General features: G+C 68.7%; 46 protein-coding genes. 21 read left to right on the forward strand and 25 right to left on the reverse strand.

What is annotated here, in order from left to right; genetic code table 11:
* Positions 1-182: hypothetical protein (locus MKL09_RS06570; RefSeq protein ID WP_244019030.1), on the reverse strand; the 182-nt coding region annotated here is incomplete at its 3' end.
* A gap of 170 nt (positions 183-352) precedes the next feature.
* Between MKL09_RS06570 and flaF the strand changes: the two genes are divergently transcribed.
* Complete coding sequence (gene flaF / locus MKL09_RS06575) at positions 353-727, forward strand: flagellar biosynthesis regulator FlaF (RefSeq protein ID WP_244019032.1); 375 nt, start codon at positions 353-355, stop codon at positions 725-727.
* An 18-nt stretch (positions 728-745) separates the two neighbouring features.
* Here the strand turns inward: flaF and MKL09_RS06580 are convergent, their stop codons facing one another.
* Entirely contained in the window at positions 746-1,159 is a 414-nt protein-coding gene (locus MKL09_RS06580) for a flagellar biosynthesis repressor FlbT (protein ID WP_244019034.1), read from the reverse strand.
* Between the two features lie 190 nt (positions 1,160-1,349).
* Here MKL09_RS06580 and MKL09_RS06585 point away from each other — a divergent pair, with 190 nt between their 5' ends.
* Positions 1,350-2,123, forward strand: a complete 774-nt coding sequence (locus MKL09_RS06585) for an SDR family NAD(P)-dependent oxidoreductase (protein WP_244019036.1) — start codon at positions 1,350-1,352, stop codon at positions 2,121-2,123.
* Here MKL09_RS06585 and MKL09_RS06590 read toward each other — a convergent pair.
* Positions 2,101-3,072 carry a DMT family transporter gene (locus MKL09_RS06590; protein WP_244019038.1) on the reverse strand — a complete coding sequence of 324 codons (972 nt, stop codon included), beginning with the start codon at positions 3,070-3,072 and terminating at the stop codon, positions 2,101-2,103. The two genes, MKL09_RS06585 and MKL09_RS06590, sit on opposite strands and share 23 nt — an antisense overlap.
* Positions 3,073-3,413: 341 nt before the next feature.
* Entirely contained in the window at positions 3,414-4,007 is a 594-nt protein-coding gene (locus MKL09_RS06595) for a TetR/AcrR family transcriptional regulator (protein ID WP_244019040.1), read from the reverse strand.
* Between the two features lie 215 nt (positions 4,008-4,222).
* Between MKL09_RS06595 and MKL09_RS06600 the strand changes: the two genes are divergently transcribed.
* On the forward strand, positions 4,223-5,245 hold the full coding sequence (locus MKL09_RS06600; protein WP_279605713.1) for an MDR family NADP-dependent oxidoreductase: 1,023 nt from the start codon (positions 4,223-4,225) through the stop codon (positions 5,243-5,245).
* 46 nt (positions 5,246-5,291) lie between these two features.
* Here MKL09_RS06600 and MKL09_RS06605 read toward each other — a convergent pair whose 3' ends face one another.
* Positions 5,292-5,990, reverse strand: a complete 699-nt coding sequence (locus MKL09_RS06605; RefSeq protein WP_244019042.1) for a ribonuclease activity regulator RraA — start codon at positions 5,988-5,990, stop codon at positions 5,292-5,294.
* A 213-nt stretch (positions 5,991-6,203) separates the two neighbouring features.
* Between MKL09_RS06605 and MKL09_RS06610 the strand changes: the two genes are divergently transcribed.
* Together MKL09_RS06610 and MKL09_RS06615 are read left to right on the forward strand one after the other, a co-directional pair.
* Complete coding sequence (locus tag MKL09_RS06610; protein ID WP_244019043.1) at positions 6,204-6,479, forward strand: BrnT family toxin; 276 nt, start codon at positions 6,204-6,206, stop codon at positions 6,477-6,479.
* Positions 6,466-6,867: a BrnA antitoxin family protein gene (locus MKL09_RS06615; RefSeq protein ID WP_244019044.1), complete on the forward strand. Its 402-nt coding sequence runs from the start codon at positions 6,466-6,468 to the stop codon at positions 6,865-6,867. The genes MKL09_RS06610 and MKL09_RS06615 overlap by 14 nt, the downstream gene beginning before the upstream one ends.
* Positions 6,868-6,918: 51 nt before the next feature.
* Here the strand turns inward: MKL09_RS06615 and MKL09_RS06620 are convergent, their stop codons facing one another.
* From MKL09_RS06620 to MKL09_RS06640, 5 genes are all read right to left on the reverse strand, one after another.
* Entirely contained in the window at positions 6,919-7,149 is a 231-nt protein-coding gene (locus MKL09_RS06620; protein ID WP_244019045.1) for a hypothetical protein, read from the reverse strand.
* A 265-nt stretch (positions 7,150-7,414) separates the two neighbouring features.
* The gene (gene moaD / locus MKL09_RS06625; protein ID WP_244019046.1) at positions 7,415-7,666 is read right to left on the reverse strand and encodes a molybdopterin converting factor subunit 1; all 252 of its coding nucleotides are present in this window, start codon (positions 7,664-7,666) and stop codon (positions 7,415-7,417) included.
* A 37-nt stretch (positions 7,667-7,703) separates the two neighbouring features.
* On the reverse strand, positions 7,704-8,303 hold the full coding sequence (gene pgsA, locus MKL09_RS06630) for a CDP-diacylglycerol--glycerol-3-phosphate 3-phosphatidyltransferase (protein WP_244019090.1): 600 nt from the start codon (positions 8,301-8,303) through the stop codon (positions 7,704-7,706).
* A gap of 73 nt (positions 8,304-8,376) precedes the next feature.
* A complete protein-coding gene (gene uvrC / locus MKL09_RS06635; protein WP_244019047.1) occupies positions 8,377-10,443 on the reverse strand; it encodes an excinuclease ABC subunit UvrC in 2,067 nt (688 codons plus the stop codon).
* An 80-nt stretch (positions 10,444-10,523) separates the two neighbouring features.
* Positions 10,524-11,240 (reverse strand): protein phosphatase CheZ, encoded by a 717-nt coding sequence (locus MKL09_RS06640; protein WP_244019048.1) that lies wholly within the window; start codon positions 11,238-11,240, stop codon positions 10,524-10,526.
* Between the two features lie 286 nt (positions 11,241-11,526).
* Here MKL09_RS06640 and MKL09_RS06645 point away from each other — a divergent pair, with 286 nt between their 5' ends.
* From MKL09_RS06645 to MKL09_RS06660, 4 genes are all read left to right on the forward strand, one after another.
* On the forward strand, positions 11,527-12,279 hold the full coding sequence (locus tag MKL09_RS06645) for a L,D-transpeptidase (RefSeq protein ID WP_244019050.1): 753 nt from the start codon (positions 11,527-11,529) through the stop codon (positions 12,277-12,279).
* A 358-nt stretch (positions 12,280-12,637) separates the two neighbouring features.
* A complete protein-coding gene (locus MKL09_RS06650; RefSeq protein WP_244019052.1) occupies positions 12,638-13,897 on the forward strand; it encodes an MFS transporter in 1,260 nt (419 codons plus the stop codon).
* Positions 13,894-14,598: a siderophore-iron reductase FhuF gene (gene fhuF / locus MKL09_RS06655; protein ID WP_244019054.1), complete on the forward strand. Its 705-nt coding sequence runs from the start codon at positions 13,894-13,896 to the stop codon at positions 14,596-14,598. The genes MKL09_RS06650 and fhuF overlap by 4 nt, the downstream gene beginning before the upstream one ends.
* Positions 14,599-14,608: 10 nt before the next feature.
* The gene (locus MKL09_RS06660; protein ID WP_244019056.1) at positions 14,609-16,360 is read left to right on the forward strand and encodes an ABC transporter ATP-binding protein; all 1,752 of its coding nucleotides are present in this window, start codon (positions 14,609-14,611) and stop codon (positions 16,358-16,360) included.
* 301 nt (positions 16,361-16,661) lie between these two features.
* Here the strand turns inward: MKL09_RS06660 and MKL09_RS06665 are convergent, their stop codons facing one another.
* Both MKL09_RS06665 and MKL09_RS06670 read right to left on the reverse strand, forming a co-directional pair.
* On the reverse strand, positions 16,662-17,150 hold the full coding sequence (locus tag MKL09_RS06665) for a CinA family protein (protein WP_244019057.1): 489 nt from the start codon (positions 17,148-17,150) through the stop codon (positions 16,662-16,664).
* A gap of 27 nt (positions 17,151-17,177) precedes the next feature.
* On the reverse strand, positions 17,178-17,399 hold the full coding sequence (locus MKL09_RS06670; RefSeq protein WP_244019058.1) for a hypothetical protein: 222 nt from the start codon (positions 17,397-17,399) through the stop codon (positions 17,178-17,180).
* Positions 17,400-17,559: 160 nt separating this feature from the next.
* On the opposite strand from MKL09_RS06670, the gene MKL09_RS06675 reads away from it, so the two are divergent.
* The 3 genes from MKL09_RS06675 (at position 17,560) to MKL09_RS06685 (ending at position 18,436) form a co-directional block, all read left to right on the forward strand.
* Positions 17,560-17,829, forward strand: a complete 270-nt coding sequence (locus tag MKL09_RS06675) for a hypothetical protein (protein WP_244019059.1) — start codon at positions 17,560-17,562, stop codon at positions 17,827-17,829.
* Positions 17,830-17,928: 99 nt separating this feature from the next.
* Entirely contained in the window at positions 17,929-18,213 is a 285-nt protein-coding gene (locus MKL09_RS06680; protein WP_244019061.1) for a hypothetical protein, read from the forward strand.
* 43 nt (positions 18,214-18,256) lie between these two features.
* The gene (locus MKL09_RS06685; RefSeq protein ID WP_244019063.1) at positions 18,257-18,436 is read left to right on the forward strand and encodes a hypothetical protein; all 180 of its coding nucleotides are present in this window, start codon (positions 18,257-18,259) and stop codon (positions 18,434-18,436) included.
* Positions 18,437-18,509: 73 nt separating this feature from the next.
* On the opposite strand, the gene MKL09_RS06690 is transcribed toward MKL09_RS06685, so the two are convergent.
* From MKL09_RS06690 to MKL09_RS06700, 3 genes are read right to left on the reverse strand one after another with little or no spacing between them, the layout of a single operon-like run.
* On the reverse strand, positions 18,510-19,124 hold the full coding sequence (locus MKL09_RS06690) for a beta-class carbonic anhydrase (RefSeq protein ID WP_244019064.1): 615 nt from the start codon (positions 19,122-19,124) through the stop codon (positions 18,510-18,512).
* The gene (locus tag MKL09_RS06695) at positions 19,117-19,308 is read right to left on the reverse strand and encodes a hypothetical protein (RefSeq protein WP_244019066.1); all 192 of its coding nucleotides are present in this window, start codon (positions 19,306-19,308) and stop codon (positions 19,117-19,119) included. The genes MKL09_RS06690 and MKL09_RS06695 overlap by 8 nt, the downstream gene beginning before the upstream one ends.
* A gap of 2 nt (positions 19,309-19,310) precedes the next feature.
* Positions 19,311-20,633, reverse strand: a complete 1,323-nt coding sequence (locus MKL09_RS06700) for an O-acetylhomoserine aminocarboxypropyltransferase/cysteine synthase family protein (RefSeq protein WP_244019067.1) — start codon at positions 20,631-20,633, stop codon at positions 19,311-19,313.
* A gap of 529 nt (positions 20,634-21,162) precedes the next feature.
* On the opposite strand from MKL09_RS06700, the gene MKL09_RS06705 reads away from it, so the two are divergent.
* The gene (locus MKL09_RS06705; RefSeq protein ID WP_244019068.1) at positions 21,163-21,708 is read left to right on the forward strand and encodes an OsmC family protein; all 546 of its coding nucleotides are present in this window, start codon (positions 21,163-21,165) and stop codon (positions 21,706-21,708) included.
* Positions 21,705-22,667 carry an aliphatic sulfonate ABC transporter substrate-binding protein gene (locus tag MKL09_RS06710; RefSeq protein ID WP_244019069.1) on the forward strand — a complete coding sequence of 321 codons (963 nt, stop codon included), beginning with the start codon at positions 21,705-21,707 and terminating at the stop codon, positions 22,665-22,667. Before MKL09_RS06705 ends, MKL09_RS06710 begins: the two co-directional genes overlap by 4 nt.
* Positions 22,668-22,734: 67 nt before the next feature.
* On the opposite strand, the gene MKL09_RS06715 is transcribed toward MKL09_RS06710, so the two are convergent.
* From MKL09_RS06715 to MKL09_RS06750, 8 genes are all read right to left on the reverse strand, one after another.
* Positions 22,735-23,277, reverse strand: coding sequence for a c-type cytochrome (locus MKL09_RS06715; protein WP_244019070.1), 543 nt, complete (start codon positions 23,275-23,277; stop codon positions 22,735-22,737).
* A complete protein-coding gene (gene soxC / locus MKL09_RS06720) occupies positions 23,264-24,529 on the reverse strand; it encodes a sulfite dehydrogenase (RefSeq protein WP_244019071.1) in 1,266 nt (421 codons plus the stop codon). Before soxC ends, MKL09_RS06715 begins: the two co-directional genes overlap by 14 nt.
* Positions 24,530-24,671: 142 nt before the next feature.
* The gene (locus MKL09_RS06725) at positions 24,672-24,878 is read right to left on the reverse strand and encodes a hypothetical protein (protein WP_244019072.1); all 207 of its coding nucleotides are present in this window, start codon (positions 24,876-24,878) and stop codon (positions 24,672-24,674) included.
* 350 nt (positions 24,879-25,228) lie between these two features.
* The gene (locus MKL09_RS06730; RefSeq protein WP_244019074.1) at positions 25,229-26,635 is read right to left on the reverse strand and encodes a YeiH family protein; all 1,407 of its coding nucleotides are present in this window, start codon (positions 26,633-26,635) and stop codon (positions 25,229-25,231) included.
* A 350-nt stretch (positions 26,636-26,985) separates the two neighbouring features.
* Complete coding sequence (locus MKL09_RS06735) at positions 26,986-28,332, reverse strand: LLM class flavin-dependent oxidoreductase (RefSeq protein WP_244019076.1); 1,347 nt, start codon at positions 28,330-28,332, stop codon at positions 26,986-26,988.
* Positions 28,333-28,382: 50 nt separating this feature from the next.
* A complete protein-coding gene (locus tag MKL09_RS06740; protein ID WP_244019077.1) occupies positions 28,383-29,255 on the reverse strand; it encodes an ABC transporter permease in 873 nt (290 codons plus the stop codon).
* Positions 29,252-30,136: an ABC transporter ATP-binding protein gene (locus tag MKL09_RS06745; protein ID WP_244019078.1), complete on the reverse strand. Its 885-nt coding sequence runs from the start codon at positions 30,134-30,136 to the stop codon at positions 29,252-29,254. Before MKL09_RS06745 ends, MKL09_RS06740 begins: the two co-directional genes overlap by 4 nt.
* A gap of 4 nt (positions 30,137-30,140) precedes the next feature.
* On the reverse strand, positions 30,141-31,163 hold the full coding sequence (locus MKL09_RS06750) for an ABC transporter substrate-binding protein (RefSeq protein ID WP_244019079.1): 1,023 nt from the start codon (positions 31,161-31,163) through the stop codon (positions 30,141-30,143).
* A 715-nt stretch (positions 31,164-31,878) separates the two neighbouring features.
* On the opposite strand from MKL09_RS06750, the gene MKL09_RS06755 reads away from it, so the two are divergent.
* The 7 genes from MKL09_RS06755 (at position 31,879) to MKL09_RS06785 (ending at position 39,257) form a co-directional block, all read left to right on the forward strand.
* A complete protein-coding gene (locus MKL09_RS06755; protein ID WP_244019080.1) occupies positions 31,879-32,742 on the forward strand; it encodes a MetQ/NlpA family ABC transporter substrate-binding protein in 864 nt (287 codons plus the stop codon).
* A complete protein-coding gene (locus MKL09_RS06760; RefSeq protein ID WP_244019081.1) occupies positions 32,739-33,539 on the forward strand; it encodes a MetQ/NlpA family ABC transporter substrate-binding protein in 801 nt (266 codons plus the stop codon). The genes MKL09_RS06755 and MKL09_RS06760 overlap by 4 nt, the downstream gene beginning before the upstream one ends.
* Positions 33,539-34,681: a methionine ABC transporter ATP-binding protein gene (locus tag MKL09_RS06765; protein WP_244019082.1), complete on the forward strand. Its 1,143-nt coding sequence runs from the start codon at positions 33,539-33,541 to the stop codon at positions 34,679-34,681. The genes MKL09_RS06760 and MKL09_RS06765 overlap by 1 nt, the downstream gene beginning before the upstream one ends.
* Positions 34,662-35,315, forward strand: coding sequence for a methionine ABC transporter permease (locus MKL09_RS06770; RefSeq protein ID WP_244019084.1), 654 nt, complete (start codon positions 34,662-34,664; stop codon positions 35,313-35,315). The genes MKL09_RS06765 and MKL09_RS06770 overlap by 20 nt, the downstream gene beginning before the upstream one ends.
* A 71-nt stretch (positions 35,316-35,386) precedes the next feature.
* Positions 35,387-36,631 carry an SfnB family sulfur acquisition oxidoreductase gene (locus MKL09_RS06775; RefSeq protein WP_244019085.1) on the forward strand — a complete coding sequence of 415 codons (1,245 nt, stop codon included), beginning with the start codon at positions 35,387-35,389 and terminating at the stop codon, positions 36,629-36,631.
* A 5-nt stretch (positions 36,632-36,636) separates the two neighbouring features.
* Positions 36,637-37,875, forward strand: coding sequence for an SfnB family sulfur acquisition oxidoreductase (locus tag MKL09_RS06780; RefSeq protein WP_244019086.1), 1,239 nt, complete (start codon positions 36,637-36,639; stop codon positions 37,873-37,875).
* Positions 37,875-39,257, forward strand: a complete 1,383-nt coding sequence (locus MKL09_RS06785) for an LLM class flavin-dependent oxidoreductase (RefSeq protein WP_244019087.1) — start codon at positions 37,875-37,877, stop codon at positions 39,255-39,257. Before MKL09_RS06780 ends, MKL09_RS06785 begins: the two co-directional genes overlap by 1 nt.
* Positions 39,258-39,336: 79 nt before the next feature.
* Here MKL09_RS06785 and MKL09_RS06790 read toward each other — a convergent pair whose 3' ends face one another.
* Positions 39,337-40,104, reverse strand: coding sequence for a DUF2076 domain-containing protein (locus MKL09_RS06790; RefSeq protein ID WP_244019088.1), 768 nt, complete (start codon positions 40,102-40,104; stop codon positions 39,337-39,339).
* Between the two features lie 213 nt (positions 40,105-40,317).
* On the reverse strand, positions 40,318-41,056 hold a 739-nt coding region (locus MKL09_RS06795; RefSeq protein WP_244019089.1), incomplete at its 5' end, for an outer membrane protein.

A 41,056-nucleotide genomic window follows, 5' to 3' on the forward strand; every position in this document is an offset into this window, starting at 1 on the left:
GGTGCCTCGGGCGGCTTGACGCAATCCGGCTCGCGCGGCTTGGCCACCGCCGCCAGGGCCGCCACAACCGGAGCCGGCTTCAGCCCCAGACGCGTCTGAACCTCCGGCTGCCGCGCTGCCGCAATGGTCAGAACGGCGGCGATCAGTCCGCCGGCCACTGTTCCGAGGAAGAAGTTCAACATCGTTTGCGCGATCCGGTGGCCGGCTTTTCGCGGCCACGCTCCCTGGTCTCTGTCCAACCCGGCGGGATCATGGCGGACCGGATGCTCACGTGGCCTTAACACTTGATCTGCGACAGCTACACGCAAGCCTGCCCGCCCGGCAGGTCTGATGTGATAGGGCTGGACTGCCTATGAACTACGCCGCCAACGCCTATGCCCGGACGTCACGGTCCGCCTCCCTGACACCGCGCGAGGCCGAATCTGCGGTCCTGATCAAGGCGGCCCAGCAGTTGATCGGCGCCAGCCATGGGCTCGCCACCGGCAACACCAAGCAGCTCAACGAGGCCCTGTCGTTCAACCAGCGGGTCTGGACCATCCTGGCCTCCGAAGCGACCGCCGACGAGAACCCGCTGCCCGCCGATATCAAGCAGGGCATCGGCAACCTGGGCGTGTTCGTGCTGCGCAACTGCGTCGACACGATGATCGCCCCGACCCCGGAGAAGATCGCCAACCTCGTGGCGATCAACAACGAGATCGCCGCAGGCCTCCAGGGCAATCCGGGCTGAGATCGGGCTTCGGCGCGGTCAGGCGGCCGCGCCGGGCTCCCGGGGCTTGGCCGCCGCGGCCAAGGCCGCGCCCTCCCATTCGACGAGCTTCCGGCCGAGCTTGATCGCCGGGTAGAACGTCCCGGCCTCCACGGCCTCAGCGATGGCGGCGATCTGCGGGGCCGCTGCCGGCGCCAGCCGGATCAGCTCCGCGGCCTGCCGGAAGAACAGGTCGATGCCCGACGCCGGATCGTCGGCGAGGTAGATCACCGTCAAGGTCAGGTGGATCTGCTTGCAGGCCGTGTCGGCCTCGCTCTCCGTGATGATCTCGCTCTCGCGCAGGAACTTGCACTGGGTCTCGATCAGGAAGGTCGAACGCCGGTCGCCATTGCGAATCAGGGCGCCGTTGATGATCAGCCGCTCGAACGGCTTGAGTTCCAGGCGAAGCGGCATCGCGTGTTCCTTTCTAGAAGACGCGCCGATCTGATTCCGAAAGCGTTAACGTTTGGACAATGGCCGCCGGCCCCGGCGCGCCGGCTGGCAATCGGGACAGGATTGTCGCGACGCAGATAAGCGTCGATTCTTCGAAGATGCGTCGCCGCGTCCGTGAGTCTGCGACGCCTCAGCCTTCGGAGAATTACCGATGCCCTCCTCGTCTACGCGCGCCATCTACCCGTCTCTTCGCGGAAAACGCATCCTCGTGACGGGCGGCGCCTCCGGAATCGGTGAAGGTCTGGTCGAGGCTTTCGTCGCCCAGGGCGCCCGCGTTCTGTTCTGCGACATCGCCGACAAGCCCGCCGAAGCGCTGGTCGAGCGGCTCTCTCCCGGGGCGGCGCACCCGCCGCTCTACCGGCGCTGTGACCTCACCGATGTCGAGGCGGTCCGCGCCCTGGTGGTGGAGGCGGAGACGGCGCTCGGCGGCCTCGACGTCCTGGTCAACAACGCCGGCAATGACGACCGCCACAAGCTGGAAGACGTGACGCCTTCCTACTGGGACGACCGGATGGCGGTGAATCTGCGTCACCTGTTCTTCGCCGCGCAGGCTGCCGTGCCGGCGATGCGCCGGGCCGGCGGCGGCGTGATCCTGAACTTCGGCTCGATCAGCTGGCATCTCGGGCTGAAGGAGATGCCGCTCTACCAGACCGCCAAGGCGGCGATCGAGGGGCTGACCCGGTCGCTCGCCCGGGATCTCGGTCGCGACGGCATCCGGGTCTCCGCCATCGTGCCCGGCAATGTCCAGACGCCGCGGCAGGAGCGCTGGTACACCCCGGAGGGTGAGGCCGAGATCGTCGCCTCACAATGCCTGGACGGCCGGATCCAGCCCGCCGACGTTGCCGTCCTGGTGCTGTTCCTGGCTTCCGACGACGCCCGGATGTGTACAGGGCACAATTACTTCATCGATGCCGGCTGGCGCTGAGACGTGTTTTGGGTTCATGCGGCTCCTTCGTTGCCCGCGAGACGCGGCGGAGGAGACGGCCGTCGATGGCCGCCAGGCCGCAGCCGATCAGCGCCATGCCGAGATAGTGCCGCGGCTCGAGATGCTCGCCCAGAACCAGCGCCCCGAGCAGGATGGCCGAGACCGGGATCAGGAAGGTGACGAGCGAGAGGTTCGTCGCCCCCGCCCGCGCCAGGATCCGGAAGTACAGCACGTAGGCCAGCGCCGTGGACAGCGTCGCGATGCCGAACACTGCAGCCCAAACGGAAGCGCTGGGGACCGGTAGTGTCCAGGGCTGATCGATGGCGAGCGCCACAGGCGACAACACCAGCGTGGACGCGGTGATCTGTCCGGCGGCCAACGCGAGCGGCGGGACGCCCAGGCCCAGAAAGCGCCGCCCGAACACACCCGCGAACGCATAGGACAGAGCCGCGCCGAGCACCGCGAGTTGGGCGAGGAGGCCGGCATTGAGCCCGGCCAACGCCGCGGGTCCGACCATCACGGCGACGCCCACGAGACCCACCAGCACCCCCGCGAGCCGGTTCCCGGTCATCCGCTCGTCGGTGGTGAAGAGGTGGGCGACGATGACGGTGAAGAGCGGCGTCGTGGCGTTGAGGATGGCGGCGAGGCCGGACGCGATATGGGTCTGCCCCCAGACGATGAGGCAGAAGGGCAGGACATTGTTCAGCAGGCTCATGCCGAGGCAGGCCGTCCAGATCCTGCGGCCGCGCGGCAGGCGCAGGCTAGTCAGCGGCAGGACGAGGTTCAGGATCAGCGCGGCGAGCCCGACCCGCAGGACGACCAGGGTGAGGGGCGGCAATCCGGCGAGCGCGATACCGGTGAAGAAGAACGAGCCGCCCCACAGCACGGACAGGGCGAGCAGCATCGCCCATTCGGGCGCGGACATGGAGCGGTTCCCGGCGGGCGACATGGCAGATCTCCAACAGGTCGATCCGAGCCTATGGCCCGGCTTCGAGAGCAGGCAACCCGTTTCTTGCTGTCAAACGCGTCCTGTCCGCTGGTTCAAGAGATTGAGTGTGCTTAGATAAAATTGTCGCTCGCACGGAGCGGCAAAAGTTGCTCGAAATTCTCTTGCGACGACTGAGATGGAGAATTTCCGACTTCGGCCGCACCCTCAAAGACTTTGACGCAGCGGAAGCCTTGGAGATGCCCGCCGGCAGGCCGCGCGATCTCTGGAATCCGCCGCCAGGGGACGGCGTCGCCTCGGATCGAGGGTATTCCGGATCGCCGGCAGATCGAGAGGTGTGCCGATCACGCGGTTTCCAGCCCCACCAGCCGAAAACAATGCGCCACGATCTTGGGCTCGATCGCGTCCGCCAGCCCTTTCTTGGCCGCGTCGAGGATGACGCCGTGAAGGGCATTGAACAGAAACACGGCCGTGAAGCGGGCATCGTCGATGGCCCAGGCTTTCGCGTCGCCGCCATCGACGAGCAACTGCGCCAGGTGATCGATCAGGACGTTGTCGGCCAGCCCGTCCTGGGTGGGGGGAGGCACATCGGTGAAGACGATGTCGTGCAGTCGCGCGGATTCGGCGTAACCTCTGCTGCAAGCCGTCGCCCAGGCCGCGAGCTTCCCGCTCCAGTCCCCATTCGCCTGCCGTTCGACCGCGTCTCTGATGGCATTGAGCACGGTGTCGACGAATCGCTGGCGCAGACCGTCGACCACGTCCTCTTTCGACGAGAAGTGCAGGTAGAAGCTACCCTTCGCCACGCCCGCCCCGGTCGTGATCTGCTCGATCGTGGTCGAGGCCACACCCTGATCGATGAACAGGCGCTCGGCGGCGTTCATCAGATCCTCGCGCCGTTCTTCGGGCGGCTTGGTCCTGGGCTTGGACTTGGTCGACACGAAGCGATCTCATGATGGACGGACGATCGGCCCCTGCCTGACCGCATATCACCGGGATGGAAAGGGGTGGATGTCCCCAGCGTGGAGGAATGGCGGACCGGCAAGGGCCACGGCATCGTTATTGACTGACCGCCAGTCATTTGATTAGATCAGGGCCGCCATCCCTGGCAGCGCTGCTCCGGCAGCTTTCTGCAAACCTCACCACGGAACCCGACATGGACAGTGCAGTGGGGCGATGCCGCGAAATCCGGCTTCGTGCGTATCCCGATGGCATGATCCAGCCGAGCGATCTCACCATCATCGAAACCGCCCTGCCCGAAGCCGGCCCGAACGACCTGGTCGTGCGCAACCGCTGGTTCCGCATCTCCATCTCGACGCGGCTGATGGCCAACCCAGATGCGCAGGCGGTCGAGGGCATTCCCTTCCCGGCGCTCAGGCCCGGCGATAGGCTGGCGGATGGCGCGATCGGCGAGGTCATGGCTTGCCCGCCCGGCAGCGGGTTCGAGATCGGCACCTTCGTCTCGCATCCCCTGGGCTGGCGCGACTATGCCGTCGTCGATGCCGGGAGCTGTGTCGCATTGGGCCGGGGACCGATCGAGCCGGCCGCCTATCTGGGCCATGGCTGGACCGCCTACGCCGCCCTGACGCGCGGCATCCGGATCCGGCGGGGCGACACGGTCTTCGTATCGAGTGGCGCGGGGGCAATCGGCTCGATGGCCGGGCAAATCGCCCGCAGGCTCGGCGCCTCGCGGGTGATCGGCAGCACCAGCACCCCGGACAAGGCCGACTGGATGACGGCCGAGCTCGGCTATGACGCGGCGATCCTGCGCAATCGGGGCTCGATCGCGGATCAGCTGAAAGCGGCGGCGCCCGATGGCGTGGACGTGTTCGTCGACATGGTCGGCGGCGAGCAACTGGCCGCCGCCGCGGAAGCCGCGCGCGAGGGGGCCCGATTCGTCCTGCTCGGAGCGCTCACCGCCGAGTTGAACGTCGCGGGCGCCAGCATCGTCGCCCCGGTGCAACTCGACTCGTTTCAGCTGATCCTGAAGGATGTCACCCTGCGCGGCTACAGCGCCGACCGGGACAGCGCGGAGGCGTTCCCGGAATGGATCGCTTGGCAGCGCGAGGCGAGGCTCCACTTCGCCTGTTCGACGGTCGCCGGGCTGGAGAACGCGCCCGGCGCCCTGCACGACGCCTGCGAAGGCCGGCTCAGGGGCCTCGTCATGGTGGAGGTGTGACGGGGAATCCTACCGCTCGGCGCCCGTTGGCGAGAGACTCGTGGGATCAGCCCTTGCTGGCCTCGTAGCGTGCCTTGTTCTCGGCGTTCGGCGGGTAGAGGCCCGGGAGCGCCGCGCCCTTGCCGACCTCCTCCATGATCCAGCCCTCGAAGCGCTCCTGCTCGGGGGCGAGTTCCATCACGGTCTCGATCAGGGCGGCCGGGATCAGCACGGCGCCGTCCTCATCCACCACGATCACGTCGTCGGGGAACACCGCGACGCCGCCGCAGGCGATCGGCTGCTGCCAGGCGACGAAGGTCAGCCCGGCCACGGAGGGCGGGGCCGCCGCGCCCTGGCACCAGACCGGCAGGCCGGTGCCCAGAACCCCCGCCACGTCGCGCACCACCCCGTCCGTGACCAGGGCGGCCACGCCCTTCTTGGCCATACGCGCGCACAGGATGTCGCCGAAGATGCCGGCATCGGTGACGCCCATCGCGTCCACGACCGCGATGCAGCCGGCCGGCATCGCCTCGATCGCCGCCCGGGTCGAAGTCGGGGACGACCAGGATTCCGGGGTGGCGAGATCCTCACGGGCCGGGACGAACCGCAGGGTGAAGGCGCGACCGACGATCCGGGGCTGGCCGGGCCTCAACGGCCGGGTGCCACGCAGCCAGACGTTGCGGAGCCCCTTCTTCAGCAGGATCGTCGTGATCGTGGCGGTGGTGACCTTCGAGAGAACTTCGACGATCTGGGCGTCGCTCGACATCCGCGTATCCTTCCCGGCTGGTGCAGCTCTCAGGTGAGCCGATCTCCCCGCATCCTAGATGCCCTCGTGCCGGATGTTGTCCATCCAGATCCGAGGTGTTGGACGGCTGCGGGAACGATCGTCGCGCGTTCAAAGCGTCCCGCCCCTCCGTAGAGGTCGATCTTATCGACAGACCCACTGGCCAGTATCGAGATTTCGGTATATACTGAATATGTGCGGTTCACTTACAGTCAGCCAAAGCGGCAGGCGAACATCGCCAAGCACCGCTTCGATCTCACCGAGTTCGAGGTGGCGTTCAGTTTCGACCGCTTTCTGACCGTCACGACCAAGTCCAGCTGCACCGGACGCAAACGGTTCAAGCTGATCGGCAGCCGGTACGGCGAGATCGTCGTGGTTGCCATCGTCTCCCCACTTGGGTCCGAGGCGATCGATGTCGTCAGCGTACGGCCGGCCAACGCGAAGGAGAAAGCCCGCTATGCCGAAGGCTGAGCATGCGCCGGGTTACACCCCGACCGAAGCCTACACCCAGGCTGACTGGGATGAGGTCTCCGACAATCCGCCTTTGACCGAGGCCGAATTGGCTTCAGCCCGTCCCGGTCCACACGGGATGCCGGCTGGGATGGCGGAAGCCTTCCTGAAGCGGGCCGGACGACCCAAGGCCGAGGCAAAGGCCGTGCCCGTATCCCTGCGCGTGCCGCCGGATGTGCTGGCCGCATACAAGGCTCAGGGGCCCGGCTGGCAGACACGGATGAACGAGGTTTTGGCAGCCGGGCTCGGGCCTGAGACCGAGGCTGCCAAGGTGAAACGTATCCAGCGTGACGACAACCAGCCGGAACGATCTGCGCCATCGCCGAAGCGTCGGCTATCTCGGCGATGAGACTCGCATCGTGAGCCCGGACGGAGAACCGTCCGGGAGAACAGGCCTGCCTCAGTCGCAGGTCTCCTTCTTCACGGTCTTGGAATCACCCATCTCGTCTTCCTTGCGCACCGTCTTGGTGACGCAGCCATCGCCGTGATCGTGGACGGTGACGGACTTCGACTCGGTGGCCGGACGATCGACCACCACGGCGGGGCGGTCGCGCTCGATCACGGTGGTCTGGGCTTGGGCGGCAACGCCGAGGCTGAGCAGGGCGGCGGCGGCGAGGAACGTCTGGCGCATGCGAAAACTCTGGGTCCGATTTCGGTCCCGAGTAACGGCGGCCCCAGCTTGAGCGTTCCGCAATTTCTGGTGGTCAAAGCACCGGCCTGAACCACGCGATCCGACGTTCGGGGTGATCGGTTGGAAAGCGGGCCGAACCCGTAGAAGAACGCGGCTCGGCCCACGCGCCGTTCGGCCTGAAACACGGCCGGAGCGACGCCGCCAAAGACCCCGGGACCGCTTCGCGTTCAAGATCGGCGGACTACGTGCTGGGACGTTCGATGCCTCAGCCTCCGGTCATCGGCGGAAAGAACGCGATCTCACCGGCACCCGCGATCATCGCATCCGGCTTCGCATGGGTCCGATCGATCGCTGCGCGGACCACGCCCGGATCCTCGAACGCGTAGGCATATTCTTCGCCGCGCCCGCGCAGCCAAGCGACGAGATCGGCGACCGTGGCCACCCCCTGCGGCGGCACCAGCTCTTCCTCGGCGCGGCCGATCCGTTCGCGGACCCAGGCGAAATAGACGAGCTTCATCGCGTCACCGTGCCGGAAAAGGAGTGCCGACCGCGGCTCAACGCGGGTCGTCGATCACGTGCTTGATCCCGGCCCTCATGTAGTCCCAGCCGGTCCACAGCGTGAGGGCGGCAGCGAGCCACAGCAGCGCGAGGCCGATCGCCTCCGTGCCGGGCAGCACCCGCTCGCCCGCGGGGCCGGCCACCAGGAAGCCGAGCGCCACGAGCTGCACCGTCGTCTTCCACTTGGCGATCTTGCTGACCGGGACGCCGACCTTCAGCTCGGCGAGATACTCGCGCAGGCCGGAGACCAGCACCTCCCGGCACAGGATCACGATCGCCGCCCAGATCGACGAGCCGACGATGGTGTGGTCGGCCGCGAGCATCAGCAGGCAGGCCGAGACCAGCAACTTGTCGGCGATCGGATCCAGCATGCGCCCGAGCGCGGAACTCTGATGGTAGGTCCGCGCGACATACCCGTCGAGGTAGTCGGTGATCGCGGCCGCCACGAACACGCCCAGCGCCGTCCAACGCGCGGTGTGCGAGTCAGGCCAGAACAGCAGCGCGACCATCACCGGCACCGCCACGAGGCGGCCGTAGGTAAGGCAGTTCGCGAACGTCCAGGCGGGCGACCGGCGTCGGGGAAGGACGGCGTTCATGGCCGGGGTGAAATCAGAGCTTGGCCCGGGCGTCAACGTCTCGACCGCGGGCGCGGCCGTGACGGCGGGATCCTCAGGCGCCGGCATGGAAGAAATCGTAGACGGCGCGCGCGGTGGCGACGTTCACCCCGGGGGTCTTGGCCAGATCCTCGAAGGCGGCGCGTTCGATCGCCTTCACGGTGCCGAAATGGTGCAGCAGCGCGCGCTTGCGGCTGGGGCCGATGCCGGCGATCTCGTCCAAGGGATTCTTGATCATCTCACGCTTGCGCTTGGCCCTGTGGCTGCCGATGGCGAAGCGGTGGGCTTCGTCGCGCAGCCGCTGCACGAAGTAGAGGGTCGGGTCGCGCGGTGGAAGCTTGAACGGCGGCCGGCCCGGCACGAAAAACGTCTCGCGCCCGGCATCGCGGTCGCGACCCTTGGCGATGCCGATCAGCGGCACGTCCGACACCCCGATCTCGTCGAGCGCCGTGCGGGCGGCGTCGAGTTGACCCTTGCCGCCGTCGATCAGCACCAGATCGGGCCAAGTGGGAAACGCCTCGCCATCCTCCGTGGGGGCGGGATTCGGCTCCGGCGCGCCGCCCTCGGCCGCCGCGACCGCGGCTTCGCGCTCGGTGCGCGGCGCCTCCTTGACGAGGCGCTTGAAGCGCCGCTGCAGGACCTCGCGCATCATGCCGTAATCGTCCCCCGGGGTGAGTTCCTCCGACTTGATGTTGAACGTGCGGTAATGCGTCTTCATGAACCCGGTCGGGCCGGCGACGATCATCCCGCCCACCGCGTTCGTGCCCATGATGTGGGAGTTGTCGTAGACCTCGATCCGCCGCGGTGTCCGGTCCATGCCGAAGGCCTGCCCCAGGGCCGCCAACAGCTTGCCCTGCGAGGCCGTGTCGGCGAGCCGCCGGGCCAGCGCCTCCTTGGCGTTGCGCTGGGCATACTCGACGAGATTCTTCCGCTCGCTGCGGCTCGGCTTGTGGATCTCGACCCGGTAATCGACGCGGCTCGACAGGGCGGCGGCGACCAGCTCGGCATCCTCGATCGGGTGGCTGGTCAGCACCGTCCGGGGCGCCGGCTTGTCGTCGTAGAACTGGCTGATGAACGAGCCGAGCACCTCCTCCGGCGTCATCGACCGGTCGGCCTTCGGGAAGTAGGCGCGGTTGCCCCAGTTCTGGAAGTTGCGGAAGAAGAACACCTCGATGCAGAACTGCCCGGCCTGCTCGTCGAGGGCGAACACGTCGGCCTCCTCGACGCCCTGGGTGTTGACGCCCTGCACCCCCTGGATCGCCGAGAGCGCCGCGATGCGGTCGCGGTAGCGGGCGGCGCGCTCGAACTCCAGCGCCTCGGACGCCTCCTGCATCTCGGTGCGCATCCGGTCCTTCACGGCATTGGACTTGCCGGCCAGGAAGGCGCGGGCCGCATCCGCCATCGCGGCGTAATCGTCGGTCCCGATCTCACCGGTGCAGGGGCCGGAGCAGCGCTTGATCTGGAATAGCAGGCAGGGCCTGGAGCGGTTCTCGTAATAGCTGTCGGTGCAAGTGCGCAGCAGGAAGGCGCGCTGCAGGGCGTTGACCGTCCTGTTGACCGCCCAGACGCTGGCGAAGGGGCCGTAATAATTGCCCTTCCGGCGCCGCGCGCCGCGGTGCTTCACGATCTGCGGCGCCGGGCCGTCGGCGGTGACCAGGATGTAGGGGAAGGACTTGTCGTCCCGCATCAGCACGTTGAAGCGGGGCTTGAGCTGCTTGATCAGGTTGGCTTCGAGCAGCAGCGCCTCGGTCTCGGTGGCGGTGGTGACGAACTCCATCGCCGCCGTCTGGGAGATCATCCGGGCGATGCGGTTCGAATGCGCCTGGCCGCGGGCATAGGAGCCGACGCGGGCCTTCAGGTTCTTGGCCTTGCCGACGTACAGGACGTCGCCGCGATGGTCGAACATGCGGTAGACGCCGGGCGAATTCGGCAGCGTCGACCAGAACCGGCGGATCACCTCGGTGCCGGCCTGGACCGCGCCGGGATCGAAATCGAAATCGATCTCCGGCGAATCCTCGGCGGCCAGCGCGGCCTCGGACTCGCCGGCGCTCTCGTCACGCTCGGCGTCGCGGCCGTCGTCGAAGGTATCGGGGGGCAGGTCTGAGAGGGCTCTGCGGTTCATACCGCAGATCTAAGCGTTCCTGACCCCGAGGGGGACCGGGTCGGCCGACAAAATTGCCGCGCCGAACCGGCCGGGCCGAATCAGTCGAACAGCGAGTCGATGTCGTTCTGGTCGACGTGGCCCGGATCGTCGTCGAGCTTCGGCCCGTTGAGCAGGCTGCTCTCGTCATCCAGCGCGGTCGGGACCGGCATGACGGTGATGAGATCGCGGAAGCTGTCCAGTTGCGTCCAGGCGTCGATCAGGTGATCGAGATGCTCCTCGATGAATTTCATCACGCCGACGATCTTGTTGATCCGCTGGCCGGTCAAATCCTGGAAGTTGCAGGCCTCGTAGGCCGAGATCACCCGCTCCTGGATGATATCGACGTGCTGCTTCATGCCCGGCGGCAGATTCGCGGTGTAGAGCATGCCGGCATTCGTCTCGATGTCCTCGACCGCATTCAGCAGCTGCGTCGTGGCGCGCTCGGTCGATTCGACCACCGCATCGAGTTCGTCCGCCGCCCGGCGCATGCCCTTGCCGCTGTTCTCGGAGCGGTGGAGCGTCGCCAGTTCCGACTTGGTCCGGGTGATCGCCTCTTTCATCAGATCGAGTTCGGAACGCATCGCCAGGGCGTCCTGCAACTCACGGCGGCACGCCGCGATCGTCTCGTCCGCGCTCATCTCGGTGATGCGTCGCAGGTCCAGGATGGCGCCCAGGATCTCGTCCAGCCGCTCATTCGAGACGCCGGGACTCGGTGCGGCAGGTAAAACCCCGGGGAGCCCGAGGCTGTCTTCGATGCGATAGCGCTTCTGGGTCATCGTCGGGGCGTGAGCCTTCAGGATCTGTGGTGGTGACTCTCTATCACAATCGGTTAGCGGACTGTGACTGCCAAGCTCGCCTGCGATCGATTCCTATGCGTGCGGGACATTTGACCTATCGGTGGTTGTGGCCGGCGGCATTTTACCAGCGATTCACGCTAATTATGCGTCGTCGGGGAGGATCCTGCGCGACCGGCGTGATTCACCATGTTGATTCACCGAAACGGCCGGCTGCGGGTGGATCGTTCGCGCATCGGGGGGCTTGCTCCCGCGGGAGCGTCCGACGATGCGTGGCTCGGTCCGTCTTGGTCTCTGTGCGATCGTGGTCTCGGGTTCGCTGTGCGCCCCCGTGGCTGCGCAGCAGGCGCGTTACGCCGAAAGCAGCGGCTATGGTGGCGGCCTGATCGAGTATCTCGTGACCGGTCAGGCCGGGGGAGAGGGCCGCTTCCATCCCCAGCGCTCCGCGGCTCCGCAGCGGGTGGCAGCGTATTCAGGCGACCTGCTGCCGGCCGAGCCGGAACCGCTCCAGGCCGTTCCGCCACGGCAGGTCTACGGCGCCCCCCAGGCGGATCCGACCCGCCTTGCCCGGGAGGTCGGCCCGGAATACCAGCGCCAGGAGGTCGCGTTCGCCGGGCCGCAGCGGCCGGGGACCATCGTGATCGATACCTCGGCCAAGCACCTCTATCTCGTGCAGCCCGGGCAGCGCGCGCTCCGTTACGGGATCGGGGTCGGCCGGCCGGGCTTTGCCTGGAACGGCCTCAAGACCGTGAGCCGCAAGGCCGAGTGGCCGGATTGGACGCCGCCGGCTGAGATGCTCGCCCGCCGTCCCGACCTGCCGCGTCACATGGCGGGCGGTCCGGACAATCCCCTCGGCGCGCGCGCACTTTATCTCGGGTCGTCACTCTACCGCATCCACGGCACCAACGAGCCGGGGACGATCGGCCAATCGGTCTCCTCGGGCTGCATCCGGATGATGAACGAGGACGTGGTGGATCTCTATGACCGCGTCCCGGTGGGAACCCGCGTCGAGGTTCTCTGAGGGGCTCCACGACCGGTTCTTCCTCCGAGGTCCATTCAGGCGTGCCTCGGCTCCAAAAGCTTCGGAAAGGTCTCTGTCCTCAACGGCAGCCGGTGGCTGACGATCGTCACACGCAGATTCCTATTTACAAGTCGGCCCGGCCCCAAATGATCGGGGCCCCCGACCCCGGTTATGCGCGCCGTTTGCGATAGATCTGCCGACGTCGACGCCTTGATCGACGTCGTGCACTCGGGCTAAATAAATAGTCCGTGGTAAACTATTGAATTAGTTTGATTATAAACTGGTGCAATCCAGACGGTTCGGGATCGGCGTCTTACCCGATGCCGTATCGCCGCCTCGCGTCCCGACGGGGCGGACGATGCCGCTCGCGGTGAGCCGATCTGCGGTCGCCGATATCGGGGCGCGCGTCGGCCGGTCCCTGTCCGGCATGCGACCCCTGGCACCGTTCTTCTGTCTGTACATGACGTTCGGGTCCACCCTCGGCTTCCTGTCCGGTGGGGCGCCGCTGATCCTGCGGGTTCGGGGTCTGGAACTGGCCGAGGTCGGCCTGCTGCAGCTCATCAATCTTCCGGTGGGCCTGACCTTCCTGTGGGCCGCGGTCCTCGACCGGGTTCGCCTGCCGTTCCTCGATCATCGGATCGGATGGATCGTGGCGGCGCAGGGCGCGACGGTGCTGCTGCTGGGCGTCCTGAGTTTCGGCGAGGACTGGCCGCTGCCGGCGCTGCTCCTGCTGGCGGTCGCGGCCTGTGCCTGCGTCGCCACCATGGACATCGCGCTGGAGGCGCTGGTCGTCGAGACCGTGCCGGCGGCGCGGCGGACATTCGTCGCCTCCGCCAAGCTCTGCGGCGCGTCCCTGGGCGGCATCCTTGGCGTCGGGATCCTCGTCGGATCCTACGATTTCCTCGGATGGCGCATCGCGGTCCTGGCCTGCGCGGCCCTCGACGCCCTGTGCCTCCTGCCGATCCTCGGCTACCCGGAGGCGCGTCTTCGCGGAGTCGGCAGCCCACCCGAGCGATGGTCGGGATCGCTCGCGCGCCTGCGCGTCCTGGCAGCGCGGATCCTCGTGCTCGGCGCCTACTTCTCCGCCGCCTACCTGCTGTCCGGCCCCAACACGCTGGCTCTCCTAGACCTCGGCGTGCCGCTCGCGCAGGTCGGCTTCCTCACCGGCACCGTCCTGCCGGCCATCAACCTCGTCATGGCGCTGGTGGCGGGCGGCCTCGCCGCGCGCTTCGGCACGGTGCGGCTGATCGCCTTCGGGGCGTTCGGTGTCCTGGCCTCCGGCAGCCTGATGGCGTCCGCCTGTACGGCCGGCGCGGTGGGGCTGGCGATCGCCGCGACGGTTCTGAACTTCCTCTGCGGCGGGATCCTGGGCGTGCCGGTGTTCAACATGATCTACCGCTGGGCCCAGGGGCCGCGGCCGGCGACGGATTACGCGCTGCTGTTCGGCGCCGCCTTCTTCGCGGCGATGCCCCTGCGGGTCGCGGCGCCGGCTCTGGCCGAATGGGCCGGATGGCCCGCCTATTTCTGCGCGACCCTGCCGCTCTACGCGGCGGCGGTGGCCTGGCTGGTCTTGACGGTCGATCGGACCCTCCGGACGGACGGAGCGGAGGCGCGATGATCGACGAGATCGCCGCCCGCGTTCCGGCCTCGCTGAAGGCGTACCGAGACGGCGTCGCCGTCGGACCCGGCGGTGCCACGGCGCTGCCGGTGGCCGCGCTGCGCGATCCCGGGGTGTTCGATACGACCCTGTCGGCCTTCGGGGCGGGATACGGGGCGGTCGATCGGCGCATCCTCGTCTCATACTGGAGCCAGTTCTACCTAGCCGCGCTCGCGACACCGGCCCTGACCGCCCTGGTCTGCCTCGGGCGTCCCCTGCCGCTCGCCTTCGACACGACGCGCCTCGAACTCGATGCTGACGGACGCCCCGCCCGCCTCCTGGTCCCGGCGGAGACGCCCGATGGCCGGTCCGGCTGCGCGTCCGGTTTGGCGGGCCTGGTCGAGGGCCATCTGCGCCCGTTCGTCGAGATGTGCCACGCCCGGTGCGGGATCGCCCCCCGGGTGCTGTGGGGCAACGCCGCGGTGATCCTCGACTACGTCGCCGGGGAACTGGGCTGCGCGGACGAGCCGGCCTGCGCGGCAGCCGCGACGCGGCCCGGATGGCGCGGTAGCCTCGCCTGCGCTAGGAACCCCCTCGCGCAGGCCTTGTGCGCGGACGCGTCGGGCTGCCGGCGGCGGCGCGTCTGCTGCCTGCGCCACCGCCTTCCGGGCGTCCCTTCCTGCGGGACGCTCTGCCCCCTCGAATGCGCCAAAGATCGCTGATCCGCCGACCATGCTGAAGGCCTTCCTCGCCTATTACAGGCCGCATCGGGCGCTGTTCCTGATGGATTTCGGCTGCGCCGTGCTGTCCGGCCTGCTGGAACTCGGCTTTCCCATCGCGGTGAAGACCTTCGTCGATCAGCTTCTGCCGCGGCAGGATTGGGGCCTGATCGTGCTGGCCGCCTGCGGCCTCGCCCTGGTCTACGTGGCCAATGCCGGCCTGATGGTGGTGGTGACCTATTGGGGCCATGTGCTCGGCATCAACATCGAGACGACGATGCGGGCCCGGGCCTTCGACCACCTGCAGAAGCTGTCGTTCCGGTTCTACGACGGCCAGAAGACCGGCCACCTCGTCGCCCGGGTGACCAAGGACCTCGAGGAGATCGGCGAGGTCGCCCATCACGGGCCCGAGGACCTGTTCATCGCCGTGATGACGCTCATCGGCGCCTTCGCGCTGATGGTCTGGGTCCACCCGACCCTGGCGCTGATCACCGGCGCGATCCTGCCGGTCATCGCCTTCGTGAGCCTGCGCTACGGCGGGCGCCTGACCCGCAACTGGCAGACGCAATACGGCCGGGTCGGCGCCTTCAACGCCCGCATCGAGGAGAATGTCGGCGGGATGCGGGTCGTGCAGGCGTTTGCCAACGAGCAGCACGAGCGCACCCTGTTCGCTCGCGACAACGCCCGCTACCGCGACACCAAGCTTGAAGCCTACCGGCTGATGGCGGCCAGCCTGTCGATCAACTATCTCGGCCTGCGCTTGGTCCAGATCGCGGTGCTGCTCGGTGGCGCGGCCTTCGTGGTTCGCGGCGACCTCACCGCGGGCGGCTTCGTCGGCTTCCTGCTGCTGGTCGGGGTGTTCTACCGCCCGCTGGAGAAGATCAGCGCGGTGATCGAGACCTATCCCAAGGGTGTGGCGGGCTTTCGCCGCTACCAGGAGCTGCTTGCCAACGAGCCCGACATCGTCGACCGCCCGGATGCAGTCGAGGTGCCGACCCTGCGCGGCGATATCCGCTTCGAGGGGGTGAGCTTCGGCTACGAAACAGGCCGCCCGATCTTCGCCGGCCTCGACCTGATGATCGCCGCCGGAGAGACGGTCGCGTTCGTGGGCCCGTCGGGCGTGGGCAAGACGACCCTCTGCGCGCTGCTGCCGCGCTTCTACGAGGTCGCCGCGGGGCGAGTGACGGTCGATGGCATCGACGTGCGCGATATGACCCTGGCCTCCCTGCGGCGGCAGATCGGCATCGTGCAGCAGGACGTGTTCCTGTTCGCCGGCACGATCCGCGAGAACATCGCCTATGGCCGCCTCGACGCGACCGAGGCCGAGATCGATCAGGCCGCCCGCCGCGCCCGGCTCGGTGGGCTCATCGACGGCCTGCCCGACGGGCGCGACACGGTGGTGGGCGAGCGCGGCGTACGCCTGTCCGGCGGCCAGAAGCAGCGCATCGCCATCGCCCGGGTGTTCCTCAAGAACCCGCCGATCCTGATCCTCGACGAAGCCACCTCCGCCCTCGACACCCAGACCGAGCGCGAGATCCAGCAGGCACTCGCCGAACTCGCCCAGGGGCGCACGACCCTGGTCATCGCCCACCGGCTCGCGACGATCCGCGATGCCGACCGTATCGTGGTCCTGGGCGAGGACGGTATCGTCGAGCAGGGCCGACACGCGGCGCTGCTCGACGCCGATGGCGTCTACCGACGCCTGCATGCGGCGCAATTCGGCGCGGCCGGCGAGGATGGCGTGTCCGCGACCGCGGCGGAGTAGAGCGCGGCGCAGGCGCTCTCCGTCGGCCGCGCCTGTGACATCCACTGCATCGACCTTGGCCGAGATCTACGCGCAGCTCGGCCCGTTCGGGATGATTTTGCTCGATCCCGACTCGGGTCAGCCGGTCGAGAATGCCGAACGCCTGCTCGTGCAGACGCGCGTCGACCGGCAGCCGCGGCGTGCCGAAGCTCTCGCCATGGGGCGCACGACCCACAAGCACGGCGGGTGTCTCCGAAGCGCGGCATCTCCGAGAAGACCGTCGGATCGGGAGGTCGAACGTTGGATTACGAGCCCCTTTCGATCAGCCCATTTCGGCCAGGGCTTCGCCCAGTAAGTCGAGCAGACGTCCGGCGAAAGCCCGCATATCCGCGACCCGGTCCGCGCTGCCGGTCTCGATGGTGGCGAACAGCTCGACGGGCCCGCTCACGGCCAGGCAGGTATGTCCGGCCGCGTCGCCGTAGCGATTGCCGCTCGGGCCCGCGGCGCCGGTCTCCGCGAGGCCCCAGGTCGCCCCGTGTCGCACGCGGACGGTCCGGGCGAGGAGCCGCGCATAGCCTTCGGAGGCTGAGCGTAGGCCGGTCATCGCGTCATCGTCGATGCCGAGGAGGGACGAGCGCGCCGTCGCTGTGTAGATCACAGCGCCGCCGAGGAAATACGCGCTGGCGCCCGGGATCGACAGGAGTGCCGCCGACACGAGACCGCCGGCGGAGGTTTCCGAGACCGCGAGGGTCTCGTTGCGCGCGATGAACGCCGCCCCGAGCGTCGCGGCCTTCGGCAGCAGATCGTTCATGGAAGATCCTTCCGGGTGCTGCCGCGGCTACGTCCTGGCTTGCGGCCAGGTCGCGACGGTTTCGCCGCCGGATTGTAGCTCGACACGGTGCGCGTGCGCCTCGTCCCGCGACGTGCATAGGTCGATCGCCGAGGCGAAGCGGGTTCGGGCGGCAATCTCGGTCTCGACATCCTCCGAGATGACCTCCTGCTCGTCGCGGAAGGTGATCACCCGGAACGGCGGGTGTTGTTTCAGGTCACTGGCTTCCATGGCTGTCGTCGTCTCCGATCGGCACGCATCCCCGGCGGTAAGCGCCTGTCGACCCGGATCGTTGCGCCCCAAGCGGTGCGGCCTCCACGGTTCGTTAAGCCTACGGTCGTATCCCTGAGGCTCCTCAACACGCGTAGGTATCATGCCGAGACTGGGCCACATGATCGTCGACGGGCTGGCCCTCGTCCTGGTCGGCGCCGGGTTGACCGCCGTCGTCGTCGGATACGAGCGCAACCTGCCCGAGCCGGCCGTCCAGGTCGCCGAACACGCGTCGGATTGGGCGGACCCGATGACCACGGGCTCGATCACGCCGCGGATCGAGACTGCCTCCGCCGGTGCCGCATCGACCCGGCCGAGCTGGACAGCCGAGGAAACACACGGATCCTCGACGCCGGGCATGCGGGTCTGGATCGATCCCCCGCGCCGGTGATCCGGCCTGCCGCGATCATCACCGGATCCGCAACGAACAGACCGATCTCAGCCGCGTTGCCCTAGGAGCCCGAAGACGGGCCAACCTGAGGAAACGCACATGCGCATGACAATTTACGGCCTCGCGGCCGCTCTCGCCGTCGCCCTGACTGGAACTGCCTATGCCCAGCAGCCCGCCGGTGGCGGAAGCGCGACCGGAAACATGAACAATCCCGGCTCGGTGAAGAGCGACAGCCAGAAGATGAACGAGGGCGCGACCGGCTCGGCCACCGGTGCGACAACTGGTTCGACTACCGGCGCGGCCGGCGCCGCGACGGTACCGGGCACCGGCACCGCGCGGCCCGGCGTCGGCGCGGGCACCAACACCACAGCGCCTGCGCGATAGCCGCACCGTCGGAACCGAGGCCTCCGGCCTCGGTTGCCGGCCCATGTCCCGGTTCCTGTTCCCCGCCGCGATCGCCATCATCCTGGCGAGCGTCGCCTTCGCCCATTGGGAAAAGTCGGGGGCCGCGCCCGTGCCGACAACACTGGAAAGCTCCAGTCCGAGCGGCAATGCCGCCACACCCATCGCACCGACGCCGCAGACCGGCCAGGGCAAGGGGCAGTAGAGGCTTCGACTCGGATCGCCTCTGTCGCGAGCGACTCCCGCTCAGCGGGTCAGGCCGGTCTCGGCGATGGTTCTCAGCCGGTCGATGGCGCCGCTGTCGGCCGGCCGGCTTCGCTCGCCTCCTGGATCTCCTCCAGGTGCCCGGTCGCGACATCGTACAGGAAGCCGTAGATCGGGATGTAGCCCGGCACCAAGGGGTGGGCGCGGATCCGGCGCACGTCGGACGCGACGCTGCCGTACCGGTCGGGAATCGTCAGCCAGTCGACGCTGCGCCCTTCCGGAGAGCCGCCGCCATGGCGCGGGTTCGACCATGTCGAGCCGTCGAACTGGGCGGTCTCCAGGCTGTCCTCGAGCAGGTCGCCGATCACCGCGTCGGTGAACAGCTCCATGCCGCAATTGGTGTGGTGGATCACGAACCAGGTCGCCGTGCCGAGGAGCTTGTGCGAGACCACCAGCGAGCGGATCGCGTCGTCGCTGGCCCGGCCGCCGGCATTGCGGATCACGTGGGCGTCGCCCTCCGCGAGGCCGGCATATTTCGCCGGGTCGAGCCTTGCATCCATGCAGGTCAGGATGGCGAAGCGCCGGGCCGGCGGAAGGGCGAGATCGCCCTTGTCGAAGGTCGCGGCATAGCGCGCATTGGCGGCCAGCACTTCCGCGCGGATCTGCTCGCGCTCGGTCGGTTCAGGCATGGGGTGTACGCTCGCGCAGGTGACAGGGCAGGTCGACGAGATGTGCGGCGAGATCGGCGTAGACCAGGATGCCGCCATCCAGCATTGGGAAGGAAAGCTGGGGTTTGTCGGCCGCAGGCTGCTCTCCGGCAGGGGCGCCGGTCCCCGGGAAGAGGCGGGCGAAGCGGGCGAGGAGACGGGTCATGGTCAGGCCGCCTGCGCTACGGTGCCGGCCGCCGCCAGCGCCTGGTCGAGATCGCCCAACAGGTCGTCGATATGCTCCAGGCCCACCGAGAGGCGCACGTAGCCGTCCGAGACGCCCGTGGCCTTGAGCGCCTCCGGGCCGAGTTGGGAGTGCGTCGTGCTGGCCGGATGGATCGCGAGGCTGCGAGCGTCGCCGATATTGGCCACGTGATAGAACAGCCGCAGGGCATCGATGAAGCGCCGCCCAGCCGCGCGCCCCGCCGCCAGCTCGAACCCGACGAGGCCGCCATAGCCGCCGGTGAGCACCGCGTCGGCCCGGGCACGCGCCGCGCCGGTCTGGAGCGACGGATGGATCACCCGCACCACCTCCGGGCGATCCCGGAGCCATTCCGCGATCGCCTGGGCGTTGCGGCTGTGGCGCTCGATCCGCAGCGGCAGCGTCTCCAGCCCCTGGAGCGTCAGGAAGGCGTTGAGCGGCGAGACGGCGGGGCCGAGGTCGCGCAGCAGCCGCACCCGGGCGCGCAGGACGTAGGCGACCGGCCCGATCGGCTTTGCCGCCTCGGTCCAGACCGCACCGTGATAGCTCGGATCCGGCGTGTTGAGATTGGGCTGGCGCACCGGGTGGGCGGCCCAATCGAAGCTGCCGCCGTCGATGATCGCCCCGCCGATGGCGATGCCGTGGCCGGCGATGTACTTGGTGGTCGAGTAGACCACGATGGCCGCGCCGTGATCGAACGGGCGGGCCAGCAGCGGCGCAGCGGTGTTGTCGACGATCAGCGGGACTCCGAGCGGCCGGCCGATCTCCGCCACGTCGCGGATCGGGAAGACCGCGAGCTTCGGGTTCGGCAGGGTCTCGGCGTAGTAGGCCCGCGTCCGCTCGTCGGTGGCGCGGGCGAAGGCCTGCGGATCGGCCGGGTCGACGAACCGGACCTCGATCCCCTGCTCGGACAGGGTGTTGGCGAACAGGTTCCAGGTGCCGCCGTAGAGGTCGGTCGAAGACACGATGTTGTCGCCGGCGCGGGCGAGGTTCTGCACGGCCAGCGCCGAGGCCGCCTGGCCGGAGGCGAGGGCGAGCGCGGCCGCACCGCCTTCGAGGGCCGCCAGCCGCTGTTCCAGCACATCGACGGTTGGGTTGCCGATCCGGGTGTAGATGTAGCCGAGTTCTTTCAGGGCGAACAGGTTCTCGGCGTGGTCGGTATCGCGGAACTGGTACGAGGTCGTCTGGTGGATCGGCACCGCAACGGATCCGCTCGTCGGATCGGCCCGCCAGCCGGCGTGGAGGGCGAGCGTCTCGGGCTTGGCATGGGTCAGGTCCTGGCTCGGCACGGGACGGCTCCTGATCGATCTGGACGCGGCAGAGTGCTCGGATCGCGCAGTCCATCGTTCCTCCGGCCGGTGTTCAGGTCAATAAAATGAGATGATCGAATTTCGGCGTATCTTGAAAATTCATACCCTCGACTCGGGTTGATTTTGGAAACGCGATCCTTCAGCATCCGCGACGGTCGGCGCGTAAGCTTTGATCTCGGAAACAATCCTTCAGTCGCGTGTCCGCGCAGGTGTCCCGGTCGCCACGCCTCCGGAACCCGCGCGATCGTTCACGCCCGCGAGGGTCTGCCGTTGGTGTTTGGATCACCCTCGCGCACCCGCGACTCGGCGGTTCCGCCGGGCTCGACTGCCGCCGCGATCCGGCGTTGGTCCCGCACCGGCGTAGACGTCCCTATCCCGGCCTCGCCCGTCGGCAGAACGACATCCTTGCCGGCGCCGGATCAACGGAAGCCTTTTTCGCCGTCTCGAAGCTAGACTCGCGACGCCCCGAGCCGAGGCCGCGACAGGCGATCAAGAGACGGCGGAATCCATGGCCGACATCGACACGTATCTCGACGAGAAGCGGCGCGCGCTGGCGGCCCGCGATGCGCGGATCCGCCGGGGCGAGGCCGGGCCGGTGCCCCTGACGGCGCGGGCCACGGTGGAGGGCGGCAGCGGCGTTCGGCGGATCGGGATCCGGCGGCACGCGATCGTGTCCGACAGCGCGCCAGACTTCGCCGGGTTCGATCTCGGGCCCGGGTCGCCGGAACTCCAGCTCGGCGTCCTGGGCTCGTGCCTCGCCCACACGATCCTGATCCAGGCGGCGTTGCAGGAGGTGCCGATCACGTCCCTGGAGGTCGAGGTGACCGGGACATTCGATCCGCGCGCCGGCGCAGACGGCTTCGAGGCTATCCCCGTGCACCCGCAGAACCTCGCCTACACGGTGCAGATCGACTCGCCGGCCGACCCGGCCGTGATCGCGGCGCTTCAGGCCCGGGTCGAGACGGCCTGCCCGATCCTCAACCTGCTGCGCCTGCCGCAGAATGTCAGCGGCCGCTTCGTGCAGGGCCGAACCGCGAAGGAGACCGACGCGTGACGACCACCCGACGCCGGTTCTCGACCCTGGTTCTCGCCCTGGCGGCGGGCCTCGCGACCACGGCCGGGGCGACCGCGGAGGATGCCCCACCGAAAGAATTCCGGATCGGCTATCAGAAGGTCGGCCTGATCGTGGTCGCGCGCCGGCTGGGCACCATCGAGAAACGGCTGGCCGCCGCGGGGACGACGGTGCGCTGGGTCGAGTTCCAGGCCGGTCCGCCCTTGTTGGAAGCGCTCAACGCCGGCGGCATCGATTTCGGCTATACGGGCGACGCGCCGCCGATCTTCTCGCAGGCGGCCGGCGGCAACCTCGTCTATGTCGGTGCCGTGCCGCCTTCCGGCGACAGCGAAGCCATCATCGTCAAGGCGGATTCGCCGATCCGCACGGTCGCGGATCTCAAGCGCCGCACGGTTGCGGTCGGGCGCGGGACCAGCTCGCACAACCTGCTGGTCGCCGCCCTCGAAAAGGCCGGACTGGCCTTCTCCGACATCAAGCCCGCCTATCTGCTGCCCGCCGATGCCGGCTCGGCCTTCGCCAACGACAGCGTCGAGGCCTGGACGATCTGGGATCCGTATCTCGCCCTGACGCAGGCCCGCAACGACACGCGGATCCTCACCACCTCCGGTCAGACCTTCGAGGCGCCCGCTTTCTTCCTGGCCAACAGGACGTTCGCCGAGGCGCATCCGGGCATCGTTGCGAGCGCGCTGGCAGGTCTGGCGGAGGCGGCCGATTGGGCCGGCGCCCATCGCGATCAGGTGGCGCAGGCCCTCGCGGATGTGACCGGCATTCCCTACGCCATCCAGAAGGTCGCGGCCGACCGCACGCAATTCGGCGTGCGTCCGCTGTCCGACGCGATCCTGTCCAGCCAGCAGACGACCGCCGACCGATTCTACCGGCTCGGGCTCATCCCGCGCGCTATCCGAGTCCGGGACGCGGTCTGGACGCCGCCGCGAAGCTGAGCACCGGGGACTGTTCAGGCAGAAGACGGTTTCGACGAAGGGCGCATCCAAGAACCTTTTGGGTTGGTTAGGGCTTCACGTCCGGCCGCGGATCCGAGACGAAGCCGTCGCGGTTCGGCATGCGGATGGCCGCCAAGGATTTTGCGTCGAGGGTCGCGTCGTCCGGAACCAGGCCGTTGAGGTGGAGGACATAGGCCGAGACCGCATAGACATCGCTGTCGCCGAGCGATTGCGGTGCGTTTAACGGCATCGCGCGTCGGATGTAGTCGAACAATGTCGGCGCATAGGGCCAGAAGCTGCCGACCGTCTTGATCGGCTTGGCCGAGGCCAGCGTCCCCTGGCCACCGACCAGTCTTTCCCCTGCCCCGCCCTCGCCGCGACTTCCATGGCAGGAGGCGCATTGCGTCTCGAACACCGCTCGCCCCTGGGCGACGCTGCCGCTGCCCGGCGGCAGTTTTCTGCCGTCGCGGTCGATGTCGATGTTCCAGGCGGCGATTTCCGTCTGGGTCGCGGGCCGGCCGATCCCGAGGCGTTCGGTCGAACGGGCCCCCCCGCCGATCCCCATCAGGAGCGCGGCGCCGGCCAGCGCTGCAACCCTACGCGTAGCCATTGGCGACCTCGCCGCTCGCCGCGATACGCCAGGGCACGACGGCGTTGTTGTGGTAGAACGAGTTGAGCCCGCGGATCGAGGTGAGGTCCCCGAAGCTCGGCTGGACATAGCCGGTCTCGTCGATCGCCCGGCTGGCGATGGTCGTCGGCTGGCCGTCCCAGGTCCAGGGGAGGCGGAACCGGGTCAGCGCCCGGGTCAGGACCGGCTCCTGCAGGGCCGCATCTTGCCAGGTCGTTCCGGAATCGACCGAAACCTGCACGCCACGGATCTTGCCGCGGCCGGACCAGGCGAGGCCGGTGATCTCGTGGAAGCCCGGGGCGATCCGCTGCGTGCCGGAAGGCCGCGTGATGATCGACTTCGCCTCCATGACGAACGTGAATTGCCGCGCGGTACCGTCAGGCATCAGGTCGGTATACTTCGCGGTCTCTTCGCGGGAAAAGGCCGGCTCGGTGGTGACGTTCAGCCGCCGCAGCCACTTCACGCTCATGTTGCCCTCGAACCCGGGCAGGAGCACCCGGAGCGGATAACCCTGCTGCGGGCGCAGCCGCTCCCCGTTCTGGCTGTAGACCAGCAGCGCGTCGTCGAGACATTTCTCGATCGGTATGCTGCGGGTCATGGCGGCGGCATCGGCGCCCTCGGCGACCACCCAGCGGGCTTCGGGCTTGAGGCCGGCCTCCCGCAGAACCGTGGCGAGGCGGACGCCGGTCCATTCGGCGCAGCTCACGAGGCCGACGAGGTCCGAGGCGGTCCGACCGGCCTTGATCGCCTCGAAGCCCGGATTGCCCGAACATTCGAGGAAGTGGATGCGCGATTCCGACGGAAAGCGGCGGATGTCGTCCAGGGTCAGGACCAGCGGCGTCTCCACCAGCCCGTGGACCAGCAGCCGGTGCCGGGCCGGGTGGATATCGGGGATGCCGCCGTGGTGGCGCTCGTAGAACAACCCGTTCGGCGTGAGAATGCCGTCGAGCTCCTGCAGCGGCGTGCGGCTCGAGGCCGAGATATATTGTTTGAGGCCCTTCGGCACGTTGCGGATGATGCCGCTCTCGAACCGCGAGGGCTGGCCGTAGGTCTGGCTCCCGACATCGGCGCCCGGGGCCTTCGTCCAGTCGGGGATACCGGGGGGCGCCGCCTCATCGGCCCGGCCGTGTCCGGGCGCACCACCCCCGGCCAGGATGCCCGCCGCCGCAGCCGCGCCCTGGGCCAGGAAGCGCCGCCGCGCGGACGGATTTTCTTTGGGATCGTCCTGGCTCATCGCGTCGCGTTCCGAACGGGCGGTCCGCCTCCGGGGGCGACCGCGATGCTACAATCGCGACGCGATTGAAGCCGCGGGCGGGCGATGCCTGACACGGTGCCGTCTCGTGCCGCGGGGTCCATGGGCCCGGATAGACCCGCCGTCAGTGAAGCACCCACCCGATGAGGCAGATCAGGAGAGCGCTTGCGACGATATAGGTCCGCATCCGGCTTTCCTCGCTCGGCATGCGCGCATCGACGGCGTGCAGAAATTCGTAATCCTGGATGTCGTCTCTCATGGTCATGGTCAAATCTTCTCTGATCTCCGTTTTTTCGGGTTCGTGGGTCGGCTGCGAGATGTCGTGCGCCATCTCGGCCACGGCCGGCCGGAAGCCCGGCTTCCCCGGGTCGGTCGCCGTCGGCGCAAGGAACGCGCCGGATCGGATCCGTCGCGCCGGCGGCGAGGATGACGGACCATTTCAAATGTCCGCTGCGTGGTGACTGCAGCAAGACTCCCCGGCGGGTAGGTAGATCGCGCGTAAGCTGCACAGGCCATCGCGGCTCTTCACGGACGCAAAGCCCGAACTCATGGCGGATAGATTTGGGAACGCGCGCTCCAGCCGGTGCGGATCGTTGTCGAAATGCATGCAGGTCTCGCAGCGTCGGGCGGCGTGCGACGCCCAACGCAGGCCCTTGAGCGCAAGCCACCAGCGTGGGGTCGTCACTTCGCCAACGCCGCCCAGTAGGAGCCGAACACCAGCACCGACAGGACGAAACCCACGACGAGATTGACCACGACGCCCGCCGTAAAGGCGATGGCAGGCCGGCCACCCGCTGGAGCGAAGTCGCGAAACCGGGTGGTCAGCCCGATCGAGAGGAAGCTGAACGTGAAGGCCCAGATCCGCAGGCTCGTGATCGGCGCGATCAGGGTCGGTTTCACCTGCGCATTGTAGTCGGCAAACGAGATGCCGCGGGTCACCACGGTCACCAGGATCGAGGCGAGCAGGAACCCGACCACGAATTTCGGGAAGCGCCACCAGATCTGGCCGACCTCCACCGGTCCGCCGGTCCCGGACCGCTCCCAGTAGGTCACCGAGATGAGCGACAGGACGAGCGCCCAGATGCCGATCCAGACGTCGCGGCCGACCACCTTGATCAAGGTGTAGGCCCATACCGCCTGATCGGCGGTGCCGGCGATGCCGGTCTCCGGCCCGGCGAGGCCGCCATAGGCCTGGGCGGCCGCGAAGCCGGCCGCATCCGCGAATTCCGAGGTGCCGATCCACGCCCCACCGACGCCGGCCGGCAGGCCGAGGGCTCGGGCCACGAGGGGCAGCAGGAAGATCAGCACGATCGCCCAGAGCACGACGAGGGTGATCGCGATCGGCGGGTCCTCCTTGCGGGCCCGCACCGCCCCGGCGATGGCGATGGAGGCCGAGACGCCGCAGACCGCGCCGCCGGCCCCCAGCGTCGCCGCCAGCCGGTGGTCAAGGCCGAGCTTCCGCGCCACGAAGAAGATGACCAGGAAGGTCAGGATCGAAACGATCGAAGCCTGCAGGATCGCGACCGGCCCCGCCCACAGGATCAGCGTGAACGGCAGGGTCGCGCCGAGCAGGACGATGCCGAGCTTGATGTAGAACTCGACCCGGAAAGCGCCCGACAGCGAGGCCGGGATGCCGGTCGTGTTGGCGATCAGCAGGCCGAGGAACAGGGCGATCAGCGGCGGTTCGAGGTTGTAGGTCTGGGCCTTGTCCCAGGCCCCCAGCACGAAGATTCCCAGGGAGACGAGATAGACCAGCACGAACGAGCCCAGGAAGGCGGAGGGCCGCTGGCCGATCGCCGTGAGGGCGGCCGTGAAGACCGCAGCGAAGACCACGAACTGGGCCACGTAGCGGACGGCATCGGCCGAGAGCTGCGCGAGGAGCTGATCCGGGCTCGACCATTTGGCCGGCGCCACGGCGATCCAGCCGATGCTCGTCCCCTGCGCGAACGCCGCGTAGGCGATCAGGACCGTGGCGAGGCCGACCCAGACGGCCCACCAATCCTCCTTGCGCCAGAGTTCGCTCCAACCGCTTCCACGGTCCGGAGACGCCCGCTCTTGCGTGGCCGATATCGAAGCGCCCGAACCCATCTCGTCCCCCTCGCTGCGACGACTCGCAATCCTCGACGCCCTGCGCTCGCCGGCGCCGAACCGGTCTCCGCGGCACCGACGCGCCCCGAACGTCCCCGAAATCGAGGGGCTTCACCCGCGGCAGTGGTGTTTCGTTTCCGCCTCGGCCCGGCCTGCGCCGCGAGTTCGGCCGACGGCCTGGGCCAGAGTTGCGGAGCCCCAATCGTGTCGATGACGGCGCCGCCGGTCAAACGAAACGATCACTTTTGTTGGGCCGGATTGGAGGATAGCCTTCCTGGATCGTCAGGTTGCACGTCCCGATCCTTCGCAGCCCTAGACTTATGCGGCGAAAGACCTGACTTGGCGCGTCATCAATGCGTCGGATCCGCCGGAGCCGGCGCAACCCGCGCGGGCGGCCGGGAGCCAAGATGCTCGCGAAGCGTCCGGCCCTCGTACTCGCTACGGAACAGGCCGCGCCGGCGCAGCTCGGGCAGCACCAGCGCGATGAAGTCGTCGAGGCCCCCCGGCAGGGTCGCCGGCATGATGTTGAAGCCGTCGGCCCCCTTCGCCCGGAAGCGCTCCTCCATCTCGTCGGCGATCTGGGCGGGCGTCCCGACGATCTGCGAATGGCCCCGGGCACCGGCGATCCGCAGGTAAAGCTGGCGCAGCGTCAGACCCTCCCGGCGGGCGAGGTCGAACATCAGCTGCTGGCGAGATTTCGCGCCCTCGGCCTCCGGCAGCTCCGGCACCGGCCCGTCCGGATCGTAGCCGGACAGGTCGAAGCCGCCGACCATGCGCTCCAGCAGGGCCAGGCCGACCACCGGGTCGATCAGGTCCTGAAGCGCCTCGAACTTGGCGCGCGCCTCCGACTCGGTGCGGCCCACCACCGGGAACAGCCCCGGCATCACCTTGAGGTCGTCCCGTTCGCGGCCGAAGCCGGCCATCCGGTCCTTCAGGTCGCCGTAGAACGCGACCGCCTCGTCGAGCGTCTGGTTGGCGGTGAACACGATCTCGGCCGTGCGCGCCGCCAGATCCTTGCCGGGGCCCGAGGACCCGGCCTGGACCAGCACCGGCTGCCCCTGGGGCGTGCGCGCGATGTTGAGCGGACCCCGGACCTCGAAATGCTTGCCGCGGTGGTTCAGCGGCCGGAAGCCGTCCGGCTTCGAGAACTGGCCGCTGGCGCGGTCGATGATCACCGCCCCGTCGTCCCAGGTGTTCCAGAGGCCGAGGACGACGTCGACGAATTCCTCGGCGCGCTCGTAGCGGTCGGTATGGCGGGCGATCTGATCGGTGCCGAAATTGGCCGCCTCGGCATCGGTCGTCGAGGTGACGAGGTTCCAGCCGGCGCGGCCGCCGCTGAGATGGTCGAGCGAGGCGAAGCGGCGGGCGACGTTGTAGGGCTCGTTGAAGCTGGTTGAGGTGGTGGCGACCAGCCCGATCCGGCTCGTGACCGCCGCCAGCGCCGAGAGCAGCGTCACCGGCTCGAAATGGGCCGAGCGGGCGGTGCGCTCGCTGGAGCGGAGGTTGCTGTCGCGGATGCCGGTCCCGTCCTCCAGGAACACGAGATCGAACTTCGCTTCCTCCGCCCGGCGCGCCCAGCCGACGTAGCGCTCGAGGTTGAGCCCGCCATCGGCCTCGCTCGACGGGTGGCGCCATCCGGCCACGTGGTGCCCGGTGGCGTAGAAGAAGGCGCCGAGGCGAAGCGTGTCCTGGGTCATGAGCCGATCGGGGTTGGAGGCGGTGCGTTCCGGGTCGAACGCGCGCGGCGTCAGCGCACCATGCCCCAGCGCCGGACCGTGAGCCGCTCGAACGTCGCGAACACGACGTTCTCGACGATGAGCCCGATCGCGATGACCAGCAAGAGGCCGGCGAAGACCCGGTCGGTGTAGAGCTCGTTGCGATTCTGGTAGATGTACCAGCCGAGCCCGCCCTGGCCGGAGGCGGCGCCGAACACCAGCTCGGCCGCGATCAGGGTGCGCCAGGCGAAGGCCCAGCCGATCTTGAGCCCGGACAGGATCGCCGGCAGCGCCGCCGGGATCAGGATCTGCCAGACATAGGCCAGGCCCGTCAGGCCATAATTGCGCCCGGCCATGCGCAGGGTCTCGGGCACGCCCTGGAAGCCCGCGAAGGTGTTGAGCGCGAGCGGCCACAGCACCGCGTGGACCAGCACGAAGATCAGGCTGCCGGAGCCGAGCCCGAACCACAGCAAGGCCAGCGGCAGTAGCGCGATGGCCGGCAGCGGGTTGAACATCGCCGTCAGGGTCGAGAGCAGGTCGCGGCCGAACTGGGTCGAGACCGCCAGCGTCGTCAGGCCGAAGGCCAGCACGACCCCGCCCAGATACCCCTCCGCCAGGACGGTGAGCGAGATCCGGGCCCGCTCCAGAAGTTCGCCGCTGCCCAGGCCCTCGACCAGGGCCGCCAGGGTGGCGCCGAAGCCGGGCAGCAGCAGGTCGTTGTCCTGCCAGCGCGCCAGCGCCTCCCAGACGAGGGCGAGCGCGACGAGGATCAGGCCCTTGCGCAGCCAACCCTGCTGCCAGATCCGCGTCGACAGCGGCAGCACGCGCTCGACCGGAACCTCCACGAAGGGCGGGAGCACCAGATCGTATTCCGATCGGATCGGCGGGCGGACGTGCTGATTCATCGCGCGGGAGCCGCCGGGACGGGCGTTTCGGGATCGGTCTCGAACAGGCGGCCATGCAGGCGCTGCACGGCCGCCTGGAACGCTGCGCTGCCGACGCTCGTCAAGTCGAAGTCGTGGCTGTTGTACTCGCCCCGAAGCCGGCCGGGATGGGGCGAGAGCAGCGCCACCCGGTTGCCGACCACCAGCGCCTCCTCGATCGAATGGGTCACGAACAGCAGGGTGAAGCGCACCTCCTCCCAGAGGGCCAGCAGCTCCTCCTGCATCTTGCGCCGGGTCAGGGCGTCGAGGGCGGCGAAGGGCTCGTCCATCAGCAGCACTTTGGGCTGCGTCGCGAGCGCGCGGGCGATGGCGACGCGCTGCTTCATGCCGCCGGAGAGCTGGTGCGGGTAGCTGTCGGCGAAGGGCGTGAGACCGACCTTATCGATGTAGTGCCGCGCCCGGGCCTCGGCCTCGCGCCGGCCGACGAGGCCGGCGGCGCGCAGCGGGAACGCGACGTTCTGCGCCACGGTCTTCCACGGCGGCAGCTGGTCGAATTCCTGGAAGACCACGATGCGGTCCGGCCCCGGTCCGCGCACGACCTCGCCGCCGAGGGTGATCGATCCCTCGACCGGCGGGATGAAGCCCGCGATCGCCTTGAGCAGGGTGGACTTGCCGCAGCCGGAGGGCCCGAGCAGGATGAACCGGTCCGCCTCGTAGACATCGAAGCCGACTCGGTGGGTCGCCCGGACCACGCGCTCGGGCGTGCGGTATTCCAGGGTCAGGTCCGAGACCCGCAGCAACGGCGCCGGCAGGCCGGCCGGCGGTGCTTCGGCCTCGGTCCGGGCGGGGCTCGGCTCGGGGCGCGCCGCCGATACGTCGCGGCGCTCGGCTACCAAGGTCATGCGCTCAACTACCCGTCGCGATGCGGGGATTGGCGAAGAAGTAGTCGTCGAGCGTCTTCGGCTCGTTCCGGATCGCGCCGACGCGGTGCATGAACTGCCCGAGCCCGATCGTGTTCTGCGGCTCGATCTTGAAGGTCACCTCGGGGTTGCGGATCACCTTGAGCAGCAGGTCGCGGTCGATCCGGCTGTTATTGGACTTGATGTAGATGTCGGCGGCCGTCTCGGGATTGTCGGTGATGAACTTCGCCGCCTCGGCGAGGGCGTCCACGAAGGCCGTGTAGGTCTTCGGGCTGTCCCGGTAGAATTTCTCGGTGGCGTAGAGCACCGTCGAGGAGGCGGGGCCGCCCTGAACTTCGTAGGAGTTCAGGACGATGTGCGCGTTCGGGTTGCCGGCCAGCTCCTGCTCCTGGAACGGCGGATTGCCGAAATGGCCGGTGATCTCGGTGCCGCCCTTGATGATGGCGGCCGAAGCCTCCGGATGCGGAACCGCGACGCTGGTCTTGTCGAGCCGGGCGAAGTCCTTGTCGCCCCAGAGCTTGGCCGAGGCCCATTGCAGGATGCGGGACTGAACCGAGACGCCGACCGCCGGCACCGCGATCCGATCCTTGTCGGTGAAGTCGCCGATCGTCTTCACCTCGGGCCGGTTGGAGACGAGGTAATAGGGAAAGTTGCCCAGCGAGGCGACGCCCTTGACGTTCTGCCGGCCGCGGGTGCGGTCCCACAGGGTGAACAGAGGCCCGACACCAGCCCCGGCGACATCGATGCTCCCCGACAGGAGCGCATCGTTCACGGCCGAGCCGCCGGAGAGCTGCGCGTACTCGACCTTGATGTCGAGGCCGGCTTCCCTGCCGTGCTTCTCGATCAGCTTCCGGTCTTCCGCCACGTTCAGCAGCAGGTAGACGACGCCGAACTGCTTCGCGATGCGCAGCTGTCCCTCCGCGGCCATGGCCGGCCCCGCGGCGAGGACGAGCCCGAACAGGGCTGCAGCCTGCCGGCGCGAGAACAGGATGCGTCGCTTGCCGATCATGGTTCCTCGCGTTCGCCCGGCACGAGAAGCGTGCGAAGTCGGCCTGATTGCGGGCGAGAACTTGCCTTTTCGCTGATACGGCGTCAACGAGAACGTTCTTTTTACAGAACAATCGGATGGAGATACTGTTTCTATGGGCCGCCCAATACGGAGAATAATCTTCGTGCCATCGAAATTTACGTCGGCTTCACGGGTCGTTCCAGCTCCGATAAGAAACACGTCTTTTACCGGCCCTGCCGATGTGGCCGGCGCGTTCTACAAAACGACCGCGTAGCCCGCCTCGCCATCGGGTGATCGCGCCGTCCCACCGATGTGGCCGACCTGCGAATCCGATCCCTCATAGCGTCGCGAGCATCCGATATGGCCTGGCCTCCGACAGGCGGCGGTGTTGGCGAGCGCGGTGTTTCATCGCTTGCGCGACGCGCCCAGAAGATCAAATTTCTGTCTATCGGGCTGAGAGTGGGGCATTTACATCGAGATTTGAGTATCTTTGGAATGCGCGACTTTGCGGCTCTGGTCTAGTTTACGACGCGCGATCACAAGCTCGCGGTCGCAACGATCGCCCCGAACAGATCCCATCCGGTTCTCCTTGAGCTACTGCGTATGGGAGGCTTGGACGCCGGGGATATGGTGGGGGGCTCTCGATAAACGGCTGCCCTATCCCCCCTGGGCTGCGGGATTTCAACCACTGGGTCCCGTGAGGTCGAAAACCATCATGCACCCGCGCTCAACCCTCCGCCCGCCAGCCGCCGGACTCCGTATCCTGGCGGCCGTGCTGCTGGTCGCACTCGGCGCCGCGCCGGCCCTCGCCCGGGTGAAGATCGGCGTGACCCCCGGGTCGCTGGCCGACTCCGTTCACGTCGCGGCGGCCGAGGCCAAGGCGCAGGGGCTCGCTGTCGAGGTGGTCGAATTCACCGACTGGACGACGCCCAATCTAGCCCTCGCCAACGGCGATCTCGACGTGAATTACTTCCAGCACCAGGCCTTCCTCGACAACGCCGTCAAGGAGACCGGCTTCCCGTTGAAGAGCGTCGCCCTCGGCATCCTGCCCAATATCGGCCTGTACTCGGAAAAGCATGCGAGCCTTGCCGCCCTGCCGGACGGCGCCAAGGTGGCGGTGGCGAACGACCCGGTGAACCAGGGCCGGGGCTTGGCGCTCCTCGAAACCGCAGGGCTCATCAAACTCAAGGCCGGAATCAGCGCCAAGGCGACCCTCGACGATGTCGTAGCGAACCCAAAAAAGCTGAAATTCGTCGAGATCGAAGGGCCGCAACTGGTCCGTGCCGTCTCGGATGTCGATCTCGCGCAGGGCTATCCGGCCCATTACGTCAATGCCGGCCGCGCCGACATTGCCGGTCAGGCGCTGATCTATTCCGGCATCGGCGACCTCACCTATGCCATCCGGTTCGTGACCCGGGCCGACCGCGCCGACGATCCCGAGATCGCGAAGTTCGTCGCGCTCTACCAGACCTCGCCGGCGGTGCGGGCGCGGATCGACGCGTCCTTCGCCCACAACCCGAGCCTCTATTCCCTACCCTGGCTGCCGCAGGCCGCCCCATCCCAGAGTTCCGCCCGATGAGATTCCTGCCTCTCCTTGCCGCCGCCTTCCTGTCGCTCGGCGCGATGGCCGCCCGGGCGGAGACGCTCACGGTCGGCGTGGTGCCGGGCGCCTATGCCGACGCAGTCAATGTCGCCGCCGCCGAGGCCAAGGCCCAGGGCATCAACGTGAAGGTCATCGAATTCAGCGACTGGACGACGCCGAATGTCACGCTGGATGCGGGCGACATCGACCTGAACTTCTTCCAGCACCGCCCCTTCATGGAGAATGCAGAGAGGCAGAAGGGCTACAAGTTCGCGATCGTCGGGCTCGGGATCCTGCAGAACCTCGGGCTCTATTCCCTGAAGCACAAGAGCTTCGATGCGATCCCCGTGAGCGGCACGGTGGCGATCGCCAACGATCCGGTGAACCAGGGCCGCGGCCTGCTGCTGCTTCAGAAGGCCGGTCTGATCAAGCTGAAGGACCAAGTCGGTTTCCTCGGTACCCTCGACGATATCACCGAGAACCGGAAGAAGCTGAAATTCACCGAGGTCGAAGGGCCCCAGCTCGCCCGCATCACCGGCGATGTCGATCTGGCCCAGGGCTATCCGCACTTCATCGTCGCGGCCGGCACCTTCGATCCGACCAGCGGACTCATCTACACCGGCATCGAGGACAAGCTCTTCGCGGTGAGCTTCGTCACCACGGCGGCGCGCAAGGACGATCCGACCATCGCCAAGTTCGTGCAGATTTTCCAGAATTCGGAAGCCGTGAAGCGGCAGATCCACAAATCCTTTGCCAACAGCGACAAGCTCTACCTGCTGGCGTGGCAGAACTGATGGCCGGCCTCGCGTTCGACAGCCTCCGTGCTCCGGCCCGCTGGATCGCCCGGGACCAGCCCAGCGTCGCCGCCGCGCCCGCCGTGGCGGAGGCGACCGAGACCCGGACGGCGGGCACCGTGCGGTTCGAGGCGGTGTCCAAGACCTACCTGTCCGCCGCCGGCCCGGTGCAGGCCCTCGATCGCGTCGATCTCGACGTGCCGGCGGGCGCGATCTTTGGCATCATCGGCCGCTCGGGGGCGGGCAAGTCGAGTCTGCTGCGCACGGTCAACCGGCTTGAGGATCCGACATCCGGCCGCGTGCTGGTCGATGGCGAGCCGATCGAGTCGCTGGATACGGACGGGCTCGTGGCCCTGCGTCGGCGCGTCGGCATGATCTTCCAGCATTTCAACCTGCTCTCGGCCAAGACCGTGCGCGGGAACGTGGCGCTGCCGCTCAAGGCCGCCGGCCTGCCGAAGCAGGAGATTGCCGCACGGGTCGATGAAGCGCTGCGCCTCGTCGGGCTCGAGGGCAAGGCGGACACCTATCCGTCCCGACTCTCGGGCGGCCAGAAGCAGCGCGTGGGCATCGCCCGCGCCCTCGTCAGCCGCCCGGAAATCCTGCTCTGCGACGAGGCGACCTCGGCCCTCGACCCGGAAACGACCCTGACGATCCTGAACCTGCTGCGCGACATCAACCGGCGGCTTGGGATCACCATCATCCTGATCACCCACGAGATGAGTGTGATCCGGGAAATCTGCAGCGACGTGGTGGTGCTGGAGACGGGCCGGGTTGTCGAGACCGGTCCGGTCTGGCGGGTGTTCGGCGCCCCCGAACATCCCACCACCCGGGCGCTCCTCGAACCGCTGAGCCGCGGCCTGCCCGCGGATCTGGCCTCCCGGCTCCAGCCGCACCCCACGCCGGGGACGGCAACGGTCCTCGCGATCACCTTTGCCGGTCAGGCTGCCCCCGACCTGTCGGCCCTAGCCGCGGCCGCCGGCGCGCCAGTCCGGCTGCTCCAGGCTGGCATCGAGCGGATCCAGGGCCACGCGGTCGGCCGGATGCTGGTCGCGGTCGATGCGGCGGGGCCGGACGCCGAAGACAGGCTTCGCGGGCTCGGAGGGACTATCGAGAGGATTGGGTATGTCGCCGCAGATGATTGACCGCCTCTGGCAGGCCTTCCTCGACACGCTGGTCATGGTCGGCGTCTCGGCCGGGATCGCGGTGCTCGCCGGCATCCCGCTCGCGCTGTTCCTCGTCACCTCGGAGCCCGGCGGGATCTTCCCGGCACCGAAGGCCAACCGGGTGGTCGGGACGATCGTCAACGGCTTCCGCGCCGTGCCGTTCATCGTCCTGCTGGTGGCGCTGATCCCGTTCACCCGCCTGGTGACCGGCACCACCATCGGCGTCTGGGCGGCGATCGTCCCGCTCTCGGTCAGCGCGACGCCGTTCTTCGCGCGGATCGCCGAAGTTTCGCTGCGCGAGGTCGATGCCGGGCTGATCGAGGCGGCGCAATCCATCGGCTGCCGGCGCCGGCACATCCTGCTCCACGTGCTCCTGCCCGAAGCGCTGCCGGGGATCCTGGGCGGCTTCACCATCACGGTCGTGTCGATGATCGGCGCCTCCGCGATGGCCGGTGCGGTCGGCGCCGGCGGCCTCGGCGATGTCGCGATCCGGTACGGCTACCAGCGCTTCGACACCACCGTGATGGCAGCGGTGATCGCGGTTCTGATCGCGCTGGTCTGCCTGGTCCAGTTCACGGGCGACCTCGCGGTGCGGCGGCTGCGCGCCCGTTGACGGTCCCGCATCGGGCCATCCGCCTGCGGCCCCCTTACGGGCCGCCCGTTTCCGTTCGAGGTGATCCGACCATGACCCAGCCCCGCGCCGACGACCGGGTCGACGGTCCCGAGGAGAGGCACCCGCTGCCGCCCACACGCCCGCACCGGATCCGCACCGATGCGGAGGCGGTCGCGGTCGCCCGGACGGTTGCCGCGCGCTTCGCCGACGGTGCCGCCGAGCGCGACCGCGAACGGCGCCTGCCTTGGGCCGAGATCGAGGCGTTCACCGCGAGCGGCCTCGGCGGCATCACCGTGCCGCGGGCCTATGGCGGCGCCGATGTGGCGCACGCGACGCTGGCCGAGGTGTTCGCGATCCTGGCCGCCGCCGACGGCTCGGCCGCGCAGATCCCGCAGAGCCAGTTCGGCGTGCTGGCGCTGATTCGGGCGGCAGCGAGTCCCGACCAGCAGGCGCAGATCTACGGCGCCGTGCTCGCCGGCCATCGGATCGGCAATGCCGGGCCGTCCCGCAACGGCAAGGCGATCACCCAGGTGGAGACGCGGCTCGCTAAAGGGCCGGAGGGCAACCGTCTCAACGGCCGGCGCTTCTATTCCACCGGTGCCCTGTTCGCCTACTGGATCCCGACCCGCGCCGTGGACCCGGACGGCCGGCCGCTGCTGGTCTGGGCACGCCGCGACGCCCCGGGCGTGCGGGTCGTGGACGATTGGCAGGGGTTCGGGCAGCGCACCACGGCGAGCGGCACTGTGGTGTTCGAGGATGCCCCGATCGAGGACAGCCTGACCATCGCGCTCGCGCCCCTGGCCGAGCGGCCGGCCCTGTTCGGCCCGGTCTCGCAAATCGTGCAGGCGGCCATTGATGCCGGGATCGCCCGCGGGGCGACCGAAGCCGCCCTGGACTTCGTGCGTACCCGGACGCGGCCCTATCCCTTCACCGTCGAGACCATCACCGAGGACCCCCACCTCCTCGGCGAGGTCGGGCGGCTGGAAGTCGATCTGCACGCCGCCGAGGAGGTGCTCGCCCGGGCCGGTCGGACACTGGATCGCATCGCCGCCGCACCCATCACCGCGCAGAGCTCGGCCGAGGCCTCAGTCGCCGTCGCCGAGGCCAAGATCCTCACCACCGAAGTCGCGCTCGAAGCCTCCGAGCGGCTGCTGGAACTCGCCGGTGCCTCGGCGACGCGCGCGAACTACAATCTCGGCCGCTTCTGGCGCGACGCGCGGGTGCACACCCTGCACGATCCGGTGCGCTGGAAGTACCACCTGCTGGGGGATTACAGCCTGAACGGCGCGCTGCCCGCCCGGCACCAGTGGAACTGAGGGCCATGCCGCTTCAGCCACACGAATCCGCCTTCACGCGTTTGCCCGAGCCGCCGCGTCCGGTGCCGGTGCTCGCCGACGACGACGCGGCCCTGGCTGCCGCCCGGACCCTGGCCGCCGAACTGGCCGCCGATGCGGTCGTGCGCGACCTCGACCGCCGGCTGCCCTTCCCGGAGATCGAGCGCTTCACCGAGACCGGCCTCTGGGCCATTACGGTGCCACGGGACTACGGCGGCACCGGCGTGAGCGCCACCACGGTCGCGCAGGTGATCGCGATCATCGCGGCGGCGGACGGGTCGATCGGCCAGATCCCGCAGAACCACTTCTATGCCCTCGAAGTGCTGCGCAACGGCGGCACCGAGGCGCAGAAGCGCGACCTCTACGGGCGGGTCCTGGCGGGCGAGCGCTTCGGCAACGCGCTCGCCGAGATCGGCCAGCGGGACCATATCCGCCGCACCCGGCTCGTGCGCGATCCGTCCGGCTGGACCGTCGAGGGGCGCAAGTATTACTGCACCGGCTCGCTGTTCGCCCACCGCATCCCGGTGATGGCGAATGCCGAGGAGGACGGCCGCGCCGTGGCCTATCTGGTGTTCATCCCCCGGGACGCCCCCGGCGTTACGTTGGTAGACGATTGGGACGGGTTCGGCCAGCGGATCACCGGCTCGGGCTCGATCCTGTTCGAGCGCGTGCGGGTGGAGCCGGACTGGGTGGTGCCGTTCCAGACCTCGATGGACCGCCCCACCGCCATCGGCCCCTTCGCCCAGATCCTCCATGCCGGGATCGATCTCGGCATCGGGCAGGGGGCCTTCGCGGCGACGCTGCCGTTCGTGCGGGACCGGGCCCGGCCCTGGATCGATGCCGGGGTTGCGCGGGCGAGCGAGGACCCGCTGACCCTCCACGCGCTGGGCGACGTGCGGGTGCGGCTCGCCGCGGCCGATGCCCTGCTGGAACGGGCCGGCCGCTTCGTCGATGCCGCGCAGGCCGAGCCCGACGCGGACAGCGTCGCGGCGGCTTCCGTGGCGGTGGCGGAAGCCCGGGCGGCGAGCCACCGGGCCGGACTGCTCGCGGCCAACAAGCTGCTCGAACTCGGCGGCACCTCCGCCACCGGTCGGGCCGAGGCGCTGGACCGCTACTGGCGCAACGTCCGCACCCACACCCTGCACGATCCCGTGCGGTGGAAGTATCATTGGATCGGCGCCTACCACCTCGACGGCCGGCTGCCGCCTCGGCATGGAGCGCTCTGATGGCCGCCAAGAAGCAGATCCGGCTGAACGCGTTCAACATGAACTGCGTCGGCCACATCAATCACGGGCTGTGGACCCATCCGCGCGACCGCTCGACGGAATACAACACCCTCCGCTACTGGACCGACCAGGCGAAGCTCCTGGAGCGCGGCCTGTTCGACGGGCTGTTCATCGCGGACATCAGCGGCGTCTACGACATCTACGGCGGCGGCATCGACGTCACCGCGCGCGAGGCGGTGCAGCTCCCGGTCAACGACCCGAGCCTGCTGGTCCCGGCCATGGCGGCGGTGACGGAGCATCTCGGCTTCGGCGTCACGATCAACGTTCACACCGAGGCGCCCTACACCTTCGCCCGGCGGCTCTCGACCCTCGACCACCTCACCGGCGGCCGGATCGGCTGGAACATCGTGACCGGTTATCTCGACAGCGCCCATCGCGGCCAGAGCGGCGGCAGCCTGCCCGCCCATGACCGGCGCTACGATTATGCCGACGCATATCTGGAGGTCCTCTACAAGCTCTGGGAAGGCAGCTGGGACGACGCGGCCGTGCGCCGCGACCGGGCAGCGCGGGTGTTCAGCGATCCGGCCCATATCCGCCCGGTCTCGCACCACGATGAATTCTTCGCTATCGAGGGCTATCACCTGTCGGAGCCGTCGGTGCAGCGGACCCCGGTCCTCTACCAGGCCGGCGCGTCGGGCCGTGGCCGGGCCTTCGCGGGGCGCCACGCCGAATGCGTGTTCATTTCCGCCCGCGACCGGGGCGCGGCCCGCGACGCCGTCCGGGCGATCCGGGCCGAGGCGGTGGCGGCCGGGCGCCGGCCGGAGGACGTGAAGGTGTTCGTCGGTCTGGCGGTCATCCCAGGGCGCAGCCGGGCCGAGGCCGAGGAGAAACGGGCCGAATACCGGCGCTACGCCAACCCGGAGGCGGGCCTGGCGCATTTCTCCGCCTCGACGGGGATCGACTTCGCCCGCTATGGCCTCGACGATCCGATTCCCTACGGCCCCGGCAACGCGATTCAATCCGCCACCGCGGCCGCAGCCAAGCGGGGTCTGACCAAGCGCGACCTCCTGGCTGAGCTGGAGCTCGGCGGGCGCTACGCGGTGCTGGCCGGCGATGCGGTCTCGATCGCCGACGAACTCCAGGCCTGGATCGAGGAGGGCGAGGTCGACGGGTTCAACCTCAGCCGCATCGTCGTGCCGGAAAGCTTTGCCGACTTCATCGACATCGTGATCCCCGAGCTGCAGGATCGGGGCCTCTACAAGACCGCCTACGCGGACGGGTCGTACCGGCACAAGCTGTTCGGACAGGGCGACCGGCTGCCCGAACGCCATGCCGCCCAGGCTTTTCGTGGACCGGCAGCTGGGCGGAATCAGGCTACCTGACGAATGCGGCCGATCAGAAACAAGAAAGCTCGGCCGCGCGTGAGCGCGACCGAGCCGGGATTCGAGCAGCTGTCAGAGATCAGGTCCAGTCGCTGTCGTCGCCGCCACCGAGATCGCCGCCGAAATCGCTCGACGGATCGCTGAAGCTGGCATCCTGAAAGTCGCTGCCGCCGCCACCACCGCCGTCGAGGGCCGAACCGAGATCCTGGTTGCCGCCGTCGCCGTAATAGTTGTTCACGACCGTCTCACCGCCGCCGCCGAGGCCCGCCGCAGCGGCGCTGCCGAGGCTCGAATGGCCGCCGGCGAAGGCGTTCGACAGGGCGCTGCCGAGCAGCATGCCGCCGGCCGCGCCGGCCGCCATCGGAAGCGCGGTCGCCATGAAGCCGCCGCCCCGGGCCGGAGCCTGCGGCTGGCCGCCCCACGGACCACCCTGCTGCTGCGGCGGGTAGCCCGGCTGCTGCTGCGGGTAACCCTGCTGGGGATAGCCCTGCGGCGCGCCGCCACCGCCGCCCCAGGGCTGGCCGGCAGGACGCTGCTGCTGCCCATAGCCCGGCTGCGGCTCCTGGCGCTGGCTGCTGCCGCCGCCGAAGATGCTCGACAGGAACCCGCCGCCCCCCGAGGACTGGGCCGGCGCAGCCTGGCTGCGGGCCTGCTCGAGCTGCTGGTTCAGGCTCTTGATCGCCTCTTCCTGCACGTAGATCAGCTGCGCCATCGCGTAGGGGGCGTAGGGCTGCGTGCGGAGCTTGTCGGCGATGAAGCGCTCGGCCTCCGCGTCGCGGGGCTGGCTCTGGGCCTGCTCCAGGCGCTGGAAGATGCCGGAGATGACGTCGCGTTCTTCGCTATTCATGGAGTTCTCCTCCTCGAGTCGTACCCGCGGGCTCGAACGCGCCGCACGGCCGCAGAGGACATGGGGGTGCGGTGACGCTTTGTCAGGGGAGGTTGCGAAAACTTCATCCAGGCCCAGGAGGCGCAACCGGGACGTGAAAAAGCCCGACCTCTCGGCCGGGCTTTTTCATCCGTCGCAATCGGGTCGGCGCGTTGGACGCACCGAGCCCGGGTCTTAGTACGAGCCGAACTTGTAGTTCAGGCCAGCGCGGACGACGGCGAACTCGTCGTCGCGGCGGCCGATCGGGGTCACGTAGGCCGGGGCGAGGTTGGCGGCGTTGACGAGCAGGACGCCCTGGTTGCGGGTGCCGCGGTCGAGGTTGACGTACAGGCCTTCGACCTTGAACGTCACCGCCGAGGAGCGGAAGAAGTTCAGGAACGAGTCGGTGGGGAGCGCATACTCGATGCCGCCGCCGACGGCGTAGCCGGTGCGGAAGCTGTCGTTGCCGGCATAGCCGCCGAAGGAGCGGTCGGCGCTGCCCGAGCCGTAGGCGAAGCCGCCGGTGCCGTACACGAGGGTCCGGTCGAAGGCGTAGCCGAGGCGGCCGCGCACGGTGCCGAAGTAGTCGAGGCTGGCCAGGCCGCGCGGGTCGTTGAGGGTCAGGCCGGGCGCGATCGCGCCGCCGCTGACGAAGGCGTTGTTCCGGTCGCGGCCGAAGTCGAGGTACTGGGCATCGGCCTCGATGCCGACGACCACGCCCGAGCCCGGGGTGAACTGGTAGTTGTAGCCGACCTGGGCGCCGCCGGAGAAGCCGTCCTGGCTGCGGTTGCGGAAGGTGGCGACGGCGGCCGGGCCGCTGGTCAGGCCGACACCGCCCGGCACGACGAAGGTCGAGTTGTTGGAGCGGCTGCTGGCGTCGAAGGCGTAGCCGGCGTTGATACCGAAATAGGCGCCGGTCCAGGTGAACACCGGC

Source organism: Methylobacterium sp. J-048 (assembly GCF_022829515.1).
In the GTDB taxonomy this organism is placed as follows: domain Bacteria; phylum Pseudomonadota; class Alphaproteobacteria; order Rhizobiales; family Beijerinckiaceae; genus Methylobacterium.

Coding starts and splice junctions, on each gene's coding strand:
- MKL09_RS06745 (WP_244019078.1), bottom strand. CDS start 30,136: ATGACCTTGGTAGCCGAGCGCCGCGACGTATCGGCGGCGCGCCCCGAG.
- MKL09_RS06705 (WP_244019068.1), top strand. CDS start 21,163: ATGGCCGACATCGACACGTATCTCGACGAGAAGCGGCGCGCGCTGGCG.
- MKL09_RS06690 (WP_244019064.1), bottom strand. CDS start 19,124: ATGCCTGAACCGACCGAGCGCGAGCAGATCCGCGCGGAAGTGCTGGCC.
- MKL09_RS06730 (WP_244019074.1), bottom strand. CDS start 26,635: ATGGGTTCGGGCGCTTCGATATCGGCCACGCAAGAGCGGGCGTCTCCG.
- MKL09_RS06775 (WP_244019085.1), top strand. CDS start 35,387: ATGACCCAGCCCCGCGCCGACGACCGGGTCGACGGTCCCGAGGAGAGG.
- MKL09_RS06715 (WP_244019070.1), bottom strand. CDS start 23,277: ATGGCTACGCGTAGGGTTGCAGCGCTGGCCGGCGCCGCGCTCCTGATG.
- MKL09_RS06665 (WP_244019057.1), bottom strand. CDS start 17,150: ATGAACGATCTGCTGCCGAAGGCCGCGACGCTCGGGGCGGCGTTCATC.
- MKL09_RS06760 (WP_244019081.1), top strand. CDS start 32,739: ATGAGATTCCTGCCTCTCCTTGCCGCCGCCTTCCTGTCGCTCGGCGCG.
- MKL09_RS06755 (WP_244019080.1), top strand. CDS start 31,879: ATGCACCCGCGCTCAACCCTCCGCCCGCCAGCCGCCGGACTCCGTATC.
- MKL09_RS06780 (WP_244019086.1), top strand. CDS start 36,637: ATGCCGCTTCAGCCACACGAATCCGCCTTCACGCGTTTGCCCGAGCCG.
- soxC (WP_244019071.1), bottom strand. CDS start 24,529: ATGAGCCAGGACGATCCCAAAGAAAATCCGTCCGCGCGGCGGCGCTTC.
- MKL09_RS06615 (WP_244019044.1), top strand. CDS start 6,466: ATGCCGAAGGCTGAGCATGCGCCGGGTTACACCCCGACCGAAGCCTAC.
- MKL09_RS06770 (WP_244019084.1), top strand. CDS start 34,662: ATGTCGCCGCAGATGATTGACCGCCTCTGGCAGGCCTTCCTCGACACG.
- MKL09_RS06685 (WP_244019063.1), top strand. CDS start 18,257: ATGTCCCGGTTCCTGTTCCCCGCCGCGATCGCCATCATCCTGGCGAGC.
- MKL09_RS06680 (WP_244019061.1), top strand. CDS start 17,929: ATGCGCATGACAATTTACGGCCTCGCGGCCGCTCTCGCCGTCGCCCTG.
- MKL09_RS06590 (WP_244019038.1), bottom strand. CDS start 3,072: ATGTCGCCCGCCGGGAACCGCTCCATGTCCGCGCCCGAATGGGCGATG.
- MKL09_RS06740 (WP_244019077.1), bottom strand. CDS start 29,255: ATGAATCAGCACGTCCGCCCGCCGATCCGATCGGAATACGATCTGGTG.
- MKL09_RS06725 (WP_244019072.1), bottom strand. CDS start 24,878: ATGGCGCACGACATCTCGCAGCCGACCCACGAACCCGAAAAAACGGAG.
- MKL09_RS06735 (WP_244019076.1), bottom strand. CDS start 28,332: ATGACCCAGGACACGCTTCGCCTCGGCGCCTTCTTCTACGCCACCGGG.
- MKL09_RS06675 (WP_244019059.1), top strand. CDS start 17,560: ATGATCGTCGACGGGCTGGCCCTCGTCCTGGTCGGCGCCGGGTTGACC.
- uvrC (WP_244019047.1), bottom strand. CDS start 10,443: ATGAACCGCAGAGCCCTCTCAGACCTGCCCCCCGATACCTTCGACGAC.
- MKL09_RS06585 (WP_244019036.1), top strand. CDS start 1,350: ATGCCCTCCTCGTCTACGCGCGCCATCTACCCGTCTCTTCGCGGAAAA.
- MKL09_RS06620 (WP_244019045.1), bottom strand. CDS start 7,149: ATGCGCCAGACGTTCCTCGCCGCCGCCGCCCTGCTCAGCCTCGGCGTT.
- MKL09_RS06600 (WP_279605713.1), top strand. CDS start 4,223: ATGGACAGTGCAGTGGGGCGATGCCGCGAAATCCGGCTTCGTGCGTAT.
- MKL09_RS06580 (WP_244019034.1), bottom strand. CDS start 1,159: ATGCCGCTTCGCCTGGAACTCAAGCCGTTCGAGCGGCTGATCATCAAC.
- pgsA (WP_244019090.1), bottom strand. CDS start 8,303: ATGAACGCCGTCCTTCCCCGACGCCGGTCGCCCGCCTGGACGTTCGCG.
- MKL09_RS06785 (WP_244019087.1), top strand. CDS start 37,875: ATGGCCGCCAAGAAGCAGATCCGGCTGAACGCGTTCAACATGAACTGC.
- MKL09_RS06605 (WP_244019042.1), bottom strand. CDS start 5,990: ATGTCGAGCGACGCCCAGATCGTCGAAGTTCTCTCGAAGGTCACCACC.
- MKL09_RS06660 (WP_244019056.1), top strand. CDS start 14,609: ATGCTGAAGGCCTTCCTCGCCTATTACAGGCCGCATCGGGCGCTGTTC.
- MKL09_RS06765 (WP_244019082.1), top strand. CDS start 33,539: ATGGCCGGCCTCGCGTTCGACAGCCTCCGTGCTCCGGCCCGCTGGATC.
- flaF (WP_244019032.1), top strand. CDS start 353: ATGAACTACGCCGCCAACGCCTATGCCCGGACGTCACGGTCCGCCTCC.
- MKL09_RS06640 (WP_244019048.1), bottom strand. CDS start 11,240: ATGACCCAGAAGCGCTATCGCATCGAAGACAGCCTCGGGCTCCCCGGG.
- MKL09_RS06650 (WP_244019052.1), top strand. CDS start 12,638: ATGCCGCTCGCGGTGAGCCGATCTGCGGTCGCCGATATCGGGGCGCGC.
- fhuF (WP_244019054.1), top strand. CDS start 13,894: ATGATCGACGAGATCGCCGCCCGCGTTCCGGCCTCGCTGAAGGCGTAC.
- MKL09_RS06750 (WP_244019079.1), bottom strand. CDS start 31,163: ATGATCGGCAAGCGACGCATCCTGTTCTCGCGCCGGCAGGCTGCAGCC.
- MKL09_RS06790 (WP_244019088.1), bottom strand. CDS start 40,104: ATGAATAGCGAAGAACGCGACGTCATCTCCGGCATCTTCCAGCGCCTG.
- MKL09_RS06695 (WP_244019066.1), bottom strand. CDS start 19,308: ATGACCCGTCTCCTCGCCCGCTTCGCCCGCCTCTTCCCGGGGACCGGC.
- MKL09_RS06670 (WP_244019058.1), bottom strand. CDS start 17,399: ATGGAAGCCAGTGACCTGAAACAACACCCGCCGTTCCGGGTGATCACC.
- moaD (WP_244019046.1), bottom strand. CDS start 7,666: ATGAAGCTCGTCTATTTCGCCTGGGTCCGCGAACGGATCGGCCGCGCC.
- MKL09_RS06645 (WP_244019050.1), top strand. CDS start 11,527: ATGCGTGGCTCGGTCCGTCTTGGTCTCTGTGCGATCGTGGTCTCGGGT.